Here is a 57,671-nt window from a genome sequence, read left to right on the forward strand (position 1 = left end):
TGACGTCTGCGACTACCGCGTCTGCCACCAGCGCTTCGAGTTCGCGCCGATCCCTGACGTAGTTGTACAGCGTCATCGGACCAGTGCCCAGAGCCGCGGCCAGCGAGCGCATGCTCAGCCCGCTGAGCCCGTCTTGGTCGACGATGGCCAGTGCCGCACTGGCGATGTCGGAAACCGTGAAGCGTGCTCGCACGTCGCCCTCCCAAACCGTTGACAGGTACATCGTACGTAAGGTAAACACGTACAACGTACGTATGGAGGTCACGCCATGGTTTCAACGTTGGGCACCGCCTTTGAATCGCGGGGCACCCGCTGCGCGGCTTGGTTCACCCGCCCCGCGGGGCCGGGCCCGTATCCGCTGGTCGTGCCCGCCCACGGGTTGGGCGCCAACCACACCATGGCCCTGGCCCGATATGAGCGGCACTTCGCCGCCGCCGGCATCGCCACTCTCGCGTTTGACTACCGGAATCTCGGCGCATCCGGTGGCACGCCGCGACAACGACTCAGCCTGCGTCGGCACCGCCAAGACATCGCCGCGGCGCTGGAGTTCGCCCGCTCGCTGCCCGACGTCGACGCGAGTCGCGTAGCGCTATGGGGCACCAGCCTCGGCGCGATGCATGTGCTGCTGATCGCGGCCCGCCGCCGGGACCTTTGCGCGGTCGTCGTGCAATGCCCCATCGTGGACGGCCCGGCAACGCTGCGCCGGCTAGGGCTGGCGGCGACGCTGCGGGCCGGGCCGGCAATTGTCGAAGATGCCCTGCGCTGCGCCGCCGGCCTGCGGCGGCGATACATCCCCATAGTCGGACCGTCGGGCAGTCTGGCGGCGGTGACGGCGGCCGGCGCCCTGCAGGGCTGGCGCTCCACCGTCGACCCGGGAGGGTCCTTCGATAACCGCATCGCCGCGTCAAATCTCCTCGGCATCGGCGTCACCAGCACCAAACGGGCGGCCCGCCAGATCAGCGCGCCGCTACTGGTGTGCGTTTCCCGCCGGGAGACACTGATGGATCCGCGTCATGCCGAGGCCGTGGCCGGGCGGGCGCCGCGCGGCATCGCGCGCCACTACGACGGTGACCATTTCGAGATTTATCATCGACCCCTTGTCGACAGCTTGCTTGCCGACCAGACCGCCTTCTTACGGGAGCATCTCCATGTCGAAGACACGTAACATTCTGCACAACAACGATATTCGATTCGTCGAATTCGCCTCCGGCCTGTCGGCGGCCGAGTGGGGCACCCCAAGCCTGTGCGGCGAATGGAGCAACCACGACGTACTTGCCCACCTGGTGATCGGATATCGGGCCTCATTGCGCATGTTGGCGGCCGACCTGGTCAGCCAGCGCGGTTCATTCGACCGCGCCAACGCCGCGCTCGCCATCGACCTAGCACGGCGACACAATCCGGATGAGTTGATCGCCGAATTCGCCGAGCTCGCGGTCCACCCACGCGGGATCGGACAGGTATTCCCTCGGCGACTCTTGCTGGGCGATAACGTGATTCACGAACTTGACATCGCGTTTGCGTTGGACCGAACCCCCACCGTCGGCATCGACGCCCTGGTCGCCGTGCTGAATACCCAAGTGCGGGTTCCGAACCCGTTCGTACCGGCGGCGCAACGGGCACGCGGACTGAATCTGCGCGCTCACGATGTCGATTGGACCAGCGGCGAAGGCAATTGGGCGGTGACAGGCGGCGCCGCCCAGTTGGCTTCGGCACTGGCCGGTCGCCCATGGGCACTCGATCAGCTCAACGGCAAGGGCGTCGACACGCTGCGAACACGAATGCTACTGCACTAGCGCAGCATTGGCCGCCAGAGGATCACAGGCTCGCAGCACTATCCCAGCGCTCGGTGAGCACGCCGAGCGCCCCCAGCGCCACCGCCGCTGCGGTCGACGTCCGCAGCACCGTCGGGCCCAGCCGAACCGAAACCGCTCCGGCGCCTGCTAATGCGTCCATCTCCTCGGGCGCAATACCGCCTTCGGGACCGACCACGAGAACCAACGATTTGGCTTGTGCCACAGCAGTATCGACGAGCCGATCGGTTGCCGATTCATGCAATGCCAATACCATCGCACCCGCTTGCGCCTCAGCGGTGATTCGCCGTATCAGCGCCGCCGTGGATAGCACCCCCTCGACAGGTGGGATGTGCGCGCGGCGGGACTGCCGGGCCGCGGAGCGCACGGCCGAGCGCCAGCGGCGCAGCCCCTTGTCGGCCCGGGCTCCTCCCCAGTTGGCCACGCAACGTGCGGCTTGCCAGGCCAGGAATGCGTCCGCACCGGCCTCGGTCGCCAATTCGACCGCCAATTCCGAACGTTCGGATTTGGGCAATGCCTGCACCACGGTGACCGCCGGACGCACCGGAGCCACGCTCCAGCGCTGCAGCACCCGTGCCGTCAACCCGTCCCGCGCTGCGTGCTCGACCACGCAGCGGGCCAGTTCGCCGGCGCCGTCCCCGAGGACCAGCTGCTCACCGGGACGGATCCGCCGCACCGTGGCCGCGTGAAAGCCTTCGTCGCCGTCCAGTGCGGCCAGCTCTCCCGCCTCCGGCACTGTGTCGACATAGAACAGCGTTGCCACCATCTCCGGGCCCCGGCGACCTGAATCCGCGTCAGCGCCCGGAGAAGGTTTCGCGAAGTTTGCTGAACAACCCGCCGCCGGCGGCATGCGACGAGCGAACCTCGGCGACGTCACGGCCACGGCGGTTCTTCAGCTCACGCAACAGTTCGGTGTCGCGGTGGTCCAGCCTGACCGGAACCATTACGTCGACGTGCACATGCAAATCGCCGCGCGCACTGGACCGCAGGTGCGGCATTCCGTGGCCGCGCAGCGTGATCACCGCGGCCGGTTGGGTGCCGGGCGGGATCACAATCTCGCTGGGCCCGTCCAGGATCGCGTCCAACGTCACGGTGACCCCAAGCGCCGCATCGACCATCGGCACCGAAACCGTGCAGTGCAAGTCGTCACCTTCGCGCACGAAGATGTCGTGGGCCTGCTCTTGAACCTCGACGTACAGGTCGCCCGACGGGCCTCCCCCGGGCCCGACCTCCCCCTGGGCGGCGAGCCGGACGCGCATGCCGTCGCCGACACCGGCAGGAATCTTGACGCTGATCTCGCGGCGGGCCCGCACCCGGCCGTCACCCATGCACTGGTGGCACGGGTCGGGAATGACCGCCCCGACGCCGCGACAGGTGGGACATGGCCGCGACGTCAGCATTTGGCCGAGCAGCGAACGCTGGACGGTCTGTACTTCCCCGCGGCCGCCGCAGGTGTCACACGGAATCCGCGCGGAGTCGCCGTTGGTGCCCTTGCCCTGGCAGCGATCACAGAGCACCGCGGTATCGACGGTCACCTGCTTGGTGACACCGGTCGCGCACTCCTCGAGATCCAGCCGCATCCGCAGCAGCGAATCCGAGCCCGGACGAACCCGACCAATCGGACCTCGCGATGCCGAGCCGCCACCGAAGAACGCCTCGAACACATCGCCCAGCCCGCCGAAGCCGGAAAAGCCGTTGGCCGCCGCGCCGGCACCTTCCAGCGGGTCACCGCCCAGATCGACGATCCGGCGTTTCTCCGGATCGCTGAGCACCTCGTAGGCGACGCTGATCTCCTTGAACTTGGCCTGCGCCGCCTCATCGGGGTTGACATCGGGATGCAATTCGCGCGCCAACTTGCGATAGGCGCGTTTGATTTCTGCATCACTAGCGCCCTTGCTCACGCCGAGCAGGCCGTAGTAGTCGCGTGCCACGGTTGACTCTTTCCTATGCGAGGTCTTATGCCGCTGCTACGCGGCTGTCCACAAATTCTGTAACGAGTGCGCGGTCATCGAGCACCCAGCACTTCGCCGATATACAGGGCAACCGCGGCAACACTGGCGATAGTTCCCGGATAGTCCATGCGGGTGGGCCCCAGCACACCCATCCCGCCGTACACCGTGTCATTGCTGCCATAGGCGGTGGACACCATCGAGGTGCCGACGATCTGCTCGGCCTCGGTTTCGTGGCCGATTCGCACCGTCACCTTGCCGGCTTCCTGCTGTGCCGCCAGTAGCCGCAGCACCACAATCTGCTCTTCGAGGGCCTCGAGGATGGAGCGCAGCGACCCCCCGAAGTCCGCGGCGTTGCGGGTCAGGTTCGCGGTGCCGCCCATCAGCAACCGCTCCTCGGTGTGTTCCACCAGCGACTCCAGCAAGACCGTCGCCGACCGGCCCACCGCGTCGCCCAAGCCGCCGGCGCCGCTGAGTTGCCCGGCGAGGTCGGCGACCGCAACCGATGCCGCCGCCAGTTTCTTGCCCTCCAGCGCCTGCCCCAGCAGCTCGCGCAGTCGCGATAGTTGGTGGTCATCGATGACGTCGCCGAGCTCGACGATGCGCTGATCCACCCGCCCGGAGTCGGTGATGACCACCATCAGCAGCCGGGCCGGGGTCAGCGCGATCACTTCCAGATGGCGAACCTTTGAGGTCGACAGGGTCGGGTACTGCACGACGGCAACCTGGCGGGTCAGCTGCGCCAGCAGCCGTACCGCACGGCGCAGCACATCATCGAGGTCGACCCCGGATTCCAGAAAGCCCTGGATGGCCCGCCGTTCGACCATCGACAGGGGCTTGACATCGTCGAGGCGGTCCACGAACTCGCGGTAGCCCTTCTCGGTGGGCACCCGGCCCGAGCTGGTGTGTGGCTGGGCGATGTAGCCCTCCGCCTCCAGCACTGCCATGTCGTTGCGTATGGTGGCGCTCGAGACACCGAGGTTGTGCCGCTCGACCAGCGATTTCGAACCGATCGGCTCGTGGGTGGCAACGAAGTCGGCGACGATGGCCCGCAGCACCTCGAAGCGGCGCTCGTCAGCAGTTCCCATCGACTTCTCACCTCCTTGCAGCTAGCCGGCCGCGTTCATTTTACGGTCTCACCAGTGGCTGACCGCCGCCCCCCAATCGCCGGGCGGCCGATGGCCTACCGCGCCCTGCAGTGCAGATCTGTGCGTCGTTGCGAACCTCCGGTGCGGCGCAGGCCAGATCGGAGTTTCGCAACCAGTCCATGGAGACTTCAATTCCATCGGACTTGTTGCGACTAGCCTATTGCGCATGATCCTGTCCGGCATAAACAACGCGTCAGGGACGATCCGCCCATGATTTTCAAGGGCGTGCGGGAAGGCAAGCCATATCCCGAACATGGACTGTCGTATCGGGATTGGTCCCAGATTCCGCCACAGCAGATACGGCTCGACGAATTGGTCACAACCACCACCGTGCTCGCGTTGGATCGCTTGCTGTCCGAGGACTCGACGTTCTATGGCGACTTATTCCCTCATGCGGTGCGGTGGCGGGGCGTCATCTACCTCGAGGACGGCTTACATCGAGCGGTCCGCGCGGCGCTGCGTAACCGCACCGTGCTGCACGCGCGGGTGTTCGACATGGACATACCGCCGGGCGGTCTGAGGTAGCCACGCCGGCAGCGGGGCTCAGGTCGGTTTGGTCACATTTTCGTGCCCCCGGGGGTCATACCCAATAACGACCACCGACCCGTTAGGAGCCGCCATGTCCCGCCTTGTGGGGGTCAGCGACCACGACGCCGGCATAGCCGCCAAGATCGCGTTCTTCTTCACCAAGCGCAAGCTGGCAAGAATGGCCGGGCTCGCGACGGCCGACATGCTCGAACCGCTGCGGATATATGCCCACATCCCCAGATTGCTCAACGCCTACGGCAGGCTGGAACAAGCCGAATCGAAACTGGATGTGCTCACTGCGCGGCACCGGGCCTTGGCCGAATTGAAGGCCGCGACCACGGTCGGCTGCCAATATTGCATCGACCTGGGTTCACAGATTGCCCGGGAGTTGGGAATCAGCGACCAGGAGCTCCTGGCGTTGGCCAACTACCGCGATGCTTCCTGCTTCTCCGAGGTCGACCGGTTGATCCTGGACTACGCCGCCGCGATAAGTCGCACTCCCGTCGCCGTGAGCGACGAGCTGTTCGCGGCTCTGCGCGCCCACTTCGACGCGGCTGCGCTGGTCGGGCTTACCCACATCATCACGCTGGGCAACCTGCGCGCCCGGTTCAACATCGCCCTGGGCATCGGGTCCTCGGGCTTCTCGTCCGACCGGGTCTGCGCGCTGCCCGAGGGCGCCGGGCCACCATGACCGATCCGGCATTGCTCGCGCGCTTCCAAGCGGCCAGGCCGCGGCTGGGTGCGCTGGCCTACCGGATGCTGGGCTCACTTGCCGACGCCGAGGACGTCGTTCAAGAGGCCTGGCTGCGGCTCAACGCCACCACAGACCGCCCCCAGGGCGCCCAGGAGCTAGTCAATCTCGATGCATGGCTGACCACCGTGGTGGCACGACTATGCCTGAACCTATTGCGGGATCGTCGCGGCCGGGGCCGAGAAGAGCTGGTCGGTCAGCTGCCGGATCCGATCGTGGATGGCGTCGCAGCGTTCGACCCCGAACACCACGCGATGCTGGCCGATGCGGTGGGCCTGGCGCTTTTTGTCGTGCTGGACACGCTGGCCCCGGCCGAGCGGTTGGCTTTCGTGCTGCATGACGTCTTCGCGGTCCCGTTTGACCAGATCGCACCCATCCTCGAGCGCACACCCGAGGCGACGCGCAAACTGGCCAGCCGGGCACGGCGCCGGATCGAGCGCGCGGAACCGTTTCCCGACCGCGACCTCTGCGCACAGCGTGAAGTCGTCGACGCGTTCTTTGCGGCCGGGCGCAGCGGCAACTTCGAGCGCCTGGTTTCGGTGCTACATCCGGACGTGGTGTTGCGCGGCGACTTCGGACCCAACACCCCGCGATTTCGAGCCCAGGGCGCGGCCACCGTGGCCAAGCTGGCCCGCAGCTACGCGGGCCCGGAGCGCACGGTGCTCAACGCCCTGGTCAACGGGGCCGCCGCCGCCGTCATCTCGATCTCCGAGCAGGCATCGGCGGTGATGGGATTTCTGGTGCGCAACGGACGCATCGCAGCGATCGACGTGCTGGCCGATCCGCAGCGAATCGCCACACTCGATATCAGCGGTCTGAGCGGGCCGGGCGGATAGCCAGTGCTGCGCCTGCGCTATCCGCCCGTGCGGCAGATCAGTGGCCCGCGGCCTGCAACAGCTGCATCGCCGAGCTGCGTGACAGCACCCAGCTGCCTTGGTTGACGAACGTCACATTCTGGGTGATCGGCGCGGTGAACTTGGGTCCGCTGACGGACACGTCGGCGGTCGCGGCGCCGGCGGCAGCCGGTGCAATGTTGGCCACGGTGAACGACAACGGCAGGTCCCCGTTCTTCGCCGCCTTCTTCAACTCGTGGTCGGCAAGGCGCGCCTCGGTCCCGCCAATGCCGCCCTCGACCAGACCGCTCTTGCTGGTGAACGAAACGTTGGGGTCAACGAGGCTGTTGAGCAAGCCGGTCAGCTCGGCGGCCGTCGGAACGTCGGTGGCCGGGGCCGGTGCCGGGTCCTGCGGCAGTGGCGCACCGAAGACGACTGGCTGCACCTGGTAGGAGGCCCCGGCGGCAGAGGTGACGACGGTCACCCCCGTGACCGCGGCTCCGATCGCGGCCGCCGCTGCCATACCCATGGTGATCGATTTCAGGGTCATGCTCTCCCCCTCGACTCATCTGTTCTGCGCATGTCGCGACTGTGGTCTCGTCTGTATTTCCCCGGTTCCGCCGCTTCCAAACTAACCGCGAATACCAGGGCTAGGGTGTGGCACACCTGTGTGCCGGCTATGAGAGTCGCCCACCCGGACGAGAGGTCGGGTCGCCAGGATATCGGTATGACCGCCGAAATCGTTAATGCCGACCATCGCCGGTCCATGTTGAGGCGTCTTCATGGTGAATCGCAAAAGGTTTCATCGACACGCGGCCTGTGTCGATGAAGTACTAGCTTTCGGCGAGCACCTCTTCATCGGTCAAAGCCGCGACGTCAAGATAGTGGCGGGCAATCACCGATAGCCGTTCCGGCGTACCGCGTGCCGCCTCCCGGTCTTGTAGGCGCTGCGCCAGGGCACCCACCGTTCTGGCCGCGAATAGGTCCGCGACCACGACGTGATCGATGTCCAGCCAGTCGCGGATCCGCGCGATCACGGCGGTGGCAAGCACCGAATCACCGCCCAGAGCAAAGAAATCGTCGTGCACGCCAATCGAGGCCTGATCGAGCACCTCGGCCACGATCTCGGCAAGCGCGGCCTCCACGTCGTTGCGTGGAGCCCGGTCTTCGGTTGTGCAGGCTTCGGGTTCCAGCAATGCGGTCACCGCTCGGCGGTCCAGCTTGCCGTTCGCGGTCAGCGGGAATCTTTCGAAAAATACCGTGCGGGTGGGCACCATGTAGCTCGGCAACAGATCCGCCAGTACGGCGGTGATATCGCCGACCGTATTGGGATCCGCCGCGACGGCGGCAACCAACTTGGGTGCGCTCGCACCGACTACGGCCGCAACGGCGTGACGCACTCCGGAAACGGCACGTAGCGCGTTCTCCACCTCGCCGAGCTCGACGCGGTATCCACGAATCTGCACCTGATGGTCGGCACGCCCCAGGAACTCGATGGTGCCATCGGGCCAATACCTGGCCATGTCACCGGTCTTGTACCAGCGGATCCCCTGGTGCTCTACGAAACGCTCCGCGGTGCGCTGCGGATCATTGCGGTATCGCGCAGCGACATTCGCGCCGCCGACCCACAACTCGCCGGCTACCCAGTCCAGGCAATCGCGGCCCGACGGCGACACAATGCGACAACGTACGTTGCGCAGCGGACGCCCGAACGGCACGGTCGCCCAGTGCGCTGGTGGTTCGCCCACCACCTCACAGATGGTGTTGTGGATCGCGGTCTCTGTCGCACCGCCCAGACCGGAGAACCGGCATCCCGGAACCTGCCTGGCTAGCCTGCGGGCCAAGTCAGCGCCCACCCAGTCGCCACCGAGCGTGACGGCCCGCAAGGAGTTGCCCAGCCGATCACCACCGAGATCCAAGATCATGTCGAGCATGCTCGGCACACAGTTGAGGATTGACACGCGGTGGTGCACCAGCAATTCCACCCAGGTGGTCGGCGCCGATTTTTGCTCTGCGTCAACCGCGACCAGTGAGCCGCCGACCGCGAACATGCCGAAGATGTCATACACCGACGCATCGAACTCGAGCGCGGACAGCGCCAACACGCGATCGGCGCTGCCAACGCCGAACCACTCGTTGACGGCGTCAATCGTGTTCATCGCCGCGCTGTGCGGTACGTCGACTCCCTTGGGCAGGCCCGTGGAGCCGGAAGTGAAAATCACGTAGGCGATCTCGCCGATATCGGGAAAGACCGGCTCCGGCGATGGCTTCGGATTATCGCGTGCCGTATCGATGGATACGCACGGGATTGCGTCGCCCATCCTCGCGCCCTCGACGGTCAGCGCCGCGACAACGTCGGCGGTCTGAAGAATCTTGGCGCGCCGCGCCTCCGGCTGGTCGAAGCCGATCGGAACATATGTACCCCCGGCGGCAAGAACTCCGAGCACAGCCGGGATCTGAGCACGCCCCTTCGGCAATTGCACGGCGACCGCGTCGCCCGGTCGCACCCCGCACTCGTGCAGCGTTGCGGCGACGGCAAGCGACTGCCTGCGCAATTCTCGGTAGCTCCAGACACCCCCGTCATCGCCCACATCCCACACCACCGCCGGCGCGTCCGGATTGGCCGCGGCGTGCTCGAAAAATCCTTGATGCAAGCATTTTTCGCTGGCTGGTCCATCGGTTGCATTGGTCGCTGCACGGGTCGCGGCCTGCGCGGCGGGCAACTGCACCGGGGCCGAGGCGTCCCAGCCAGCGTCGCCGTCGGCCAACCGCTTGACCGCATCGGTAAACCGGTTGAACATCGTGTCGATCAGTCCCGGCGGGAATGCTGATTCGCGGGCATCCCAGTTGACCAGCAACCCGCCACGTAACTCGGTGACCTGAGCATCCAGCAGGACTTGGGGCCCCTGCGAAATGATCCAGACCGGGTCTCCGAAGGTCTCGATCACTTCATCGGCAAACAACTCACCGAGATCGAGAGCGCTGGTAAACACCACCGGCGCCAGCATCGGTTCGCCGCGGTACCTCCCTAGATCGCGCAGCACTTCCAGACCGGAATAGGCAGCGTGTGAACCGCTTTCGTACATCCTGCGTTGAATGTCTCGAGCTCGTTGGGCAACCGAAACGTCTTCGGTGACGTCGACCTCGAGCATGATCGACGAGGTGAAGTCGCCAACCACTCGATCGATGTCCGGGTGCACCGATTCGCGTTGAAACAAAGGCACATTCAGCAGAAACTTACCTTGCTCCGACCAACCGCCGATGGTGTCGGCGAAGACCGCGGCCAACGCCATGGCCGGCGTGACTCCGCGCGCATGCGCCCCGGCCATCAGCTGCTGCTTGGCTTCCGGCGCCAGCCAGTGCTCGTAGCGCTCGGTCCGATGCGGCGCCCCGGGTTCTCGCACGGCCACGGTCGGCAGTTGCGGCGCGCCGGCCATCTCCGGCAACCGCCGCTGCCACCATTGCCTGTCCCGCTCGCGCGTCGCCCTGTCCGGTTCGTATTCGGTGCGATAACGCCGGTAACTGAAGCCGGGAGACTGCAGCGTCGCGCCCCGGTACAGCTGCGCCAGGTCCGACACCAACACCCGATAGCTCATCGCGTCACCGGCCAGCATGTCGACGTCCAGATGAAGGCGACTGCGGTCGCCATCCCACAGCGTGAGCGTGAAGTCGATGACCTGACCGTCTTCAATTGCCAGGCGCTGGTGCCCGTTACGCTCACGCATCTGCAGCAGTGCGGACTCAACCTCGTCCGCACTCTGCCCCCGAAGGTCGACCAGGGCGAACACCGGCCTACCCGGGCTGGGCATCGTCTGCTGCGTCCCGTCGGCGAGAAATCGGGTACGCAGCATCGGATGCACCGCAACCAGGTCGGACACGGCACGTTCCAGCCGCTCGGGATCGATTCCGGTTCCGTCGAATTCAACGTAGAGATGGGCGGCAACGCCGCCGAGCTCTTGTTCGTCAGCGCGACCGATCCAGTAGGCGTGCTGCATCGTTGCCAACGGGAACGGGGCTTGTGGTGCCTCCGGTTCCAACAACAACTCGGGGCGGTCGGCCGGTGCAGTTACCGCACATCCGAGCTGGTCGGCGTTGAGCAGTTCGTGCCAGGACTGCACCGTCGCGGTGGCGGCGAGTTGCGCAAAGGTGATGTCGGCTCCGCGCTTGCGCCAGCGTCCGGCCATCGACATCATGCGGATCGAGTTCAGGCCTAGCTGAATGAGATCGTCGTCGTCGGCGACATCTGCCGCGGGACAATCCAGTTGGGCCGCGATCGCGGCCCTGATCTCGTCCCGGCTAATCCACTCCGTGCTGAGCGGCTCCATCCCAGTCCTTTCCGACCAGTCTATTGACTCGGCGCCTAGTCCAACCCGGCCGCGAGCGCGGCAATGCCGCGCTGCCACAGGCCGGTCAGGTGGTCGATGTCGGAGCGTTCGAACACCGCGTCACTCCAGCGCCAGTTGCCGATCAGTTGGGTGCCCTCGGCTGTCACGCCGACAAACACACTGAGGTTCAACGCAAAACGCAGGGGCAGATCCGGCTCCGGATCAATCGGAAGCGCGTCGAGGTAGGGCCCGGTCAGCAGCGACCACGGTTGATCGGCGACGCCGCCGAGGTCCAGGCGCCCCAGATAGCTGAACTGGATCTGCGGATCGACCGCGTCCACCAGTTCGGCAACGCCGTCCACGTACCGAAGCAAGCCGTAGTCCAAACCGTCGTTCGGGATCGCTTCGAGGTGGCTGACGACGGAATGGACCAGGTCCTGGGCGGCCACCGGATCCCGCTCGGCCTGCTCGATATCCACCGCCGCCGCGCCCGCGCCGAGGCGCACCGGGAATGCGTTGGTGAACCAGCCGACGGTGTTGGTGGTGTCGGTATCGAGTACGGCATCAGCGCGCCCGTGGCCCTCCAACGCGACCAGGACCCCCGCCGCCGGATCCTGAGCACGGACCCGACGCCAGCTTGCCACCGCCATCGCTGTTGCGGCCAGCAATAGTTCGCGCACGCCTTGGTCGCGTCTGACCGCGCCCAGCACCCTCTCCGTGACATCGACCGGAATGGCTGCCCGCGTGAGTTGCAGCGTGGACCAGGTATCGCGAGTCGGGTCCGGGTAGCGCAGGCCCAACGCCGGATCGGGTTCGCGCACCAGGGCCGCCCAGTAGTCGCGCTGGTCCTGTACTTGCGGCGCCGAAGCCCGGTGCCACATCAGCTCGCACCACCGGCGGTAGGAGGTGAACTCCGGCAATATCTTCGGTGGCGTGCCCGCCTGCAGCGAGCGCCACGCCGCGGCGAGGTCGGCCAGCATGATGTGCCAGGACACCACATCCACGGCCAGGTGATGAGCGGTGAGCAGCAACATATTCGCCGGGTCAGCCCGATGTTCGGTGCCGCGGAACCAGATGGCGCGCACCATCGCACCGGCGGATGGGTCGATCTGGTCGGTCACGACCCGCGCGGCGTGCGCGACGGTCGAGGCCAGTTCGTCATCGGAGCCTTCGGGCAACCTGATACGGGTCAGCACGTCTTCGGCACGCACCGCCGCGGGCGAGCGAGTGACCAGCCGCGGCCCCTCTGGGGTTTCGGTCAAAATTGACCGCAAGGTGTCGTGTCCATCGAGCAGCAGCTGCAGCATCAGTTCGATGGACGAGCGGTCGATGCCCGAGGGTAGCCGCAGCAACACGGTGTGGGTGAATCGGCGGTAGTTGCCGTATTCGTAGAGCCAGGACACCATCGGCAGCGGCAGCACCGCACCGTAGTCGGCGTCGGCCGGGGCGTCCTGCGAGTCCACCGCGGCATCGATTGCGGCACCGAGTTGGCGAATCGTCGTAGCGGTCAACACCATCCGCGGGTCCACTCGAAGTCCCTGCCGTCTCGCCTTGTGGACCAACGAGATTGCCACGATGCTGTCCATACCGAACAGGAACAGATCATCATCGATGTGCGGAACAGCGTTGAGCTGCTCTTCGAACAGTTCGCACAACACGCGTTCGGTGTCAGTCGACGCCGATACCGCTGTGCCCCCGGAGACACTCGTCAATGCGTCTTCGGCCAGCCGATCCAATGCGTGACCATCCAGCTTGCCGTTGGCATTCACCGGCAGCCGCGGAAGCGTCACGATACGCGCTGGAACCATGTAGGACGGCAGGCGCTCGGTGAGACCGGCGCGCAGCTTGATCAGGTCCTCGTGCATATTGTCCTGCCACACAACGAAACCGACCAGGCTGGTGCGGTCCTGCTGACGCAGGACCGAAACCGCCGCGTCATGCACGCCGGGCTGGCCGCGCAGTGCCGCCTCGATCTCGCCGACCTCGACGCGATAGCCGCGGATCTTGACCTGGGTGTCGGCGCGGCCCACGTAGGCGTAGCCACCATGGGACAACCGGCGCACCAAGTCCCCGGTCCGATACATGCGCTGACCCGGACGCAGCGGGTCGGCCACGAAGCGAGCAGCCGTCATCCCAGGTCTGCCAACATAGCCCCGGGCCAGCTGCGCCCCCGACAGGTAGAGCTCCCCCACCACGCCGTCGGGCACCATCCGCAGCGCCGAATCGAAGACGTAACCGAAAGTCCCCGCGTTGGCAGTACCGATCGTCGGTTTCCGATAGTCCTTGACCGCGGCGACCACCGCCTCAACCGTCATCTCGGTCGGCCCGTAGCAGTTGTAGACCGCCATCTGCGATAGCCCACGAAGCTGATCCCACAGCCCGGTGTTGATCGCCTCGCCACCCAGGGCAAGAACCGAGAGGTTGTGATCCAACAACCCGGCGGCACTTAGCTGGACGAACATTGACGGGGTGGTGTCGATCATGTCGATCTGACCGATCGCGATGCCTTCCACCAGGCGATCCGCGTCGCGCATCTCATCGGCGTCGAACAGATGGATCTCATGCCCGTCGAGCAGGCCGACCATGGGCTGCCACGAGGCGTCAAAACTCAGCGACCAGGCGTGAGCGATGCGCAACGGCCGGCTTAGGCGGGCGCGGGCTGCCCGGTATACGCGCTCGGCGTGGTCAGCGAAATAGCTCAACACCGCGGCGTTGGTACCGACGACACCCTTGGGTTCACCGGTTGATCCGGAGGTGAAGATGACATAGGCGGACTGTTCCGGTCGACGGTCGACGGTGGGCGCGGCAGCGCTGCGCCGCGAAATACTGTCCACCGCGGCGGGATCATCGAGCGCCAAGGTCGGCACGGCGGTGCCGACCAGCTGCGAATAGTCGGCTTCGGTGATGGCTAACGCTGGGCTAGCCTGACGCACAATAGATTCGACGCGCGCACTGGGAAGGGTGACGTCTACGGGTAGATAGGCCCCACCGGCGGCCAGCACCCCCAGAATCGCGACGATGGATCGCTCCGAGCGCGGCAACACCAGCGCCACAACCGTTTCCGGGCCGACTCCGTGCTCGGCTAGCTCCCCCGCCAGCCGGCAGGCCCGCGCGTGCAGTTCGGCATAGGTATGGCGCACACCACCCGCGGCAGTCAGGGCGACGGCATCCGGTGTGGTTTGCACCTGACGCTCGAACATTTCCCACACCGTCGTATCGAAGGTGGGCGCCGACCTCGCGGCAAGGAGGCCATGTGCCTTCAGCTCGGCCGCGGTCCGAATGTCCAGGTCGTCGGGAGTGCCGTCGCCGATATCGGGAAGTTGACGCAGCACGGTCAGCATTCGCTCGCCAATTTCGGCGGCCGGAAGATACGGCAGCGCCTCGGCTATGGCCTCGATCAGCACCAGCAACTCGTCCTCGCGCAGGTGCGAGACCACGGTCAGCGGGTAGTGCGTCAGGCTTTCCATCTCCACGGGAAGGAACTGGGCGCCGTCGGGTGTGGTGGCCGGGCGGATGGCGTCGTCGATCGGCGCATTCTCGAACACGAACAGGGAGTCGAAGAGGGGGCCGCGGCCATGTTCGCGTTGGATTTCCGACAAGCTCAGGTAACTGACGTCGCGCATCGCCGATGACTGGCGCTGCACCTGAGTGCATTGCGCCACCACAGCTTCCGTACCACTCACGTAGTGGACGACCGGTACGGCGTTGATGAACAGCCCGACCATGGTCTCCACCCCGGGCAGCTGGTCAGGACGGCCGGAGACAACGGTGCCGAACACGACATCACGACGGTCCGTCAGCCTGCTCAGCACGACTGCCCAGGCGAAAAGCACCGCGGTGTTCAGCGTGAGGCCATGGCGCCCCGCCCACTGTCGCAGGCGCGCAGTGTCGGCCGCCGGCAACAACAGTTCCGTTTTCCCCGGCTTGCTCTGCCCCGCCGTGGCCTCATAAGCCACCATGAGCGGTTCGGACACCCCGCGCAGATAGTCCATCCAGCCGGCGAGCGCGGCCGACCTGTCCTGTTTGGCGAGCCAGACGATGTAGTCGCGGTAGGGGCGCGCGGCCGGAAGCGCGTCGGCCGCTCCCCCCGCTCGGTACACCGCGAGCAGTTCGGTGAAGAACACCGCAAGTGACCAACCGTCCACCAGGATGTGGTGAGCGGTGAAGATCATCCGGCGCTTGGTCTCGCCAGGAACGCTGAGCACCACCACCCGCAGTGCCGGTCCACGGCTGAGATCAAACGGACGGCGTCGCTCCGAGCGTGCGATGGAGTCAAATTCCGCCGGTGTCGCCACCCGCTCGGACCACGGCAGCGCGGCATGGACGGGCACAATCTGCACCGGCTTGGGCACATCACGATCCCAGAAGGCGGCGCGCAGATTGGGATGGCGGTCCAGCATGGCTTGCGCGCTGCGACGGAGCAATTCGAGGTCAACCGGTCCGTCGATATCGACCACGAACTGCATGCTGTAGAGGTCGACGCCGTCCTCGGCCAGCTGGTGTAACGCGAACAGCCCCTCCTGCAGCGGGCTGAGGGCAAGGACGTCCTCGATCTGTGGGGCAGCCGCGGTCACGATGCGCTTCCCTGCTGCAGCCAGGATGCGCTCAGCTTGGCCAATGCATCGGGAGCCAAGCCGGATGCGCTCATCGGCGTATATTCCTGCGCCGGTGGCGGATCCGCCTCGACCACGGGCTCGCCGTTGGCCGCGTCGACGGCGGCGGCCAGCTCAGCGATGGTCATGTGCTCAAACACCATGGCCGGGGGAAACGGCAGCCCCAGCGCACCGGCTTGAGCCGACCATTTGATGGCGATGATGCTGTCGCCGCCCAACGCGAAGTAGTTCTCGTCGCGATCGATGCCGGTGATCTCGAGCAACTCCTCCAGCATGGCGGTCAGCCGCCGCTCGGTTTCCGCGGATCCAGCGGCGACCGGCTGCGACGCCGCGGGACCGGCCGGCAGCGGTGGGGCCAGCAGCTTTGCCAAGTCAGCGCTGGGCAGCAGCTGCACCGCCGACAGTGGGAGGTCCGGTGTTGTCGCGAACGCAGCGAGTGCGGCGTCCAATGCATCGGCGATCAGCGCAACCGTCGCGGGTTCGTAGAGGTCGGCGTTGGCGATGACCTGCACGTCGAGTTCTCCACTCGGTGTCACGCTCATCCCAATGGCCAGAAAGAGCAGGGCGACTTCGAAGTTCACCGGAAGTGGCACAACCGTGGTTTCGCCCCTTCCGGTGAGATCGCGCGGGACCAGCGCCCAGTCCTCGCCCCGGAAGTTGAGCATGTTCTGGAACAACGGATTGCGCGACAGCGCGCGTGGTGGGTTGAGAGCCTCCACCAACCGCTCAATGGGAAGCTCCTGGTGTGCCAACGCATCGAGCACCGTGTCGCGACTGCCGACGAGTATGGAGCGCAGCGTCGGATCACCGGATAGGTCGGTGCGCAGCACCACGACGTTGGCGAACAGACCGACCAGCTGCGCGGTGGCCGGTTCCACCCGGGCGGCCACCGGGCTGCCCAGCGCGATGTCGGTGCCGCCGCCGAGCTTGTGCAGGACGACGGCCAGAGCGGCCTGATAGAGCATGAACTCGGTCGCGCCGTTGCGCTCGGCGAGTTGGGTAAGTGCAGAACGACGGGCCGCCGGGACACTGAACTGCACTACCTCGCCGCGCTTGCCGAGCACACGTGGACGCGCGCGGTCAGTTGCCACCGAAATCTCGTCCGGCAGTCCGGCCAACGCATCGCGCCAGTAGTCGAGTTCGGTCTGTCCCCAGTTGGACTCGAACGTGTTTCGTTGCCACACCGCGTAGTCCGCAAACTGGATGGGCAGGATGTCCCACTGCGGCGCGTTGTGTTGCAGTCGGGCCCGGTAGGCAACGATCAGGTCGTCGAAAACAATCTCGAGCGACGCGTGGTCGCTGACGATGTGGTGCACGATCAACAACAGCACGTGCGTATCCGGCCCCAGCACCAACAGGTTGGCTTGCAGCAACGGCCCGGACTCCGGGGTGAACACATGCCGGCGTAGCTGAGTCGATACGTCGTCGAACTCGTCCTGGTCGATCGCACGGACCGCTAGCTGCACCGTCCGGCTCGGGTGCACGATCTGATACGGAACGCCTTCGTGCTCATCGAAGTTGGTGCGCAACGCCTCATGGCGGGCCACCACATCGTTGAGTGCCGCGGCGAGTGCGACCGAGTCCAGTGGACCTTCGAAGCGAAGCGCGAGAGGCATGTTGAACTCTTCGCGGGCGCCCTCGATCCGGTACTGAAACCAGGCGGCGAGCTGGGAGTGGGACAGTGGAAGCCACTGTGGCCTGGCCGATTTGACGAATCCGGGGCGGGCCCGTTTCGGATCCAACGGCATGTCGTCGGCGGCCAAGTTATCAAGGTCGAGTTCGAAATCGTTGCGGAACCGTTCCACCAGGCGGGCCGCCAGCCCGGCCGGAGTCGGAGCGTCGAAGATGGTGCGCACAGTCAGGTCCACACCGAACTCGGCCCGAATCTGGGCAACGAGTCGAGCCGCCAGCAGCGAATGGCCGCCCAGCCCGAAGAAGGAGTCTTCGGCGCCGACCCGCTGCCGGCCGAACAGCTGGGCGAAGATCGAGCATATCCACCGCTCGGTGGCCGTCTCTGGCTCGCGGTAGCGTCGGGTCGCGATCGGAGTTGGCGCGGGCAATGCCCGCCTGTCGAGTTTGCCGCTCACCGTCATCGGGATCTCTGGGATCACCGCGAACGCGCCGGGCACCATGTACTCGGGCACTGCCGCTGCGGTGTGCGCCCGGATCTCCTCGAGGTCGACCTGGGCCGCCGCCGGCACCAGGTACGCGGCAAGCATGGGTCCGGCCTCGGTTTCTTCCGCGACGACGAGGCAGTGCCGTACCGCTGGATGCGTGGTGATCACGGATTCGACCTCGCCAAGTTCGATGCGGAAGCCGCGGATCTTGACTTGCTCGTCGGCGCGGCCGACGAATTCCAGCTCACCGCAATGGTTGCGGCGAACCAGATCGCCCGTTCGGTACAGCCGCATGCCGGGATTGAACGGGTCGGCGATGAAGCGTTGCGCGGTCAGAGTTGGCCGTCCCAGATATCCACGCGCCAACTGACTGCCGCCCAGATACAGCTCACCGATCACCTGGTCCGGTACCGGATGGAGTTGCTCGTCAAGCACGTATGCGTAGACGTTGCGGTTTGGCACACCAATCGGCACCACTCGGGCACCATGCGAGCCCGTGACCACCATGTGTGTGGAACAGACCACCGCCTCGGTCGGCCCGTAGTGATTGCGCAACTCCGCGTCGAAGTAGCCGGCGAATCTGTCCGCCACCTCACCGGGAAGCGCTTCTCCGCCGACCGGAACGTGGCGCAACTGCCGCCACTGCTGGACCTGGGGCAGCAGTAGCAGGGTGCTCAGCATGGAAGGCACCAGGTGTAACACCGTGACGCCGCGGCGGCTGATCAGATCCGCGACATAGCTGATGTCGCCGAAGGCATCCGGCTTGGGCACGATCAGCTGTGCCCCAAGGAATAATGTGACGAAGATATCCGCCAGCGAAGCATCGAAGCTGACCGACGAGAACTGCAGCCACCGGTCTTCGGCCGTCATGGTCCACTCGGCGACGAAACCCTGCACATGTTCGGCGATCGCGTGATGCGACACCGCCACCCCTTTGGGCCGGCCGGTGGAGCCGGATGTGTAGATCACATAGGCCAAATGCCCAGGGCGCAAGGGACTTAGCCGGTCGCCATCAGAGAGTGGCAGATCCGAGTTATCGGCCGCGGCCCGCTCGGCAACGTCGAGTTCGGGCCGCCCGATGACCGTCTGCGGACGAGCGTCGGTGATGAGGTAGTCGATGCGCTCGTCGGGGTAGGCAGGATCGATCGGCAAGTAGGCCGCACCGGCCTTGAGCACCGCCAGCATTGCAACGATGAACTCGATCGAGTTGGCCATCCGCAGCCCGATGATGTCCTCAGGCCCGAAGCCTTGGCCGATAAACCAGCGCGCCAAACGATTCGCGCGCCGGTGTAGTTCGCTGTAGGTCAGTTCGGCCTCGTCCGAAACCAATGCCAGCGCTGTGGCCGTCCCGGCTGCCGACGCGGTCGCTTCCAGCAGCTTGACCATCGTGGTGGCAGGCATTTCAACAAGCTCGCCATGCGACTGGGCCAGCACGCTATCGCGTTCGCCAGCGCCGAGGATGTCCAGGCTGGACAGCGGCCGCTCGGGCTCAGCCAGCGCTTTGTCCACCAGCTGTAGGTAATGGGCCAGCATCTGGTCGACCAGCACAGAGCTCAGCTGTTGCTGATACTCGAATTCGACCGAGACATCATCGGGGTCGAGCGCGATCGTCAACGAGAGCGGAAGATGCGCGGCTACCGCACCGAGGCCGAGTTGGCGCACCACGACGCCGTCCAACGCAAGGCCACCGGCGCTCTTGCGCATGTTGAAACCGAGTCGGACCAGCAGGTCCATCCCGTCGCGTCCCATTCGCTCCGGGTTTGCTTCGCGTACCACCCGGTCGATGCCCACCGATTGGTGGGCGAAGCCGGCCAGACAGGTTTCCCGTACCTCGTTGACGAATGAGGTGAAGGTGTCCTGCGACCGTGTCGTGATCCGCAGCAGCAACGTGTTGCCGAAGTATCCGAGGGCACCCGCGGCGGCACCACTGCGTTCGGTGACCGGGACCGAGACCAGAAAATCCGATGCTCCGGTGTAGCGGCGCACCAGCACGCCGTATGCCGCGAGCAACACCATGAACGGTGACGCGGAGCACTTCCTGGCGAATTCCTCGACCCTGCTGAACAGGCCGGCGGGCAGCGGCCGAACTCGACGCTGCGCCCGCCTGCAGGGATTCGCACCGGACACACCGGGAAGCTCCGGCGGTTCCGGCAGCGGACGCAATGTCTCCGCCCAGTAGCCGACGTCGGCCACGCTAGGAGCCGCAGAGTTTTGCAGCACCTCAACGCTGAGGAACTGTGCTGCCGGGTCGTTGATCGGCAGATCGTTGTAGGCGGCGCTGAGCTCGCCGAAGAAGACCTCCCAGGAATCGTCGTCCCAACAGATGTGATGCACGACCAGAAGCAACACCAATTCGTCCGCGCGGGTACGTATCACGGTGATCCGCAGCGGCAACTCGTTGGTCAAGTCGAAGGGACGGCCGAACTCGTCGGCCGCCAGACTCTCGATCTGCTGCTCATGTCCGGCCTCGGGCAGCCGGGTCAGATCCTCACGTCGCCACCCGACCTCAACGTCGTCGGAAAATACCTGGTATGGCTCCCCTTCGGTGTCCACCCCGTAGGTGGTGCGCAAAATGGCATGGCGCGCAACCACATCGTTGACGGCGGTATGCAAGCGGTCCTCGTCCACCAGGCCAGTCAGCCGGTACGCGACGCAGATGTTCAACGTGACGTCATCGGGGTCCATCGTCTGCAGGAACCACATGCGGCGCTGGCCGTCCGACAGACGATAACGTTCTCCCGGGCAGATACGTGGCTGGTCGCTCGACTGCTCCGCCGCCAATCCGCTCTCGGCGATCCGCCGGCGCAACAGTTCCCGGCGGCGATCCTGCAAAGTCCTGACATCACCTGCCATGGTTAGCCTCACTCCTCACCGTCGCTGCGCCGGACCAATCAGAACCTGCGGGCCCCGGCTTCCCAGGTCTGAAATCAAGCGACACGACGCGCATCAAACCAACCCCTCCAACTCGTCAACGCCCGCGCGCTGTCCGGGGGCAAGCCCCTGCATGCCGAACAGCCTTCGCCAAACCAGGCTTATGCTAGCCTTCGCTAAGTTGAATGGCTGTTGCGGCCCGTCGCGGCTATCACGGCAAGACAGAGACCGGATCGATCCTGCGCCCCAGGCGCTGATGGCGGGCCATCCGGGCCAGATGGTCGGGAGGTACCTAGTGAACGCGCTTGACCTGCAACAATGTCGCGCCGCGCTGGATCATGAGGCCTTCTCGGGCGAGTTCTCGCTGCGGCGGCTGGACCCCGAGGGCGACCTCGATTTGATGCATTCCTGGATGAACGATCCCGAAGTGGCGCGCTTCTGGCGCAAGCCGTGGCCACGGCCCCAGATCGCCTCGTATCTGTTCGACCAACACTGCAGCGCGCATTCCGTCCCTTATCTCGGCCTGCTAGACGGCGCCCCGATCAGCTATTGGGAGCTCTACCGTGCCGATCTGGATCCGCTCGCCCGCCACTACGCCGCGCGCGAGCACGATGCCGGCCTGCACAGTTTGCTAGGTCCCGCCGAATGCCGGGGACGGCGCCTCGCCGCGGATCTGCTGCGCATCGTCTCGACGTGGCAGCTGGATGCGGATCCGAGCGCAGACCGTGTCATCGCCGAGCCCGACGTCAACAACACCCGAATGATCCGGGCGCTCGAACGTGCCGGGTTCGAGCGCACCGCCGACCTTGATCTACCGGACAAGCGGGCCGCGCTGATGATCCGTGACCGGCAACGCCGATGAGCCCAACCGCGGCGGCACCGAAACCGGCGGTCGGCGAGCTGGAACCGGTGCGCACAACAACGAGAACTTGTCGCAACGAGCGAAGTGGTCGAGTGAGAGGTAGTGCTGCATGGCGCGCAAACTAGGGTGGGTCAGGCAATTCCACGAACCGGATGCCCCCGAAAGCCTTCCGCTGCTCGTCTTTCCGCATGCCGGGGCGGGCGCGTCGGCATATCGCGAGTTCTCGAAGGTCCTCAGCGAGACGTTCAACGTCATTGTCTTTCAGTACCCGGGGCGACAAGATCGGGCCGCTGAACCCTCGTGCGCCGCCATTTCCGAGATTGCTGCCGGCGCGTTCAGCGAGTTCGCGGCATCGGAGCACAATCGCGGACTCCCGATCATCACATTCGGCCACAGCATGGGGGCGCTGGTCGCGTTCGAGTTCGTCCGCCTGGCCGAAGCCAACGGTATCGATGTGCGGCACCTCAACGTCTCCGCCGCGGTGGCCCCCTGCAACGCGGCGGCCAAGCCGGCACATCCCAGCGACGACGAAGAAATCCTCAACCATCTGGGCGCGCTCGAGGGCACCGATACGGACGTGTTCAGCAACCGCGAACTCATGAGGCTGGCACTTCCCGTGATCAAGGCCGACTACCACGCTTTTGACACATACTCGTGCGCCGAGGACATCAAGGTGGCGACGCCGATTCACGCCATGGGCGGCGACCAGGACCCTTACATCACACTGGGCGATCTCTACGGGTGGGGCAAGCACACCGATACCGCCAAGGTCACCATGTTCGACGGGGGACACTTCTACTTGCGGTCACACATCGACGCCGTCGCGGCGTTGCTGGCCTCGAGCGCACAGTGCGGGCAGCAAGCATGAGCACCAACGGATCCGCCGGAGCAGCCGACCCGATCGTCATCTCCGGAATGGCCGTCGAGGCACCCGGCGGAATCGACAGCCCGGCTTCTTTGTGGGCAGCGCTTGCCGAATCCAGGGAACTACTGAGTCCCTTTCCCCGCGACCGCGGCTGGCCCGTCGATGATCTGTTGTCGGTATCCGACCTGGAAGGTTGGGGGCAGGTTTGCGATTCCGGCGGATTCCTGGATGGAGCAACCATATTCGACCCTGGCTTCTTCGGTATCAGCGCCCGCGAGGCCATCGTGTTGCATCCCCAGCAACGGGTTGCGATGCGAGTCGCGTGGAAGGCACTGGAGAATTCCGGAATCAACCCCGGCTCGACTGCCGGGGCAGAGGGCGGCTGTTTCGTCGGCATGTCGCCAATGGAGTACGGACCACGGGCATCGGTAGCCGATGCCTACAGCGGTCATCGGATCGCCTCGCTGGGCCAACTGGGGGGCGCCGCCCGAATTTCGCACAGTCTTGGCCTGATCGGTCCTTCGATCAGTGTCGACACGGCGTGCGCCTCGTCATTGTCCGCACTGCACCTGGCCGCCACGGCGGTGCGGGAGGACGAGTGCGAATGGGCGCTTGCCGGCGCCGTGTGCGTGATGGGTTCGCCCGGAGCGTTTTACGAGTTCGCGAGACTCAATGCCCTTTCCGAGGACGGGCATTGCAGCGCCTATTCCGATAACGCCACCGGCACCGTGTGGGGGGAAGGCGCGGGAATGGTTCTCGTCGAGCGGGAATCACGAGCACGGCGAGAGGGCCGGCGAATCTACGGACGTATCGCGGCCATCCGCACCAACCACAACGGTAAAGGCAAGCCAATCTTGGTTCCCCGGGTACGAGCGCAAGAGCAGGTTATTCGCAAGACGCTGGAGGTGGCGGGAATTGATCCGGTCGAGGTCGGAATGATCGAAGGACACGGCACTGCAACGCCTGCCGGCGACCCAGTCGAATTGATCGCGCTGTTCAAGACCTACGGCGCTGCGGGGTCGGAAGCCCTGCTCGGGTCGATCAAGTCCAATGCCGGACACTCGCAGGCGGCATCCGGAATCCTGGCGTTGATCAAGCTGCTGCTGTCCGGCCAACACGGTCAGATTCCGCCAACACTTTTCGCGGACAACCCAACCAAAACGGTGGACTGGGATCTGACCGGCCTGCGGCTGGCGACGAAACTACATGAGTGGGAGCCCAAACACGGTGTTCGCTACGGTGCCGTGTCTTCGTTCGGTGCGGGCGGCGCCAATGCCCATGCCATCATTTCGATGCCGGCTACCGGAGTCGGACAGTGAGCGCGGCCGCCTACCGCCTGCCGGACGGCACCATTCCCGTCCTGCTCTCGGCGGACACGCCCGAGCTACTGGACAGCGAGGCCACAGCGCTGCGTGACCATGTCGCAGCTCATCCCGACCTCACCCCCGGCCCGATCTCCGCCATGCTGTTTCGGACGCGGGCCGCTCGCCGGCACCGGGCCCTGGCCATGGTCAGGACGCGTGCGGAGTTGATCGACGCCCTGCAGGCGATGATCGACCGATACGAGCATCCCGCCCTGATTCGTACCGACCCGGCGGCCATCCGCCGTCGCATCGGCTATGTCTTTCCCGGGCAGGGAGGCCAGCGCCCCGGTATGGGACAGCTCTTTTACGAATCGGTGCCCGCGTTTCGCGCCGAGGTAGATCGCTGCGCCCAGGCGTTCGAAGCACAATCCTGCGGGTCACCGCGAAACTATCTGCTCGACAAGAATTTTCAGGATGATGGCAGCGCCGGCATCGTCCAGCCGGCGCTGTTCACCCAGATGGCCGCACTGGCGGCGATGTGGCGATCATTCGGCATTCCGCCCAACGTCACCATCGGGCACAGCCAAGGGGAAGTCGCCGCGGCTTACGTTTCCGGCACGATTACCCTCGAGGACGCCGTGCGCGTCATCGGTATCCGCGCCCACGCCGCCGACGAGTTCGCTGCTGCTGACTACGCCATGGCCATCGTCGCCGCCGACCGGGAAACGTGCGAGGACCTACTCGCCCGATGCTCCGGCTGGGCGCAGCTCTCCGTGGTCAATTCCCCACGCATGGTAGGTATTTCGGGTGAACGGGAAACGGTTCAGGGCATCGTGGACACCTTGACCGAGGGCGGCACCTTCGCCCGGGTTATCCGGGTCCGCTATCCCGCACACACCAGCTTGATCCACGACGGTGCCGACAAACTTCGTGCAGCCATCCAAGACCAACTGCAGCACCCAAGTTTTGTCGACACCGACATCGACTGCCTCGGGGCCACTCTCGGCGCGCCCATCACGTCGGAGCTCCCTGTCGGTGACTATTGGTTTTGGAACCTGCGCAACATCGTTCGGTTCGACAAGGCAATCGCCGCCGCCGTGCAACGTGACGTCGAAACGTTCGTCGAACTGGCCGAGCATCCGACGCTGCAGTTGGCGATTCACGAGAATCTGGCCGCCCTGCGCGACGAAGCCTATGACCGCCCCGCCATGGTGGTAGGAACCTCCGAACGCACCGCCACCGATCTGGGCGAATTCACCCGCAATCTGGCCCAGCTGGCCGTGCATGACCTGAACTACCCATGGGAGTGTCTGCGCGCCGAGCCGGACGGCGCCCAGGCCTTACCGTTGCTCGACTTTCCCAACACCCGGATGAACGAGATCCGGTTGTGGCTGCCCTATGGCGAGGTGCTGCCCCGTCGTCAGCCGCCGTCGGTATCAGTTGCTCCCGCAGCACCGTCGGTCCCCGACGCGACCGCGGACACCACACCGGCGCGTCTGCTGGTCGAAGAATGGGTGCGGCTCTCGCAGCGCTCGCTTACGCCGCCACGGGTCGTCGGGATTGTTGACCCCACCGGAGCCTGCGCCCAGCTCGCCACCGCGATGACTGCCGCGGCCCACCAGGCCGGGGCCACGGCTCGGGTGGTCAATGGCGAAAATGACGGCACCGGAGCGGATGTCAACACACTGGTCATTCTGCTTCCGGAAACACCGAAACTGGATGGCCGCACCGCCGCCGCCGAGGTCGGAGGATTCTTTTCGAACCGGGCGTGGTGGCCCGGAGTCGACACCGGGGTCACCGACTGCTGGCTGGTGACGGTGGGCGGTGAGGCGGCGACCGCCGCGGATGGGCCACCAGATCCGGTGCACGCGGCGGCAAGCGCGGGCTTTCGCAGCATCGGCGCCGAACACCCGGACGTGGGATTCCGCCACCTGGATCTGCCGGCCGGAGCGACGGCCCAGGACTGGGCGCATCCCATTGTGGCGGCGCTGCACACAGCCAACGAACCGGAGCTGGCATATCGCGACGGCGCTTTCTATGCCAAACGGATCGTGGCGGGCGAGGGCGCGGTGGTGCACGGTGCGGGCGCGTGTCCAGAACACGTGCTCATCATCGGCGGGACCGGCAACCTCGGGCTCGAATTCTGCGACCACTTCGCCCACCGCGGCGCACGGAGAATCACTCTGGTGAGCAGATCAGGCGAGTCTGCTGCGGTGGCGGAGCGCCTGGCGCAGCTCCGCTCGGCGACAGCCGCCCAGATCGCTGTCACCCGATGCGACGTGGGTGACCCCGCTGCGGTATCGCGGTTGGCAGCGCAGCACCGGTCCACACCGGCGGATCTGATCATCCATGCCGCCGTGGCTTATGCGTCGGTGGAGTTCTCCGACATCACCACCGATGACGCCGACAATGCGCTCTACGCCAAGGTTGTCGGCATTGGGCAGGTCCTGGACGCTTTCCCCAGGACTGATGGCTGTCGCATCGTTTTGTGCTCTTCGGCACGGGCCACCATCGGTGGTCGCGGACAGGTCATGTACGCCGCGGCCAACCGAATGCTGGACGCGATGGCCCACCGGCTGCGGGCCGAGGGGCTGGACTGCGTCTCCGTGCAGTGGGGCCAGTGGACCGTGCATTTCGATCTCGATGCCTCGAGCATGGCGCAGTTGGCCGCCATCGGTGTGATCCCGATGCCGCCCGCCGAGGCGATCGCGTTGGGAATGCAGCGGCTCGGCCGCAATGCCATCGTCGCGGCATTCAACTTCGATCGCGCCCGCCCGGTACTGGAAACCTTTGGCTACGGCCCGCTGGTATCAGAGCTGCTCTCGCCCGTCAGCGAGACCGCTGCGCCGGCCGAGCCGGCGGACCTACCGGGACGACTCAGCAGCCTGCTGGCCGCAGCGATTGGCGCGGAGCGCGCCGAGCCGATCGACACGTCGGTGCCCATGGTCGCGCTCGGACTGGATTCGTTGCAGGCGCTGGAGCTACGCCGGCGCGTCAAGGCCGAGTTTGATCACGAGCTAGAGGTCTCGGATCTGCTCGGCGGGGCGTCGATCGCCGACGTGCTTGCCCAGCTCGGTTCGCGGTGAACGGTTAGTTGCCGGCCATCGCGTCGCGCAGGCTCTTGGGCCGGATGTCGGCCCAGTGCTGCTCGACGTAGGACAAGCAATCGGCGCGCGTGTCCGCGCCGAACGCTACCCGCCAGCCGGCGGGCACATCGGCGAATGTCGGCCACAGGCTGTGCTGTTCCTCGTCATTGATCAGCACATAAAACATGGCGTCTTCGTCATCAAACGGATTGGTACTCATCGCTTCTCCCCTTTGACCGATTGGTCCCAACCGGTGCGGGCGCTAGGCCGAGTTCGGCACTGAGGATGCGGTCGGACAGCAGACCCAGACAACTCAGATTCGGAAATCCCGGACCTTCGTTGAGGCCGGCCAGATTCGGCAGGAACATTTTCGGGGCAACGCCGGACACAGCCAGATCGGCACCGATGGATTCCTCGAGCCGCTGACAGGTCAGCGGCGCCTGCAGCCCCAGCTCCAGCAAGTCCACCGCATCCTGACTCAGCAACGATAGAAACCACAACGAGTCGGCGCCGGAACCGTCGATGACGAGGTCGAAGTCATGCAAGGTCTCGCGGGGTTCACCGCAGCAGTCGGTGGACAGCGTGAGCCAGATTCGGTTGTCGCGGTTGACCGCACGAGCAACCCGCCCGCGCATATGCCGGATTCGCTCGTCGGTGAGCAGGGATTCCTGTACGCGCGCCGAGAACACCCCACGGTCGGTGCGAGCGATGCAGTCGCGCCGTTCCGACAGGGCCAGATTGCGCCACCCGGCGGGATCGGAGAACAGAGAGTTTTCGAAGAAGCCCTCACCGCGGGTGAACAGGGTCGCCTGCGGCGAGAAGGCCGTGATCGCCGAAACCCGATGATGAAACAGCTCATTGAGGATTGATGCGGCGGTCTCGCCACCGCCGATGACCGCGACGCGTTCGGCAACAATCCGTTCATGTTGTGCCGCGCGGTGCCAGAACTGGGCAATCGACAGCACCCGCGGATCGTGGGCAAGGATCGATCTTTCCGGCTGGCCAGGCCCGGTGAACATCACCATGTCTGCGGTCAGACTCGAGTCGGCCGTATGCACCACCCAGCGAGATTCGTCGACCGACAGCTGAACTACCTCGCCACCAACGACTTCCAGACCAGCCCGGTCGGCAACCCAGCGCAAGTACTGCGCCCACGTGTCGTGGGCCGGCGACGGCCTGCCCCGGTCCACCCAGCCGACAAATTGGTCGGTGTCGACCAGAAAAGACTGCCAGCTAAACCGAATCATCCGCTCGTCGATTTCGGCGTTGCGGCCCGGCCACAGCGCCGACCGATAGGGGAAACCGACGTCCTTTTCGGGGCTGGTACCCAGCCGCTGCCGGCCGTCGGTCCAGCCGCCGCCGGCTCGCCAGTTCGCGGCCACCCCGGTTGACTCGATGGCAACCAGCTCAGGAACCTCGACGCCCATCTCGCGTAGCACCGCCGCCTTCGCGGCCACCGCCGCCGCCTTCGCGCCGGCCCCGACAATCGCGAGCGTGGCGCTCATGCGGCGCCCAGCAATCGCACATGGCCGCGGGAGCACGTTGGGTAATAGCGCTGCCATTTCCAGTTCGCCAGCATCCCGGCGAGGGTGGCGCCGCCCACCAGCCACCTCCCATCCTTAGCCCAGGCTGTCCTAACTTCGAGTACGCTACCCTATGGTCCGAGGGGTGGGAAACGCACGCCCCAAGGGGAGTCGCCGAGTGCCTGTTACATCCGCCCAGCCGCCTCGACCGGGGCCGGTGGCCGGGTTCATTCCGTACCCACCCGAACGAGTGGCCAGCTACCGCGCCGCCGGTTATTGGACCGGCCGCAGCATCGGCTCGCTGTTGCGGCAAGCGGCCACACGCTGGCCTGACCGAGTGGGTGTGGTCGACGCCGGCGCCAGCCATACGTTCTGCGAACTGGACAAACTGGCCGATCGAGCCGCCGCGGGCTTCGTTTCGCTGGGCATCGCACCGGGCGACCGGGTGCTGCTGCAGTTACCCAATTCGTGCCGGTTCGCGGTCGCCTTGTTCGGCCTGTTGCGCGCCGGAGCCATCCCGGTGATGTGCCTGCCCGGACACCGGCTGGCAGAACTGCACCACTTCGCCGAGGTCAGCGGTGCGGTGGGTTTGATCGTCGCGCAGCACGCCGGCGGCTTCGACTACCGGTCGATGGCCGAGCGGTTGGTCGCCGCTCACCCCCATTTGCGCCACGTCATCATCGACGGCGAGTCCGGGCCCTTTCTGCCGTGGTCGTCGCTGTCCGAAGGCGCCACACCCGACATCGATGTCGACACCACATCGCCCGCCTTGTTACTCGTCTCAGGTGGCACCACCGGCACTCCGAAACTGATCCCCCGAACACACGACGACTACGTCTACAACGCCACCGCGAGTGCGCAGTTGTGCCGGCTGACCGCTGACGACGTGTACCTCGTGTCGCTGCCGGCGGCGCACAACTTCCCGTTGGCATGTCCGGGCATACTCGGCTCGATGGCCGTCGGCGCCACCATCGTTTTCAGCACCGACCCCAGCCCGGAGGCCGCCTTCACCTTGATCGAGCGCCACGGCGTCACCGTCACGGCGCTGGTACCCACGCTGGCCAAACTGTGGACCCAGGCCTGTGATTGGGAGCCGGTAACCCCGAAGTCTTTGCGGCTATTGCAAGTTGGTGGCTCCAGATTGGAGCCCGAGGATGCTCGCCAGGCACGAGAGGCATTGACCCCGGGGCTGCAACAGGTCTTCGGGATGGCCGAAGGACTGCTGAACTTCACCCGCCTCGAAGATCCGCCGGACCTCCTCGAGCACACCCAGGGCCGGCCCCTGTGCTCCGCTGACGAATTGCGCATTGTCGACGGCGCGGGCGCGCCGGTGGCTCCCGGCGCAGAGGGCGAGCTACTGGTGCGCGGTCCCTACACCATCAACGGCTACTTCTGCGCCGACCGAGACAACGAGCGCTGCTTCGATCCAGCCGGCTTCTATCGCAGCGGCGACTTGGTCCGACTCCGCGACGACGGCTACCTGCAGGTCACCGGGCGCGTCAAAGACGTCATCTGCCGCTGCGGTGAGACCATCTCGGCCCAGGACCTCGAAGAACAGTTGCTCAGCCACCCGGCGATCCGCTCGGCCGCGGCGGTGCCACTGCCGGACCCGGATATGGGCGAGCTGATCTGCGCTGCAATTGTTTTCGCGGGGCCACCGCAGACGCCGCAGACCTTGTCGGGACTCAATGACTATCTCGAGCAGCGTGGCGTGGCCGCACATATCCGCATCGATCGGCTGGTCGCGATGCCGTCGCTGCCGACCACACCGGTGGGAAAGATCGACAAGAAGGCGATCGCGAGCCAGATCCTGACAACCACGGCGACCTGAGCAGGGCAATCACGTCCGCCACGCCGCCATGCGGGTCCGCCGAGCCGACATAGCCGACCGACAAAAAGTGGCATTGACTAATGTCACCATTTGGTATTGACTGCATTTTATGATGAACGTCGTTCCGGTCCGCGGGTCATTGCGGTCCCGCACCGCGGTAGCGGTGAGCTCGATAATGATGCCGCCCATCACCGCGGCAATACCGCCGGAGCGCGCCTGGGGAATCTGGATGACGCGCCAGGTCATCGCGCGGCTGATGGGCACGCTCGGCCCATCATTGTCGGGCACCCACGTGAAACCGGTGAACTCTGTTCTGCCAGACGGGCGCCGGGTCGTCGGCGAATGGGTCCACGGGCCGCACCTGCCGACCGGGCCCGCACCGAATCGCAGCGGCGCAATCTATTTCGTGCACGGCAGCGGCTACACCATGTGTTCACCCCGGACGCACCGGCGCCTGACGGCTTGGCTGTCCTCACTCACCGGGCTGCCGGTGTTCAGCGTCGACTACCGATTGGCGCCACGACACCGCTTCCCCACCGCCGCCGACGACGTGCGGGCCGGGTGGGACTGGCTGCCGGGCGCATGCGGCTTGTCGCCGGAACGCATGGTCGTGGTGGCCGATTCGGCGGGCGGTCACCTATCGGTTGATTTGCTCTTGCAGCCCGACGTCGCCGCCCGGCCGCCGGCCTCACTGGTGCTGTTCTCACCGCTGATCGACCTGACCTTCGGGCTCTCGGCCGCATGCGAACGGACGAAGCCCGATCCCGCCGTCCGCGCGGCCACCGAGGCGCGCGTGGTCGGCCTCTACCACGCCGGGATCGATCCCACCCATCACCGCCTCAGCCTCGACGTCGCGGGCGGATCGCCACTTCCCAGCACGCTGATCCAGGCCGGCGCGGCCGAGATGCTGGAGGCGGATGCGCGTCAGCTGGCCGCCGACATTCGCACTGCCGGTGGCCGCTGCGAACTGCAGGTCTGGCCCGATCAGATGCACGTATTCCAGGCACTGCCGCGGATGACTCCGGAGGCCGCCAACGCCATGGCCTACGCCTCCGCGTTCATCGCAGGCTCATTGCAGGACAACGCTACTGCCGAGGCGGTCTGACATGTTGGGTCCCTTGGACAAGCTGCTGGGCAAGTCCCGAAAGACCAGCCACGATGCCCTGGCGGTGGTCACCGGAGCGGGCAGCGGAATCGGCGCCGCATTCGCGCTCGAACTCGGTCGCCGCGGTAGCGCGGTAGTTTGCAGCGACATCGACGAAGTGGCCGCCCAGAACACGGTCGCAGCGCTGACCGAGGCGGGCGCCAGAGCCATCTCGATCGGCTGCGACGTCTCACGCATCGAAGACGTGACGGCGCTGGCCGAACGCTCACAAGCCTGGTTCGATGGACCGCCGACATTGGTGATCAACAACGCCGGCGTCGGTGCTGGCGGCGCGGGTATCGGCGAAATCCCCCTTGATGATTGGTTATGGACCCTGGGCATCAATCTCTGGGGCCCGATCCATGGCTGCCATGTTTTCACCCCCATCCTGCGGGAGGCCGGACGGGCGGTCGGCCCGCGGGGCATCATCAACGTCGCCTCGGCCGCCGCATTCGGCGCGGCTCCGGGCATGGCCGCCTATAACGTCAGCAAGGCTGGGGTGCTCTCACTATCGGAAACCCTGGCCGCCGAGCTATCCGGCACCGGCATCAATGTCACCGTGCTGTGCCCGACCTTCGTCAAGACCAACATCGTCGAGTCCGGTCGGATCAGCGAGCAGTCCAGCGAGGTCGTCACCAAACTCATTCGCTGGACCGGATTTTCGCCCGACAAGGTGGCACGCATCTGTCTGGACGCCAACGACCGCGGCGATCTGTACTGCATGCCCCAGCTGGACGCCAAGATCGGGTGGAACATCAAGCGGATGGCGCCCGGCACATACACCAGGGCGGCCGGTCTGATTTTGCGGGCGACGATGCGCTAAGAGCCCGTTTCACCAGCGGAAGGAGCTTCTGGTGACGATCGACATGGAAGCTATGCTCGCCAAGATCAAGGATCGTCAGTGGGCGCTCGCCGACATCGACTGGGAAGCACCGGGCGCCGATACCATTCGGCCCGAATTCCGGCCCAAGCTCAAGGCATTCATGGCAGACCTGTGCTGGATCGAGAACATCGGGGCGCGCGGCTTCGCCGCGCTGGCCAAGAAAGCCCCCAACCCGACAATCGCGGAAATCTACCGGTATTTTCACGCCGAAGAACAGCGCCACGCCAACGCCGAGCTAGCCCTGATGAAGCGCTGGGGCATGCTCGACGAGGGCGAACTTCCCAAACCCAACGTCAACATCCGGTTGGCTATCGAATGGCTGGACACCTACTCGGATGGCATGCCGCTGTCCGTGCTGGGCGCCGTGATTCCGATGCTCGAAGTGGCGCTCGACGGGGCGCTGTTGAAGTTCCTCCTCGATAGCGTCGAAGATCCGGTGTGCCACCAGGTGTTCGAGAAGATCAACAACGACGAATCCCGGCACATCGCCGTGGATTTCGAGGTGCTCGACATGATCGGGCACGCCACGGCGCGCCGGCTGGCGATCGAGTTCGTCGGCAATATCGCCTCGCCGGGACTGATCATCGGCGCACTCATGTACATACCGCTGCTCAACCGGGTGCGCAATGAGATGGCCGGCATGGGCATGGAACCGGAGCGGTTGTACAACGCGGTCAAGCGCTTCAGGCAACTCGGCGAGCGCAGCGCGAAAACACCACGGGTTCCGGCGTACCGCGTCCTCAAGCGCATGCCGCCATGGTGGTCAACCCGAGCCACCCCTATCACCTACTGGCCAACTCCATGGTGTGGCTGTCGGACTACTACCCCAAGCCCTTGTTGAAGCCGATACCCAGCTGGTTCAAAGAACTCACCTATCGGCCAGCGGCGTGACCATGGCGCCCGATCACGCCTACGCGACGCTGATTGTGGGAGCGGGCCTCACCGCACTGGGTGCGGCAATCCGACTCGCCGAGGCCGGTTTGAGCAACCCCGATGAGGTGGTGATTCTGGAGCGCGGCGACCGGGTCGGCGGAACCTGGCGCGACACCACCTATCCGGGCGCCAGCTGCGACATACCCTCACTGCTGTACTCGTTCTCGTTCGTCCGCAACCCCAAGTGGTCACGCACCTACTCCCCCGCCGCGGAGATCTACCGGCACATCGAGGCCATGGTGAACCGGTTCGGTATCGGTGATCGCATCCGGTTCGGCCAACGAGTCACTGACCTCACATTCAACCAAGACACCGGCATCTGGACCGCGACAACGCAGGCGGGCGAAAGGTTTCGGGCCCGGACCGTCATCCTGGCTTCCGGTCCGCTCTCCGATGTCAGCTTCCCCGACATCCGGGGCCTGGATCGCTATGAAGGTCACAAGATCCACAGCGCGCGCTGGGACCACGACTACGACTTCAGCGGCAAGCGAGTCGCCGTTGTCGGCACCGGAGCCAGCGCCGTGCAAATCGTCCCGGAACTGGTGAATCAGGCCGGCTTCGTCAAGGTCTTCCAGCGCACCCCCTGTTGGGTCTTGCCACGGCTCGACGTCGCCACGCCACCCGCCGTGCAGGCCTTGTTCACCAAAGTCCCCGCTGCTCAACAACTCGCGCGGCAAGCCCTGTTCTGGGGCCACGAGGCCACCGCGGGCGCGTTGGTGTGGAACACTCCGCTGACGTCGCTGGTGGCGTTACTGGGCCAGGCCCATCTTCGCGGTCAGGTCAAAGACCGGTGGTTACGCCGCCAACTGACGCCGGACTTCCGCCCGGGCTGCAAGCGCATGCTGGTTTCCAGCGACTACTATCCCGCGCTGCAACGCCCGAACTGCAAACTCATCGACTGGCCGATCGCGACGCTGAGCCCGGTTGGCATCCGGACCAGCGATGGTCTAGAGCATCACCTGGACTGCATCGTGTTCGCGACCGGCTACGACGTCCATCTGACGGGACCTCCCTTCCCGGTCACCGGCATCGGCGGCCGGTCGCTGGCCGATGAATGGGCCCACGGCGCACAGGCTTACAAGAGCATCAACGCACACGGATATCCCAATCTGTTCTTCATGACCGGACCGAACTCCGGGCCCGGGCACAATTCGTTGCTGGTGTACATCGAAGGCCAACTCGACTACGCGGTGCGCGCCATCACCACGATCCTCGACGAACGCCTGCGCTATCTCGATGTGCGTGCAGACGTCCAGCGCCGCTACAACGAGCGAATCCAGCGTCGGCTTGCCAAGACGACGTGGATGTCGGGTTGCCGCAGTTGGTATCTCACCAAAGAGGGGTTCAACGGGTCGATGTTTCCCGGGTTTGCCACCGAGTACCTTTGCCAAATGCGGGATTTCCGCTACGGCCACTACCATGCGGTCGCCCAAGACGCCGGCAGCCTGGTGACCTCGACGGCATGATCCCCAACGATGACATGACCAACGACCGATCGGCGCGACCCGACCCCGGCACCATAGCCAGCGTGCTTCACAACGTGCGGCGCGCGCCGAAACGTGTCCGGCGCCAATCGCGGGAGCTTGGCGAGTTCATCGAAGCCGCTGTGACACAACTTTTCGATGCGGCCGTCCGGCACCCCAATGGTGGCGCGGCCTCAGGTGAATACCGGATCGACGAACTGGCCAGACTGGCCGGCACCACCACCCGCAACATCCGGGTGTACCGAGACCGCGGCCTGCTGCCCCCGCCGCTGCGGGTCGGCCGAATCGCGTTGTTCAACGACACCCATCTGACCCGGCTTCGGCTCATCACGTCCATGCTCGACCGGGGGTACAACATCGCACATGTTCGAGAGATGCTTAGCGCCTGGGAGGAAGGCAGAAACCTCGGCGACGTCCTGGGCTTGGAGGCGGCCATCGTCGGCAGCTGGACCACCGAGAAACCGCAAGCCATGCCACTTGCCCAGACTCAGCGGCGCGTCGACGATCCACTGGCATTCGAACGGCTGGTGGCGCTGCGACTGATCCGCATCGACGGCACCCAGGCGATCATTGCCCGCCCCAAACTCATTGACGCATTCAACGAGGTACGGGGCTATGGCATCAGCATGGACAAACTCATCGACCTGCACGAGCAGATCCTTCCCAAGGTCGACGAGATCAGCGACCTGCTGGTGCGAGCCGGCGCCGAGCATGTTGTGGATCGGATCAAGCCGGGCGAGCCGCTGCCCGGTGACGCCGAGATCGCCGAGCTGATCACCATGCTGATCCGGTTCCGGACCCAAGCCGTCGCATCGATCACCGCGGCGCTGGCGTCCTCGATCGAATCAACCATCGAGTCACTGGTCAGCCCCCTACTCTCGGACTACATCGAGCAATCCTCGGAGGCCCAACCCGCCCTGCGGCGCCAGCAGGCACCGTGAGCCACCGATGCCGGGCCAACCGGCTCGGTGATCACATTCTGCTGAGGGTAAGCGTCCCTTCGGTTTTGAGCACCCGACTGGCGGTGATCTTCTCTGCCCTGCGCTCCTCGCGCTCGAGGTAGCGCTGCTTGGACTCGTCGAACTTGTCGCCGGCTTGTTCGAGCTCCTTGATCAGCACACCGAGATCGTCGCGCATCCACGCGGCCTCGCCGGTGAAGTCCTCCCGCTCGAAAATCCGCCACTTCTTCAGCACCGGCATCACCACCTCGTTGAGGTGGATCCGCGGGTCGTAGATGCCGCCGACGGCGATGATCACGGCCTTGCGACGGAACTCCGGGACGGTGAACCCGGGCATCTTGAAGTTGCGCAATATCCGGTGCACAGACTTCATCGCCTGGTTCGGTGCGATGTCCAGCCCGGCCGCGCTGACGTCACGGTAGAAGATCATGTGCAAGTTCTCGTCGTGCGACACCCTGGCCATCAACTGCTCGGCGATCGGGTCGTTGCTGGCTTTACCGGTGTTGCGGTGCGAGACGCGGGTGGCCAACTCCTGAAACGACACGTACAGGACCGAGTCGAACACACTTTCCGCAAACAGATCACCCTGTTGGTTCTGGCCCGGGCTGAAGCCTCTTGTCATTTGCTCCAGGCGCAGCTTCTCCAGCTCTACGGGGTCGACAGCACGTGTCACCACCAGATAGTCACGCAGCGCGGTGCTGTGTCGGTTCTCCTCGGCGGTCCACCGGTTGACCCACTGCCCCCATGGACCGTCCATGCTGAAGTTCATCGCGATCTCGCGGTGATACGACGGTAAGTTGTCCTCGGTCAACAGATTCTGCACCATCGCCACTTGAGCGACGTCGGTGAGCTGGCTCTGCCCGGGCTCCCAATCCTGGCCGTCGAGGGCGTAGTAGTTCTTGCCATCGGACCAGGGAACGTAGTCGTGCGGATTCCATTCTTTGAACATCGAGATGTGCCGGTTGAGCAGATTCTCCACCACGGGCTGAAGCTCGTGGAGTAGCTGCAGGTTGGTCATTTCCTTGGACACGTTGGTCTCCCAGCTATGTGTTCCGTCCAGTTACAGGCAATATATCTGTAAACCGCGGTTACATTCAAGTCAGGCGCGCCGGGCGGGACCGACCAATCCGAGATCGCCGTCGTAGCGGGGATAGAGCTACTGGCCGCGGCCAGTAGCCGAGTCGGTGAAAAACAGCAGCTGAAGCCCGTGTTCGCGGGCGCGGCGCAGGGCCTCCTCCTCGGTGAGGGCCAGCGTCGGGCGAGAATTCACGATCAGGGGTACCGGCGGCGCCGAATTGCTCGGCGACCAAGCCCATCCCGGCGGATATACGTGCCGCTGCCGAGCCAGCCGCAGCCCCGAGGGGCCGGCCCGGTAGACCACCGCGTCCTCGCCCGTTTCTGCGTCGGTGAACACGTGCGCGTCGTAGTCCATCGCATCCATCACGGCCACCGCCGCCAGGGGCGTCGAGCACTGCAGCGAGACCGGCTTGCGACGCGCGATGGCCGCATCAGGCCGCACGAACAGCCGACGACGCGTCAGATCGGGCCAGGGCCGGGGACGCCACTGGTCATACATCCGCACGATATGACGGTCCAGCCTGAACAATGCCGGCGTCAGATCATCGATGCCGGGCGTAACGGCAAGCACCCGAGCCGGAAGTTCCCCCCACCCGCAGGTTCACCTGCACCACCATCGGGCCACGGCCACAAGCTCCCGTCTTGAGACGCACCCGGGCCCCTCCGACGATCTCGCGGTGCACCAGAATTTGACCCACCGCGCGCGCCACCTGCTCACCATGAGCAGCCGACACCGACGCACTGGAAAGCGCGGTCACATCAGGGAACTCCCGCACCGACCACGGCCTGGGTGCATACACGGCGCACCGACCCCGCTTTCTCGACATGTGTTGCTGCCGCTGAAAGGGAAGCCTGGCTGGCCAGATGCCTACTCGGCTAGGGCCGAAAGTCCTTGCGCACGGTGTGCGATTGATCACCGTTTGGTCAACGGCGTCCACTCACCCGGCGTACGGCAGACGTCCTCGTGCCCTACCGCAGTGTGAGCGCGCGGCGGCACTTACCGCCGGCGTTGCGAAAGCCTCGAAGGCTACTGACGCTCAACCAGATACGGCGCCAACGTGGAGAGCTTCTCGCAGGTCTCCTCGAATTCGCGCTCGGGCTGGGATGCCTCGATGATGCCGGCACCCGCCCGCAACCAGGTGCGCCCGTCACGCTCGTAGGCGGCGCGCAGTGTCAGGGCGGCATCGAGCCCACCATCGGCCGACAACATGACGACCGCCCCCGAATACAGTCCGCGCGGACCTTCGTCGAGACGCAAGATCGCGTCGACACCGTCGGCCTTGGGGATGCCCGATGCCGTCACGGCGGGAAAAAGCGCCTCCAACGCATTCATCCGATCGCTGGCCGCATCCAGGCGGGCGCTGATCGTCGAACCGAGGTGCTGCACGCTACCGCGCTCGCGCACCGACATGAAATCGATCACCGCTGCGGTTCCGGGCTCGGCCACCTCGGTGATCTCGTGCAACGACGTGCGCACCGAAATAGCATGCTCGACAATCTCTTTGGCATTGCTCTCCAGGTCCCCACGGGCCAGCCGATCATGGGCGGCACCCCGGCCCAGCGCGCGCGTGCCGGCCAACGGCTCGGTGACCACCACACCGCTGGGCGAAACCGCGGTGACGAGTTCCGGGCTAAAGCCGAGGGCGCGAATTCCACCAAGCCGCAGCAAGAATGACCGTACGGGTGTGTTGCGCTCACGGCCCCGCCGATACGTCGACGGAAAATCGAGCCGGAACGGCACCTCTACGCAACGGGACAGGATTACCTTGTGGTACGCGCCGGACGCGATCTCACGAACCGCTACCGCCACGCGGTCGCGATAGCCCGACGGATCGGCGCTCAGATCGATGGTTCGAGATCGCGGCACCGTGGGCAGCCCGTCGCGCAGCAGCCGCAGCACCGCCTCGCGCTCGTGCGGCTCCGCGCCGAACAGGCTTACGTCATCGCGGGTCACCACGATGCGGGTGCGCGGCCAGAAGACCCGAGCCAGCGGGGTGCCCGGGGCCAGGCGCGCCTGCAGACCGTAGCGGTACAGCCCGAATTCGAAAGCCACCCAGCCGAAGACCTGATCGGTCTCCAACAACAATCTGTCGATGGCCTCGCCCAGGACCTCCCCAGGTCGCCCCGACCACTGCTGGCGCTGAGTCACACCGTCGCGGATGACCCGGACCTCGTCGCTGTCCAACTCCACCATCGCCTGCACACCCGACGCCAGGACCCACTGGCCGTCACGCTCGTAGAGCAGGTATTGGGTACCTTCGGGTCTCACCGCGTCGCACAGCACGACGGCCAACTCGGCCGCAAGGTCGGCCGGATCGATATCGGCCGGCATCGGGATCGACGGTTCAGCGGTACTGACAGCACTCGCTTCGACACTGACCTCCACCACAGTAGGTAACTGTAGCCTAACCTACGTAAATTCGCGCTATCCGCTCCCGTAAGACGCGGCTACCGGCCAAGACTCAGCGGGAATCAATGGCGGGACCCATGCGCGCCGGACCCCCGGCCGGTGGCGCCAACGCATCCCACCTCAACCCCGAGCCACGCCAGCTCACCCGCCGCCACCAGCCCATCACGCTCGCCTCGCCGACCTCTGGCTTGCACAACGACCACAGATCGCCAACCATTTACCTGATCGACACACCGTGAGATGCTGCTGAGCGGGCAGTTCTCTTACCATCACTGTCTAGCCAGCTAGCCAGTCGCAGAGATGCCCGCCGGCGCTCACCCACCCCCGCCCAAGACCGCCTGCCGCAAGCATCAAGGAGGACCAGCACATGTTCGTAATCCGGCTTGCCGACGGAGAAGAAGTCACCGGCGAATGCGATGAGCTCACCATCAACCACGACACCGGCGTTTTGACGGTCTGCAAAGTCGACGGCTTCGAGGAAACGACGACTCACTACTCGCCATACGCCTGGCGGTCGGTGACGTACCGAAAGCGCGACATCGGCGTCAGGCCGTCGCTGGTTTCTTCGGCGCGTTGAACGCCGCAACGCCCGTCTCACAGTGGATTGCCAGATAACTCACACTAAACTGGCGGCCAGCTGACTTTTACGGCACGTTGCCAGCACAATTGCCATCGCCGACTGTTACATGGCTGTTTCGGCCACTGCCGTGTCGGCCAAAACGGCCCAAATCCAGCTACTTTAATAGGCGTACCAAGTGGCGATTTGGCAGCCGCCTCGCTAAATTCTCAGCGTTGTCTGGGGTGTGTTCCCGGTTGCTCCGCTGGCGGTGGGTGCTTCCTGGATCGCGGCACGATGGGAGGCGTCAATGCTGCACGAGTTCTGGGAGAACTTCACCCATAACCTGTTCAAACCGCTCTTGTTGTTTTTCTATTTCGGGTTTTTGATTCCGATCCTGAAGGTGCGGTTCGAGTTCCCGTATGTGATCTATCAGGGCCTCACCATGTACCTGCTGCTGGCGATCGGCTGGCACGGCGGTGAGGAACTCGCCAAGATCAAACCGTCCAGCATCGGCAGCATCGTCGGCTTCATGGGTGTGGGCTTCGTCCTGAATTTCCTGATCGGCGGTCTGGCCTACCTGCTGCTGAGCCGGATGAGCCGAATGCGGCGAGTCGACCGAGCTACCGTCGCCGGCTATTACGGGTCGGACTCGGCGGGGACCTTTGCCACCTGCGTGGCCGTCCTCACCAGCGTGGGCATCGCCTTCAACGCCTACATGCCGGTCATGTTGGCCGTCATGGAGATCCCCGGCTGCCTGGTGGCCCTGTATCTGGTGGCGCGGCTGCGGCACCGCGGGATGGACGAGGCCGGATACATGCCCGACGAACCGGGCTACACGCCCCCGGCCAAGGTCTCGGTCGGACCGGGTACCGCCGCACGGCCCGCGCGCGGCGAGAGCCTGGAAAGCACACATGACCGCGAAATCGAGCAGGAGCTGGAGTTTTCGCTGGAAAAGCGGGAGCACACGGACCAGGACGAACCCGCCAAGGGCAGCGGCCGGCCGTCGCTGTTCTCCCGGGAGCTCTTCCAGGAGGTCTTCCTCAACCCCGGGCTGGCTCTGCTGCTCGGGGGCATCATCATCGGCCTGATCAGTGGCCTGCAAGGCGAGAAGGTCGTCCACGACGACGACACCTTCTTCGTTACCGCGTTCCAGGGTGTGCTGGCCCTGTTCCTGCTCGAGATGGGCATGACAGCGTCGCGCAAGTTGAAGGACCTCAAGACGGCCGGGCGCGGGTTCATCTTCTTCGGCCTACTGGCCCCAAACCTTTTTGCCACCATCGGCATCATCGTGGCGCACAGCTACGCCTACCTCACCAACAGCGACTTCAAGCCGGGCACCTACGTGTTGTTCGCGGTGTTGTGCGGTGCGGCGTCCTACATCGCGGTGCCGGCCGTGCAGCGACTGGCGATACCCGAAGCAAGCCCGACGCTGCCGCTGGCCGCATCGCTGGGTTTGACCTTCTCCTACAACGTGACGATCGGGATCCCGCTCTACATCGAGATCGCCCGCATGGTCGGGATCTGGTTTCACACCACGGGCTGAGCCGCCCGAAGCTACCCGAGCAGCGTGCGCACCACGGCGTCGGCCAGCAGCCGTCCCCGATCGGTGAGCACCACGCTGTCGCCCTCGGCGGTCAGCAGCCCGTCGGCCACCGCGGCCTGAGCTCGCTCACGCTCGCCGGCATCGAGATGCGCCAGCGGCAACCCTTGCCGCAGCCGTAGCCCCAGCATCACCTCTTCGGTGTGCAAGGCGTCCTCTTCGAGCCGCTCGAGGCCGGCCACCGGCAGCGAAGAACCCGCCAGTATCTCCGCATAAGTGTTGGGGTGCTTGACATTCCACCAGCGGGTCGCGCCGACGTACCCGTGTGCGCCGGGGCCCGCACCCCACCATTGACCCCCATTCCAGTAGCCGAGGTTGTGCCGGCATTCACCGCCCGGCCGGGCCCAGTTGGACACCTCGTACCACGCCAACCCGGCCGCGGTCAGCCGCGCGTCGGCCAATTCGTAACGATGTGCCAGCACGTCGTTGTCGACGGGGGGCAACTCGCCTTGCCGCACTCGCCGCGCCATCGCGGTTCCGCCCTCAACGACCAGGGCGTAGGCCGAAACGTGGTCGACACCGGCTTCGATAGCGGCGTCTACCGAGCGCAGCAGGTCGTCGTCGGTCTCCCCGGGGGTTCCGTAGATCAGATCGAGGTTGACGTGTTCGAAACCCGCGGCAAAGGCCTCGCGCGCCGCCGCCGAAGCCCGGCCGGGCGAATGCACCCGGTCCAAGGTGGCGAGCACACGGGGCGCTACCGACTGCATGCCCAGCGATACCCGCGTGTAGCCGGCCGAGCGGATGGCGTCGAAGAATTCCGGCCAGGTGGACTCGGGATTGGCCTCGGTGGTGATCTCGACGTCGGGCGCGAGCACAAAATGGTCGCGCACCATGTCCAGCAGCGTCGTCAGGCGCTGACCGCCCAGCAGCGAGGGTGTCCCACCGCCGACAAACACCGTGTTCACTGTCGGCGCGTTCAGCCGTGCCGCGGCCAGCTCCAGTTCGCTGCGTAGCGCCAGCAGCCACGCGTCGGGGTTGACGCCGCCCAGCTCAGCCGGTGTATAGGTGTTGAAGTCGCAATACCCGCAGCGAGTCACGCAGAACGGGACATGCAGGTACAGCCCAAACGGCCGTCCGGGGCTGGGCAACAGGGCGGGCAGGTCGACCGGTGCCTCGCGAACAGTCATGCCAAATCTTCGCACGCCGGCCGAGACCCGGACGCCAGTGTGCACGCCGGCGGTCAACGAGGGGCCCCCCACCCCGGGAAGCGGGCCCGTCTGCCGCGGGGCCTGGATGTTCTCAGCCGCTTCGCGGCTTCGTCTATCCAAGCCCCCAGTCTCGCTCGGTAGTTTTGGTCACTGTGAGACAAAATCAGCCCTGTTCGCGCGACGACCGCGGTCCGTGGCAGAATGTCACGGTGCCCGCCAATTCGAACCCGCACATCGCGCTGGTTATGCGTCGGCACATCGACCTCAAGCGTGTCTGCAGCTGTTGCTGTCTTCCTTGATGTCGTAGACCCGGCCCCTTTATACCTTTAGCTGGCCATCGGATCTGCGCACCCCGTCAGACTCGATGGTTTTGTGCGCTCCCAGGTTGGCATTTCTCGCGAAGGAGAACAGACCCAATGACCACGGCACGTCCCGCCAAGCCCCGCAATGAGGGCCAGTGGGCGCTGGGAAATCGCGAGCCGCTCAACGCCAACGAGGAACTCAAGAAGGCGGGCAACCCACTCGATGTGCGCGAACGCATCGAGAACATCTACGCCAAGGCCGGATTCGACAGCATCGACAAGAGTGATCTGCGGGGGCTCTTCCGCTGGTGGGGTCTTTACACCCAGCGCGAACAGGGCTACGACGGTTCCTGGACGGGCGACGAGAACATCGACAAACTCGAAGCCAAATACTTCATGCTGCGGGTGCGCTGCGACGGCGGTGCCCTTTCGACGGCCGCATTGCGTACTTTGGGCGCCATTTCTACCGAATTCGCCAGAGACACCGCCGACATCTCCGACCGGGAGAACCTGCAGTACCACTGGATCGAGGTCGAGAAAGTACCCGAGATCTGGCGGCGGCTCGACGAAGTCGGGCTGCACACCACCGAGGCGTGCGGGGACTGCCCCCGCGTCGTGCTGGGCTCGCCACTGGCCGGCGAGTCACTCGACGAGGTGCTGGACCCGACTTGGGCGATCGACGAAATCGTGCGCCGCTACATCGGCAAGCCTGACTTCGCCGACCTGCCACGTAAGTACAAGACCGCGATCTCGGGCCTGCAGGACGTTGTGCACGAGGTCAACGATGTCGCGTTCATCGGCGTCAACCACCCCGAGCACGGGCCGGGACTGGATCTGTGGGTAGGCGGCGGTCTTTCCACCAACCCGATGCTTGCCAAACGGGTCGGGGCCTGGGTGCCGCTGGAAGAAGTGCCCGAAGTGTGGGCAGCGGTCACCTCGGTATTCCGCGACTACGGCTACCGGCGCCTACGGTCCAAGGCGCGGCTGAAGTTCCTGATCAAGGACTGGGGCATCGAGAAATTCCGGGAAGTTCTCGAAACCGAGTACCTCAAGCGGCCGTTGATCGACGGTCCTGCCCCCGAACCCGCCAAGCATCCGATCGACCACGTCGGCGTGCAACGGCTCAAGAACGGGCACAACGCGGTGGGGGTTTCCCCTATCGCCGGTCGGGTATCGGGCACCATCTTGACGGCGGTGGCTGAGCTGGCCGAGCGGGCCGGGTCGGACCGGATCCGGTTCACGCCCTACCAGAAGTTGGTCATCCTCGACATTCCCGACGACAAGCTCGATGAGACCATCGCCGGCCTGCAGGCGCTGGGTCTGCGCGCGCAGCCATCGCATTGGCGCCGGAATCTCATGGCCTGCACTGGCATTGAGTTCTGCAAGCTATCGTTCGCCGAAACCCGGGTCCGGGCACAGTCTTTGGTGCCCGAACTCGAAGAGCGGCTGGACGATCTCAACTCCACGTTTGATGTCCCGGTCACCGTCAACATCAACGGATGCCCGAACTCCTGTGCACGAATTCAAGTCGCTGACATCGGGTTCAAGGGCCAGATGGTCGACGATGGCGCCGGCGGCCAGGTCGAGGGTTTCCAGGTACATCTGGGCGGCAGCCTGGGCCTGGACAGTGGCTTCGGCCGCAAACTGCGTCAACACAAGGTCACCAGCGACGAGCTGGGTGACTACATCGATCGGGTGGTGCGCAACTTCGTCAAGAACCGCGCCGCCGGTGAACGCTTTGCTCAGTGGGCAATTCGGGCCGAGGAGGACGACCTGCGATGATCGAAACAAGCAACCTGACAGAAGCCGAGCTGCGCGAGCTGGCGGCACGCGGTGCGGCCGAACTCGAAGGGGCCAGTGCCACCGAACTGCTGCAGTGGACCGATGAGACCTTCGGCGGTGCCAATCGTGCCGCCGGTGTCGCTGGTGTCCAGACGGCTAACTACGTGGTGGCCTCCAACATGCAGGACGCCGTGTTGATCGACCTGGCGTCCAAGGTCCGCCCGGGCGTACCGGTGCTGTTTCTGGACACGGGATACCACTTCGCGGAAACCATCGGTTCCCGCGATGCGGTCGAATCCGTCTACGACGTCCAGGTGCTCACCATCACTCCCGAGCACACCGTTGCCGAGCAGGACAAGCTGCTGGGCCAAGACCTGTTCGCCCGCGATCCCGGCGAGTGCTGCCGGCTGCGCAAGGTGGTCCCGTTGCGTCAGGCCCTGAGCAACTTTTCCGCCTGGGTGACCGGACTGCGCCGGGTCGAGGCACCAACGCGAGCCAATGCACCCGTGATCAGCTTCGATGAGGCCTTCAAGCTGGTGAAGATCAACCCGCTGGCGGCCTGGTCTGATGACGAAGTCCAGGACTACATCGTGGCCAACAATGTTCTGGTCAATCCGCTTGTCGACGAGGGCTATCCGTCGATCGGCTGTGCCCCGTGCACGGTCAAGCCGGCCGCCGGCGCCGACCCGCGCAGCGGGCGCTGGCAGGGGCTGGCCAAGACCGAATGCGGGTTGCACGCTTCGTGACGGCGCTGGTACTCACGGCGCACGGCAGCAGGGATCCCCGGTCTTCGGCGAACGCACGAGCGGTGGCGGCCCGAGTCGCGCGCATGCGGCCCGATCTCGATGTGCGGTTGGCGTTTTGCGAGCTGAACTCGCCAGGCCTGGTCGAGGTGCTCAACGGATGTTCCGGTGATGCTGTGGTCACACCCCTACTGCTGGCCAACGGGTACCACGCGGGCATCGACATTCCCGCGCAAATCGCAAGCTGCCGGGAGAGTTTGCGGGTGCGCCAGGCCAACGTGCTCAGAACCGACGACCGGCTGGTGTCGGTGCTGCGGCAACGCGTGACGGCGTTGGGAGTTTCCCGATTCGACGACGGCCTCGGCGTACTCGTCGTGGCGATCGGCTCGTCAAACGCCGCGGTCAACTCCCATACCGCCCAGGTCGGGCCGAAACTGGCCGAGGGAACCCGCTGGGCCGCGGTAGCGACCGCGTTCGCCACCCACCCGCCGGCCGCCCTGGCCGAAGCCGTCAGCCGGCTGCGTCGGCGCGATGCCCACCGGGTGGTCGTTGCACCGTGGTTCTTGGCCCATGGCAGACTGCCGGACCGGGTGCAGCGCTTTGCGGCCGATACTGGGCTCGCCATGGCCGCACCCCTGGGTGCGCACCGTTTGGTGGCCGAGACAGTACTAGATCGCTTCGCGCAGGCAACCGCTGGTCGCGTCGCGGCGTAACGGAGTTTCGTTCTATGACTTTTGTCAAGCGTTGTGGTGCAGTGCTGGCCGTAGCGGCCCTTGCGCTGGCCGGATGTGGCACTACCCACGTGGGGGCGCCGAACTCGGCGGGCCCGTGCGAGATCGTGCCCAACGGCACCCCGGCGCCGAAAACCTCGGTCGCCGCCGCGGCCCCGTCATCGAGAAACGTGGCGACCAACCCGGAGATCGCCACCGGCTATCGCACGGACATGACCCCGGTGCATACCGCGCACTATTCGGTGTCGGCCGCCAATCCACTGGCCACTCAGGCCGCCTGCCGAGTGCTGCGCGACGGTGGCACCGCCGCCGACGCTGTGGTGGCGGCCCAGGCGGTGCTGGGCCTGGTCGAACCCCAGTCCTCGGGCATCGGCGGCGGCGGGGTGCTGCTGTACTACGACGCCAGAACGCGGTCGGTGCAGGCCTATGACGGCCGCGAGGTCGCCCCGGCGGCGGCCACCGAGAACTACATGCGCTGGATCAGCGATGCCGACCACAGCGCGCCCAGGCCCGATCCGCGTGCCTCAGGACGATCGATCGGAGTGCCGGGCATCCTGCGAATGCTCGAGATGGTGCACAACGAGCACGGCACCACACCGTGGCGTGACCTCTTCAGTCCCGCGGTGGCATTGGCCGACAATGGTTTCGACATCAGCCCGCGGATGGCCGCGGCCATCTCCGACTCGGCGCCGCAATTGGGCGCCGACCCACAAGCGCGCGGGTATTTCCTCACCCCCGACGGCACCCCCAAGGCCGTTGGCACCCGGCTGACCAATCCCGCCTACGCAAAGGCGTTGTCCGAGATCGCATCGGCCGGCGCGAGCGTCTTCTATACCGGCGATATTGCTCACTACATCGTGGCCGCCGCCGGCGACACCTCCGGTGGCCGCACGCCCAGCCTGATCACCCTTGAAGATCTGTCCGCCTATCCCGCCAAGAAGCGCGAACCGCTGTGCACGACCTACCGTGGCCGGCAGATCTGTGGGATGCCGACGCCGTCATCGGGTGGCGTCGCGGTGGCCGCCACTTTGGGAATCCTCGAGCACTTCCCCATGAGTGAGTACCGGCCCGACAATCTCGACCCCAACGGTGGTCGCCCGAGTGTGATGGGCGTGCACCTGGTCGCCGAGGCCGAGCGGCTGGCGTACGCCGACCGCGATAAATACGTGGCCGACGCGGATTTCGTCCCACCGCCCGGTGGGTCGCTGAGCACCCTGGTCGACCCCGCGTATCTGGCCGGGCGCGCGGCGCTGATCTCGCCCCAGCACAGCATGGGAACCGCCAAGCCCGGCGACTTCGGCTTGCCGACCACCATCGCCGCGCCGGTTCCCGAACACGGCACCAGCCACGTCAGCGTCGTTGACTCATACGGAAACGCGGCCGCTTTGACCACAACGGTGGAATCGGCGTTCGGTTCCTTTCACATGGTCGACGGTTTCCTGCTCAACAACCAGCTCAGCGATTTCAGCGCGCAGCCATACGACTCCGATGGTGCACCGGTGGCCAACCGCATCCAGCCCGGGAAGCGGCCGCGAAGTTCGATGGCACCCACCTTCGTCTTCGATGGCGCACCAGCAGAACACAGCTCGCTGTATGCGGTGGTGGGCTCCCCCGGCGGGTCAACGATCGTCCAGTTCGTTGTGAAAACACTTGTGGCGATGCTCGATTGGGGGCTGGATCCGCAGCAGGCGGTGTCAGCGGTCGATTTCGGCGCGGCAAACACGCCACGAACCAATGTCGGCGGCGAGCACCCCGACATCAACACCGCCGACAACGGCGCCCACGATCCGCTGATGGAAGGCCTGCGCGCGCTGGGCCATCAGGTCAACCTGGCTGACCAGTCCAGCGGGCTATCGGCGATCACCCGCAGCAAGTCGGGGTGGACCGGTGGCGCCGACCCGCGCCGCGAAGGTGTGGTGATGGGCGACACCAGCTAGCCCCCCGCGCGCGGCACCTGCCGTGGTCGGCCCGCCGGGGCCAGGTGGGGATTGCTGCGGATGGCGGCACTAGCGGATATGGTCTAGCCCCATGTCTGGTGCACTGGGCAGTACACGCGAGATCACCACCCGCGGGATCATCCTGGGTGGGCTGATCACGCTGGTGTTCACCGCGGCGAATGTCTATCTCGGCCTCAAGGTCGGGCTGACGTTTGCCACTTCCATCCCGGCCGCGGTGATCTCGATGGGAGTCCTGAGGTTTTTCGCGAACCACTCGATCGTGGAAAACAACATCGTGCAAACCATCGCGTCGGCCGCAGGCACCCTGTCGGCGATCATCTTCGTGCTACCGGCACTGATCATGATCGGCTGGTGGAGCGGGTTCCCGTACTGGACGACGGTGGCCGTATGCGGATTCGGTGGCCTGCTGGGTGTCATGTACTCGATCCCACTGCGCCGCGCGCTGGTCACCGGTTCCGATCTGCACTACCCCGAAGGCGTCGCGGGGGCAGAGGTTTTGAAGATCGGCGCATCGGCACGGGGGGCGGAGGAAAACCGGAGGGGACTTTCGGTCATCGCGCTGGGCGCGGTGACCGCGGCCGGATACTCGCTGTTGGCCGCGCTCAAGGTGATCAGCAACTCGCTGGCGGTGACCTTCCGGTTGGGTTCGGGCGCGACGATGGCGGGTGCGAGCCTGTCGCTGGCGCTGGTCGGCGTGGGCCATCTCGTCAGGCTGGGCGTCGGTATCGCGATGATTGTGGGTGTGCTCATCAGCTACGGTGTGCTGCTGCCGATGCGCACCGCCGGTCAGCTGCCCCAGGATGGGGCGTTGGCCGATTTCGTCTCCAGGACCTTCTCGTCGGACGTGCGTTTCATCGGGGCGGGAGCCATTGCGGTGGCGGCGGTTTGGACGTTCCTGAAAATCGCCGGCCCCATCATGGCCGGTATCGCCGAGGCCGCGGTCTCCGCGCGCACCCGTCGCCGGGGCGAGGCCGTCGACCTGCACGAGCGCGACATCCCGATCCAGCTGGTCGGGCTGGTGGTGCTGGTCTCGCTGATCCCGATTGGGTTGCTGCTCGGCGACTTCACCGACCACACGCCGATCGCTGGGCGGGCCGGCAGCATCATCGCCGTCAGCTTGCTGCTGATCGTGACCATCGGTCTGGTGGTCGCATCGGTGTGTGGGTATATGGCCGGCCTGATCGGCTCGTCGAACAGTCCGATCGCCGGGGTCGGCATCCTGGTGGTGCTGCTGGCCGCGCTGCTGATCAAGTGGACCTATGGTCCGGCCAGCGATGCCCAGACCCCAGCTTTGGTGGCGTACGCCGTCTTTACCGCCGCGGTGATTTTTGGTGTGGCGACCATTTCCAACGACAATCTGCAAAACCTCAAGACCGGTCAGCTGGTGGGAGCGACCCCCTGGAAGCAGCAGGTGGCCCTGGTGATCGGGGTAACGATCGGCGCGGCGGTGATAGCTCCTGTTTTGCAGTTGATGCAAAGCGCGTTCGGCTTTCAAGGAGCCCCCGGCGCTACCGGAAATGCGCTGGCCGCTCCGCAGGCGGCACTGATCTCGGCACTGGCGAAGGGGGTCTTCGGCGGATCGCTGAACTGGTCGCTGGTGGGATTGGGCGCGCTGATCGGCATCGTGGTGGTCGTGGTCGATGAAGTACTGACCAGGACCACCGCGACACTTCGGCTCCCCCCGCTCGCGGTGGGTATGGGCATGTACCTGCCGATCTCGCTGACGCTGGTTATCCCGGTCGGCGCGGTGCTCGGCCGGATCTATGACTCGTGGGCGCAGCGATCCGGTGATGAGGATGAAAGCAAGAGACGCATGGGCGTCATGCTCGCCACCGGCCTGATCGTGGGCGAAAGTCTTTTCGGCGTGGCCTTCGCCGGCATCGTCGTGGGGACTGGCACGGAGGACCCCCTGGCCATCCTGGGCGACGGATTCACGCATTGGGCCGAGCTGTTGGGTCTGTTTGTCTTTGCCCTCATGATCGCGCTGCTCTACCGGTACGTCCGGGCGGCGGCGTCGTATCGCCCCACAACGCCTGGCCAGGAGCCTGAACCGCTATCCGGCCGGGCCGGATAGGACGCCCGTCACAGCTACGGGGTGACCGTTACTGTCCCCCCACACCGATCTGCGCTGCCCTGGGAGTGCTGCCGGCACCGTCGTCCGGAACGGCCGGGGCAGCTCCGGCGATCGGGGGCACCCGGGTGGCGCGCACATAGACGGTGTCGCCCTCCTGCAGAGCCAGCGCCTCGGCGTCACCCCGGGTGATCTGGGCGGTGAAGGCTCCGCCGGTGGCCGCGCTGGTCAGCTCCACCCGCACCTCGAAGCCCAGCACCACGATCCGGTCCACGACGGCGCGCGTGACACCGGTGGATTCCCCCGTGCCGTCGGCCGCCGCGACGGCCATTTCGGGGGTGCGGCCGACCCGAATGTCGTGCGGGCGCACCAGCGCACCGTTGAGCGCGGAAACCGCACCCAGGAAGGACATCACGAACGCATTCGCGGGGGCGTCGTACACCTCGGTGGGGGAACCAACCTGTTCGATCCGGCCCGAGTTGAGCACGGCGATCCGATCCGCCACATCCAGCGCTTCGGCCTGATCATGGGTGACCAGGACGGTGGTCACGTGCACCTCATCATGGAGTCGGCGCAGCCAGGCCCGCAGATCCTCCCGGACCTTGGCGTCCAACGCACCGAAAGGCTCGTCGAGGAGCAGCACTTCCGGGTCGACGGCCAGCGCGCGGGCCAGCGCCATCCGCTGCCGCTGACCACCGGAGAGCTGATTGGGGTAGCGGCCGTGAAATCCGCTCAATCCCACCACTTCTAGCAGATTGTCGACTTTGTCTCTGATCTCGGCTTTGGGCCGCTTGCGGATCTTCAAGCCGTAGGCCACATTGTCGCGAACGGTGAGGTGCTTGAAGGCGGCGTAGTGCTGGAACACGAAGCCGATGCCGCGTCGCTGGGGCGGCACCCGGGTCACATCGCGTCCATTGATCGTGATGTTGCCGCTGTCGGGCTGATCGAGCCCGGCGATGGTACGCAGCAGCGTCGACTTGCCCGAACCGCTGGGCCCTAGCAAGGCGGTCAGCGAACCGGCCGGCACCACGAAGTCCACGTGGTCCAGCGCGACGAAGTCCCCGTATTGCTTGAAGGCGTCCCGCACGACAATGGCGTGACCGCCGGTTCCCGGTCCAGTCAATGAAGTCTCCTTCTTCATGCCCGGCTGGTCGTTCGAGACCGGCGCACGTCAAGTGCCACCTGGACGATCAAGACCACCACCGCGACAGCCATCAGCAGCGTCGACAGCGCATAGGCCCCGTACCCGGCCCCGCGGTGGTAGCGGTCCGAGACCAGCAACGTCAGCGTTTGCGATGTCCCTGGGAGATTGGACGACACCATCAGGACCGCACCGTATTCGCCCAGGGTACGGGCGACGGTCAGCACAATTCCGTAGGTCAGGCCCCACCGGATCGATGGCAGCGTGATGCGCCAGAACGTCTGCCACCAGCCAGAACCCAAGGTTGCGGCGGCCTGCTCTTGGTCGGTGCCCAATTCGTGCAACACGGGTTCGACCTCGCGTACGACGAACGGCAGGGTGACGAAGATGCTGGCGAGGACCATCCCGGGCAGGCCGAAGATGATTCGGATCCCGAGGTCTCGTTCGACGAAGCCCAGGGCACCCGCCGATCCCCACAACAAGATCAACGCGGTGCCCACGATGACGGGCGAGACCGCGAAGGGCAGGTCGATGATCGCCTGCAACACGCCCTTGCCCCGGAACCGGTTGCGGGCCAGCAGCAATGTGGTCGGAATGCCGAAAATCACGTTCAGCGGCACCACGATGGCCACCAACAACAGCGACAGATGCAGCGCCGAAATCGCCGCCGGGGTGCTGATCCAGTCATAGAACTGGCCCAAGCCGGGTTCGAAGGTGCGCCACAAGATCACCCCCACCGGAACCACCAGCAGCGCAAAGACATACGTGAGCGCGATGGCCCGGAGCAGGTAGCGAACCAGCGGGGACGAAGTCATGGGGCCAACTCCTCCCGCTTGGCCGCGCGCGCACCGAGGACCCGCAGCACCAGCAGTACCGCGAATGAGATCGACAGCAGGACAATGGAGATCGCCGCGGCCCCGGTGCGGTCATCGTTTTCGATCAAGGTGCGAATCCACTGCGAGGACACCTCGGTCTCACCCGGGACTGCGCCGCCGATCAACACCACCGACCCGAACTCGCCGATGGCACGGGAGAACGCCAGGCCCGCACCGGACAACAACGCCGGCATCAGCGACGGAAAGATGACGGAGGTAAAGACCTTCCAACCGGTGGCACCCAGCGATGCCGCCGCTTCCTCGGTCTCGCGGTCGAGTTCCAGCAACACCGGTTGAACGGCACGCACCACAAACGGCAGGGTGACAAATGCCAGCGCCACCCCCACGCCCCACACGGTGTGCTGCAGGTGCAGCCCCAGCGGGCTGTTATGCCCGTAGAGCGCCAGCATGACCAGGCTGGCGACAATGGTGGGCAGGGCAAACGGCAGATCGATGACGGCATCGACGAGTCGCTTACCCACGAACTCGTCCCGGATCAGCACCCAGGCGATCAACAGGCCGAACACCGTGTTGAGCAACGTGACGCCGGCGGAGACGGTCAACGTCACCCGCAACGACTCCAGCGCCGCGTGCGAGGAGACCGACAACCAAAATGCGTGCCAGCCGCCGTCGGCGGCCTGCCAGGCAATGGCCGCCAACGGCAGCAGCACGATGACCGAAAGCCACACCATCGACACACCAACCTGCAGCGCCGTGGCGCCCCTACGGCCCGAGCGGCCAAGTCCGGATATCCATTGCGGACCGCCGTCGGCGCGCTGACCGGGATCCGGCGCCACCGCCGGCGGATCGGACTGCCCGGAATGTGCTGTCACCGTCATCCGGTGGCCTGCATGTAGATATTGGTGATGCTGCCGGTGCCCTTGTCGAATAGCTGCGGATCCACCGTGTCCCAACCGCCCAGGTCAGCGATCGTCCACAGTTTCTCCGGCAGGGGAAACTGATCGCGAAACTCGGCGACCACGGCGGGGTCGACCGGCCGGAATCCGGCCTGCGCCCAGAGCCGTTGCGCCTCGACGGTGTACTGGAAGTTCTTGAATGCCGTCGCCGTGGCCAGATGTGCGGTGGTGGTCACCACCGCCAGGGGGTTTTCGATCTGGAAGGACTGCGGCGGGGTGACGTGTTGAACGCGCTTGCCTTGCCGCTCGGTGGCGATCGCCTCGTTCTCGTAGCTGATCAAGACGTCGCCGCTGCCCTGGACGAAGACATCGGTGGCTTCGCGGCCCGAGCCGGGGCGTAGTTTGACGTGCTCGCGCACCAACCTGCTGACGAAGTCGATCCCGGCCTGGCTGTTTCTGCCGCCCTCGCTCTTGACCGCGTAGGGGGCGAGCAGGTTCCATTTGGCCGACCCCGAGCTCAACGGGCTGGGGGTGATGGCCTCCACGCCGGGCCGCAACAGATCGTCCCAATCCCTGATGTTCTTGGGATTGCCCTCCCGCACGACCAGCGTGACCACCGACTCGAACGGAATGCCCCTGGTGGCGTCGGCGTCCCAGTCCTTGGCGACCTTGCCGGCCCTGACCAGTCGAGCGATGTCCGGTTCGACCGAGAAATTCACCAGATCGGCCGGTTTGCCGTCGGCGACACCGCGAGATTGGTCGGCAGAGGCACCGTAGGAGGTGATCACCTGCACGTCCTTGCCTTCCTCGGAGGCGTTGAAGGCCGGGATCACCGTGCTCCAGCCGGGCTCCGGGGCCGAGTAGGCCACCAGCGTGATGCTGGTGTGCGCGTCGGTGGGTCCACCACCACCCGCGATGTCGCTAGGACCTCCCTGACACGCCGAGGCCAGGACGGCGATCAGCGCGAAGATGACCCCGAACGTGCCGGGCCGCCGCGAGCGCGCCGCGCCCATGAACGTCTGCGGCATTGGTGGCCTTCCAGTGCGGGATTTGTGGACAACGTTTCCCGTGACTGCGGAAGGAGCGATCGGCTAGCAACTGAGGCATTGACGAACTCCGCACCAGACCGCGCACGGGTTTGGCGTCAGCGACAACAGCGCACGTCAGCAGTGGCGCAGAGCACCACGGCTTCACTCACGCAGGCCACTGCAAACCCCAAGCACCCCAAAGCACTGGCCACTGCGTGCATGCCGCGAAGCCTAACAGAATCCGTCGGGGACAGACCGCGTCCGCATCTCAGTGCGTGAGCAACCACATGGCGACCACCAACACCAGCAGGGCGACGAGAACCAACGTGACGTGCGACCGTGGCATCGCTTACCCCGACGCTTCGTCGCTATGGCGGACGCGTTGCATCAGCTCGATACCCATGCCCAGCAGGGCATCCAATATTGCCGCCGAGATAAGGGCCACACCCAGCACCACCGGCATCACCGTGAGCGCCTGCAGTGCGAACGGAAGCCCGGAGAGCCACAGCTCAACACCGTCCCACCAATTCAGGATGCCGCTCACCGGACTCACCCTATGCGGCGCGGCAGCCGAAACCAATGCGCCTGATCGGCCGGATGATCTGCCTAAGATCGCCCAGTGCCTCAGCCATCGGAAACGACAAGCGTTCTGGTAGCCGGCGGCGGACCGGCAGGCATGATGCTGGGCTTGTTGCTGGCCCGGGCCGGCGTTGACGTCACCGTGATGGAAAAGCACGCGGACTTCCTGCGCGACTTCCGCGGTGACACGGTGCACGCCAGCACCCTGCGTCTGCTTGACGAACTCGGTCTTGGATCCCAATTCGCTCAGATCCCGCATCGCCTGATCGACACCATCAGCATGAAGGTGCAGGGCCAACCGGTCGACCTCGACCTCAAACACCTGCCCGGCGCCCACCAGCACATCGCCTTGGTGCCCCAGTGGGATTTCCTCGAGTTGCTGGCCGCCGCGGCTGAGGCTGAACCCACCTTCCGATTGCTGCGCAGCACCGAGGTGACCGGGGTGTTGTGGGGTGACGGACCCGACCCGGGCCGCGTCGTCGGTGTCACCTACCGCGCGCAATCCGGTGAAACAAAACACATGCACGCCGATCTGACCGTGGCCTGCGATGGCCGGGGCTCCACGGTGCGCTCGGCCTTGGGCATGGCGACCCGCAGCTTCGGCGCACCGATGGACGTCTGGTGGTTCCGACTACCACGTCGGCCCGATGATCCGACCGGTCTGGCCGGCATCTTCAACTCAGGTCACGGCGGAATTGCCATCGATCGCGGCGACTACTACCAGATCGCCTACATCATTCCCAAGGGCAGCGATGCCCAATTGCGCGCGCAGGGTATTGAGGCACTGCACCGGGCGCTGGCGGACTTGATGCCCTGGCTCGCCGACCGCGTCGACGCACTGAAGTCTTTCGATGACGTGAAACTGCTTGATGTACAACTCAATCGGCTGCGGCGCTGGTACTGCGACGGCGCGTTGTGCATCGGCGATGCGGCGCACGCGATGTCCCCGGTCGGCGGCGTCGGGATCAACCTGGCCCTGGCCGACGCGGTGGCCACCGCCCGGATGCTGGCGCCGTCGTTGCGCGTCGGGCGGGTGTCCACCGGCCAGCTGGCGCGGGTGCAGGCACGCCGGTGGGCCCCGACGGCCTTTCTGCAGGGCATCCAGCGGGCCATCCACGCCGCCATCGTCGCGGTGGCGGTAACCGGCGGGCCGCCGCAACCGCCGCCGGTGGTGCGCCTGGTGAGCCGTTCGGTGCTAGTGCGGCGGATCATGGGCTATCTGGTGGCGATCGGCCCACTGCCCGAACACGCCCCAAAGTACGCGAGGCGGGCACGGTAGACCCGACACCTCGGCGCCGCGCGGAGCGCAGTGGTGGACGCAGGGCAGGTCGACAGTCGATGATGGCGGGATGGTTTTGCACGCCGAACACGCAGACGAGGACGTCGAGCTCACCGTCGAGCCGACGGAGGCCCCGCACGCCGCGCCGGCTACCCAGATTCCCGCGTTGGACGGGGCCCCCGCGGCGTCGGTCGAACTCAGCCAGCACGGCATCTCCCCGTCCAGCGCATCGCTGCGCAATCCGTTTCCGCCGATTGCCGACTACGCGTTCCTGTCCGATTGGGAAACGACGTGCTTGATCTCTCCGGCCGGCTCGGTGGAGTGGATGTGTGTGCCCCGGCCGGACTCCCCCAGCGTGTTCGGCGCGATTTTGGATCGCAGCGCCGGTCATTTCCGGCTGGGCCCCTACGGGGTTTCGGTGCCGTCGGCGCGGCGCTACCTTCCCGGCAGCCTGATCATGGAGACCACGTGGCAGACCCACACCGGGTGGCTGATCGTGCGCGACGCGTTGGTGATGGGGCCCTGGCACGACATCGAAAGGCGCTCGCGGACTCATCGGCGTACGCCGATGGATTGGGACGCCGAAAACATCTTGCTGCGCACCGTGCGCTGCGTCAGCGGAACCGTCGAGCTGATGATGAGCTGCGAACCGGCGTTCGACTACCACCGTCTCGGGGCCACCTGGGAGTACTCGGCCAACGCCTACGGTGAGGCCATCGCCCGGGCCAGCAAGCAACCCGATGCTCACCCGACGCTGCGGCTGACCACCAACCTGCGGATCGGGCTGGAGGGCCGGGAGGCACGGGCGCGCACCCGGCTGAAAGAGGGCGACGACGTGTTCGTCGCGTTGAGCTGGACCAAGCACCCGGCGCCACAGACCTACCAAGAGGCCGCCCAGAAGATGTGGCAAACCACCGAATGCTGGCGGCAGTGGATCAACATCGGCAACTTTCCCGACCACCCGTGGCGGGCATACCTGCAGCGCAGCGCGCTCACACTCAAGGGGTTGACCTACTCGCCCACCGGCGCACTGCTGGCGGCCAGCACCACCTCGCTTCCGGAAACACCGCGCGGCGAACGTAACTGGGACTACCGATACGCCTGGGTTCGCGACTCGACCTTCGCGCTGTGGGGGCTCTACACCCTCGGTCTGGACCGCGAGGCCGACGACTTCTTCGCCTTCATCGCCGATGTATCCGGCGCCAACCACAACGAGCGCCACCCGTTGCAGGTGATGTACGGCGTGGGCGGCGAGCGCAGCCTGGTTGAAGAAGAGCTCAACCATCTGTCCGGCTACGACCATGCGCGACCGGTCCGGATCGGCAACGGCGCCTACAACCAGGACCAGCACGATATCTGGGGCTCGATTCTGGATTCGTTCTATCTGCACGCCAAGTCGCGTGAACAAGTCCCGGAAACATTGTGGCCGGTGCTGAAGCGACAAGTGGAAGAGGCGATCACGCACTGGCGCGAGCCCGACCGCGGAATCTGGGAAGTGCGGGGGGAGCCGCAGCACTTCACCTCGTCAAAGGTGATGTGCTGGGTGGCGCTGTCCCGCGGGGCCAAACTCGCCGAGCGCCAGGGCGAGAAAAGCTATGCCCAGCAGTGGCACCAGATCGCCGACGAGATCAAGGCGGACATTCTCGAGCACGGGGTGGACTCGCGCGGGGTGTTCACCCAGCGCTACGGCGACGACGCGCTGGACGCCTCG

At 65.6% G+C, this 57,671-nt stretch carries 44 protein-coding genes and 1 pseudogene (2 of these 45 only partly in view); 25 read left to right on the plus strand and 20 right to left on the minus strand.

Annotated elements, in window-relative coordinates:
• Positions 1-193, minus strand: partial view of a TetR/AcrR family transcriptional regulator C-terminal domain-containing protein gene (locus tag SHTP_RS17865; protein WP_096372539.1) — the beginning only. The gene continues 458 nt to the left of window position 1, outside the view; only the first 193 of its 651 coding nucleotides appear in the window; the start codon lies at positions 191-193; the stop codon falls past the left edge of the window.
• 75 nt (positions 194-268) lie between these two features.
• On the opposite strand from SHTP_RS17865, the gene SHTP_RS17870 reads away from it, so the two are divergent.
• Both SHTP_RS17870 and SHTP_RS17875 read left to right on the plus strand, forming a co-directional pair.
• Positions 269-1,165: an alpha/beta hydrolase gene (locus SHTP_RS17870; protein WP_096371318.1), complete on the plus strand. Its 897-nt coding sequence runs from the start codon at positions 269-271 to the stop codon at positions 1,163-1,165.
• A complete protein-coding gene (locus SHTP_RS17875) occupies positions 1,149-1,793 on the plus strand; it encodes a maleylpyruvate isomerase family mycothiol-dependent enzyme (RefSeq protein ID WP_096371319.1) in 645 nt (214 codons plus the stop codon). The genes SHTP_RS17870 and SHTP_RS17875 overlap by 17 nt, the downstream gene beginning before the upstream one ends.
• A gap of 22 nt (positions 1,794-1,815) precedes the next feature.
• Here SHTP_RS17875 and SHTP_RS17880 read toward each other — a convergent pair whose 3' ends face one another.
• The 3 genes from SHTP_RS17880 to hrcA all read right to left on the minus strand — a co-directional run bounded on the left by SHTP_RS17880 (position 1,816) and on the right by hrcA (position 4,848).
• Positions 1,816-2,577, minus strand: a complete 762-nt coding sequence (locus SHTP_RS17880) for a 16S rRNA (uracil(1498)-N(3))-methyltransferase (RefSeq protein WP_096371320.1) — start codon at positions 2,575-2,577, stop codon at positions 1,816-1,818.
• A gap of 28 nt (positions 2,578-2,605) precedes the next feature.
• Positions 2,606-3,742, minus strand: coding sequence for a molecular chaperone DnaJ (dnaJ, locus tag SHTP_RS17885; protein WP_096371321.1), 1,137 nt, complete (start codon positions 3,740-3,742; stop codon positions 2,606-2,608).
• A 74-nt stretch (positions 3,743-3,816) separates the two neighbouring features.
• Positions 3,817-4,848, minus strand: a complete 1,032-nt coding sequence (gene hrcA / locus SHTP_RS17890; RefSeq protein ID WP_096371322.1) for a heat-inducible transcriptional repressor HrcA — start codon at positions 4,846-4,848, stop codon at positions 3,817-3,819.
• Between the two features lie 270 nt (positions 4,849-5,118).
• Between hrcA and SHTP_RS17895 the strand changes: the two genes are divergently transcribed.
• From SHTP_RS17895 to SHTP_RS17905, 3 genes are all read left to right on the plus strand, one after another.
• A complete protein-coding gene (locus tag SHTP_RS17895) occupies positions 5,119-5,433 on the plus strand; it encodes a type II toxin-antitoxin system VapB family antitoxin (RefSeq protein WP_012395301.1) in 315 nt (104 codons plus the stop codon).
• Positions 5,434-5,527: 94 nt separating this feature from the next.
• Positions 5,528-6,127 carry a carboxymuconolactone decarboxylase family protein gene (locus SHTP_RS17900; RefSeq protein WP_094987070.1) on the plus strand — a complete coding sequence of 200 codons (600 nt, stop codon included), beginning with the start codon at positions 5,528-5,530 and terminating at the stop codon, positions 6,125-6,127.
• On the plus strand, positions 6,124-7,023 hold the full coding sequence (locus tag SHTP_RS17905; protein ID WP_096371323.1) for a sigma-70 family RNA polymerase sigma factor: 900 nt from the start codon (positions 6,124-6,126) through the stop codon (positions 7,021-7,023). The genes SHTP_RS17900 and SHTP_RS17905 overlap by 4 nt, the downstream gene beginning before the upstream one ends.
• Before the next feature lie 37 nt (positions 7,024-7,060).
• On the opposite strand, the gene SHTP_RS17910 is transcribed toward SHTP_RS17905, so the two are convergent.
• From SHTP_RS17910 to SHTP_RS17925, 4 genes are all read right to left on the minus strand, one after another.
• Complete coding sequence (locus SHTP_RS17910; RefSeq protein ID WP_012395304.1) at positions 7,061-7,570, minus strand: MTB12 family secreted protein; 510 nt, start codon at positions 7,568-7,570, stop codon at positions 7,061-7,063.
• 283 nt (positions 7,571-7,853) lie between these two features.
• The gene (locus SHTP_RS17915; protein WP_096371324.1) at positions 7,854-11,345 is read right to left on the minus strand and encodes a non-ribosomal peptide synthetase; all 3,492 of its coding nucleotides are present in this window, start codon (positions 11,343-11,345) and stop codon (positions 7,854-7,856) included.
• Between the two features lie 35 nt (positions 11,346-11,380).
• On the minus strand, positions 11,381-15,919 hold the full coding sequence (locus SHTP_RS17920) for a non-ribosomal peptide synthetase (protein ID WP_096371325.1): 4,539 nt from the start codon (positions 15,917-15,919) through the stop codon (positions 11,381-11,383).
• Complete coding sequence (locus SHTP_RS17925) at positions 15,916-20,928, minus strand: non-ribosomal peptide synthetase (protein ID WP_096371326.1); 5,013 nt, start codon at positions 20,926-20,928, stop codon at positions 15,916-15,918. The genes SHTP_RS17920 and SHTP_RS17925 overlap by 4 nt, the downstream gene beginning before the upstream one ends.
• Positions 20,929-21,241: 313 nt before the next feature.
• Between SHTP_RS17925 and SHTP_RS17930 the strand changes: the two genes are divergently transcribed.
• The 4 genes from SHTP_RS17930 to nbtC all read left to right on the plus strand — a co-directional run bounded on the left by SHTP_RS17930 (position 21,242) and on the right by nbtC (position 27,063).
• Complete coding sequence (locus SHTP_RS17930; RefSeq protein WP_020725936.1) at positions 21,242-21,808, plus strand: GNAT family N-acetyltransferase; 567 nt, start codon at positions 21,242-21,244, stop codon at positions 21,806-21,808.
• Between the two features lie 109 nt (positions 21,809-21,917).
• Positions 21,918-22,676 carry a thioesterase II family protein gene (locus SHTP_RS17935; protein WP_012395308.1) on the plus strand — a complete coding sequence of 253 codons (759 nt, stop codon included), beginning with the start codon at positions 21,918-21,920 and terminating at the stop codon, positions 22,674-22,676.
• Positions 22,673-23,992 carry a beta-ketoacyl [acyl carrier protein] synthase domain-containing protein gene (locus SHTP_RS17940; RefSeq protein WP_096371327.1) on the plus strand — a complete coding sequence of 440 codons (1,320 nt, stop codon included), beginning with the start codon at positions 22,673-22,675 and terminating at the stop codon, positions 23,990-23,992. Before SHTP_RS17935 ends, SHTP_RS17940 begins: the two co-directional genes overlap by 4 nt.
• Entirely contained in the window at positions 23,989-27,063 is a 3,075-nt protein-coding gene (gene nbtC, locus SHTP_RS17945; RefSeq protein WP_096371328.1) for a nocobactin polyketide synthase NbtC, read from the plus strand. Before SHTP_RS17940 ends, nbtC begins: the two co-directional genes overlap by 4 nt.
• Before the next feature lie 4 nt (positions 27,064-27,067).
• Here nbtC and SHTP_RS17950 read toward each other — a convergent pair whose 3' ends face one another.
• The gene (locus tag SHTP_RS17950) at positions 27,068-27,283 is read right to left on the minus strand and encodes an MbtH family protein (RefSeq protein WP_011741377.1); all 216 of its coding nucleotides are present in this window, start codon (positions 27,281-27,283) and stop codon (positions 27,068-27,070) included.
• Positions 27,264-28,568: an NADPH-dependent L-lysine N(6)-monooxygenase MbtG gene (gene mbtG / locus SHTP_RS17955; RefSeq protein ID WP_096371329.1), complete on the minus strand. Its 1,305-nt coding sequence runs from the start codon at positions 28,566-28,568 to the stop codon at positions 27,264-27,266. Before mbtG ends, SHTP_RS17950 begins: the two co-directional genes overlap by 20 nt.
• Positions 28,569-28,803: 235 nt before the next feature.
• Here mbtG and SHTP_RS17960 point away from each other — a divergent pair, with 235 nt between their 5' ends.
• On the plus strand, positions 28,804-30,417 hold the full coding sequence (locus tag SHTP_RS17960) for a (2,3-dihydroxybenzoyl)adenylate synthase (protein WP_231991497.1): 1,614 nt from the start codon (positions 28,804-28,806) through the stop codon (positions 30,415-30,417).
• A gap of 9 nt (positions 30,418-30,426) precedes the next feature.
• Here SHTP_RS17960 and SHTP_RS29180 read toward each other — a convergent pair whose 3' ends face one another.
• Positions 30,427-30,663 carry a hypothetical protein gene (locus SHTP_RS29180; protein ID WP_231991817.1) on the minus strand — a complete coding sequence of 79 codons (237 nt, stop codon included), beginning with the start codon at positions 30,661-30,663 and terminating at the stop codon, positions 30,427-30,429.
• Here SHTP_RS29180 and SHTP_RS17965 point away from each other — a divergent pair.
• From SHTP_RS17965 to SHTP_RS17985, 5 genes and pseudogenes are all read left to right on the plus strand, one after another.
• Complete coding sequence (locus SHTP_RS17965) at positions 30,593-31,522, plus strand: alpha/beta hydrolase (protein ID WP_231991799.1); 930 nt, start codon at positions 30,593-30,595, stop codon at positions 31,520-31,522. The genes SHTP_RS29180 and SHTP_RS17965 overlap by 71 nt on opposite strands.
• 1 nt (position 31,523) lies before the next feature.
• Positions 31,524-32,384, plus strand: coding sequence for an SDR family NAD(P)-dependent oxidoreductase (locus SHTP_RS17970; protein WP_011741381.1), 861 nt, complete (start codon positions 31,524-31,526; stop codon positions 32,382-32,384).
• A gap of 31 nt (positions 32,385-32,415) precedes the next feature.
• A pseudogene (locus tag SHTP_RS17975) lies at positions 32,416-33,335 on the plus strand (ferritin-like domain-containing protein).
• Positions 33,332-34,843, plus strand: coding sequence for a flavin-containing monooxygenase (locus tag SHTP_RS17980; protein ID WP_096371332.1), 1,512 nt, complete (start codon positions 33,332-33,334; stop codon positions 34,841-34,843). Before SHTP_RS17975 ends, SHTP_RS17980 begins: the two are co-directional and overlap by 4 nt.
• Positions 34,840-35,802: a MerR family transcriptional regulator gene (locus tag SHTP_RS17985; RefSeq protein ID WP_096371333.1), complete on the plus strand. Its 963-nt coding sequence runs from the start codon at positions 34,840-34,842 to the stop codon at positions 35,800-35,802. The genes SHTP_RS17980 and SHTP_RS17985 overlap by 4 nt, the downstream gene beginning before the upstream one ends.
• Before the next feature lie 31 nt (positions 35,803-35,833).
• Here the strand turns inward: SHTP_RS17985 and SHTP_RS17990 are convergent, their stop codons facing one another.
• From SHTP_RS17990 to SHTP_RS18000, 3 genes are all read right to left on the minus strand, one after another.
• Positions 35,834-36,838 (minus strand): acyl-ACP desaturase, encoded by a 1,005-nt coding sequence (locus SHTP_RS17990; protein WP_420866672.1) that lies wholly within the window; start codon positions 36,836-36,838, stop codon positions 35,834-35,836.
• Between the two features lie 138 nt (positions 36,839-36,976).
• The gene (locus SHTP_RS17995; RefSeq protein WP_276527055.1) at positions 36,977-37,468 is read right to left on the minus strand and encodes a sigma 54 modulation/S30EA ribosomal C-terminal domain-containing protein; all 492 of its coding nucleotides are present in this window, start codon (positions 37,466-37,468) and stop codon (positions 36,977-36,979) included.
• A gap of 456 nt (positions 37,469-37,924) precedes the next feature.
• Positions 37,925-39,286, minus strand: coding sequence for a salicylate synthase (locus SHTP_RS18000; RefSeq protein WP_096371335.1), 1,362 nt, complete (start codon positions 39,284-39,286; stop codon positions 37,925-37,927).
• Between the two features lie 388 nt (positions 39,287-39,674).
• Between SHTP_RS18000 and SHTP_RS18005 the strand changes: the two genes are divergently transcribed.
• Both SHTP_RS18005 and SHTP_RS18010 read left to right on the plus strand, forming a co-directional pair.
• Complete coding sequence (locus SHTP_RS18005) at positions 39,675-39,884, plus strand: hypothetical protein (RefSeq protein ID WP_012395320.1); 210 nt, start codon at positions 39,675-39,677, stop codon at positions 39,882-39,884.
• Between the two features lie 289 nt (positions 39,885-40,173).
• Positions 40,174-41,409 carry a sodium-dependent bicarbonate transport family permease gene (locus SHTP_RS18010; protein WP_020725947.1) on the plus strand — a complete coding sequence of 412 codons (1,236 nt, stop codon included), beginning with the start codon at positions 40,174-40,176 and terminating at the stop codon, positions 41,407-41,409.
• An 11-nt stretch (positions 41,410-41,420) separates the two neighbouring features.
• Here the strand turns inward: SHTP_RS18010 and hemW are convergent, their stop codons facing one another.
• Complete coding sequence (hemW, locus tag SHTP_RS18015; protein ID WP_096371336.1) at positions 41,421-42,593, minus strand: radical SAM family heme chaperone HemW; 1,173 nt, start codon at positions 42,591-42,593, stop codon at positions 41,421-41,423.
• 266 nt (positions 42,594-42,859) lie between these two features.
• Between hemW and SHTP_RS30465 the strand changes: the two genes are divergently transcribed.
• The 6 genes from SHTP_RS30465 (at position 42,860) to SHTP_RS18045 (ending at position 50,204) form a co-directional block, all read left to right on the plus strand.
• Complete coding sequence (locus tag SHTP_RS30465) at positions 42,860-42,913, plus strand: Ms4527A family Cys-rich leader peptide (RefSeq protein ID WP_350356019.1); 54 nt, start codon at positions 42,860-42,862, stop codon at positions 42,911-42,913.
• A gap of 117 nt (positions 42,914-43,030) precedes the next feature.
• The gene (locus SHTP_RS18025; RefSeq protein ID WP_096371337.1) at positions 43,031-44,698 is read left to right on the plus strand and encodes a nitrite/sulfite reductase; all 1,668 of its coding nucleotides are present in this window, start codon (positions 43,031-43,033) and stop codon (positions 44,696-44,698) included.
• Entirely contained in the window at positions 44,695-45,444 is a 750-nt protein-coding gene (locus SHTP_RS18030; RefSeq protein ID WP_015356498.1) for a phosphoadenylyl-sulfate reductase, read from the plus strand. Before SHTP_RS18025 ends, SHTP_RS18030 begins: the two co-directional genes overlap by 4 nt.
• A complete protein-coding gene (locus tag SHTP_RS18035) occupies positions 45,423-46,154 on the plus strand; it encodes a sirohydrochlorin chelatase (RefSeq protein ID WP_096371338.1) in 732 nt (243 codons plus the stop codon). Before SHTP_RS18030 ends, SHTP_RS18035 begins: the two co-directional genes overlap by 22 nt.
• Positions 46,155-46,168: 14 nt before the next feature.
• Positions 46,169-48,109 (plus strand): gamma-glutamyltransferase, encoded by a 1,941-nt coding sequence (ggt, locus tag SHTP_RS18040; RefSeq protein ID WP_096371339.1) that lies wholly within the window; start codon positions 46,169-46,171, stop codon positions 48,107-48,109.
• Between the two features lie 91 nt (positions 48,110-48,200).
• Positions 48,201-50,204, plus strand: coding sequence for an OPT family oligopeptide transporter (locus SHTP_RS18045; protein WP_096371340.1), 2,004 nt, complete (start codon positions 48,201-48,203; stop codon positions 50,202-50,204).
• A 28-nt stretch (positions 50,205-50,232) separates the two neighbouring features.
• Here SHTP_RS18045 and SHTP_RS18050 read toward each other — a convergent pair whose 3' ends face one another.
• The 5 genes from SHTP_RS18050 to SHTP_RS18070 form a co-directional block, all read right to left on the minus strand.
• Positions 50,233-51,342 carry a sulfate/molybdate ABC transporter ATP-binding protein gene (locus SHTP_RS18050; protein ID WP_020725954.1) on the minus strand — a complete coding sequence of 370 codons (1,110 nt, stop codon included), beginning with the start codon at positions 51,340-51,342 and terminating at the stop codon, positions 50,233-50,235.
• A complete protein-coding gene (gene cysW, locus SHTP_RS18055; protein ID WP_096371341.1) occupies positions 51,339-52,157 on the minus strand; it encodes a sulfate ABC transporter permease subunit CysW in 819 nt (272 codons plus the stop codon). The genes SHTP_RS18050 and cysW overlap by 4 nt, the downstream gene beginning before the upstream one ends.
• Positions 52,154-53,056, minus strand: coding sequence for a sulfate ABC transporter permease subunit CysT (gene cysT / locus SHTP_RS18060; protein WP_012395330.1), 903 nt, complete (start codon positions 53,054-53,056; stop codon positions 52,154-52,156). Before cysT ends, cysW begins: the two co-directional genes overlap by 4 nt.
• A complete protein-coding gene (locus tag SHTP_RS18065; RefSeq protein ID WP_096371342.1) occupies positions 53,053-54,102 on the minus strand; it encodes a sulfate ABC transporter substrate-binding protein in 1,050 nt (349 codons plus the stop codon). Before SHTP_RS18065 ends, cysT begins: the two co-directional genes overlap by 4 nt.
• Positions 54,103-54,451: 349 nt before the next feature.
• On the minus strand, positions 54,452-54,655 hold the full coding sequence (locus SHTP_RS18070; RefSeq protein WP_231395645.1) for a hypothetical protein: 204 nt from the start codon (positions 54,653-54,655) through the stop codon (positions 54,452-54,454).
• Between the two features lie 66 nt (positions 54,656-54,721).
• Between SHTP_RS18070 and SHTP_RS18075 the strand changes: the two genes are divergently transcribed.
• Complete coding sequence (locus SHTP_RS18075; RefSeq protein WP_096371343.1) at positions 54,722-55,960, plus strand: FAD-dependent oxidoreductase; 1,239 nt, start codon at positions 54,722-54,724, stop codon at positions 55,958-55,960.
• A gap of 70 nt (positions 55,961-56,030) precedes the next feature.
• Positions 56,031-57,671, plus strand: partial view of a glycoside hydrolase family 15 protein gene (locus SHTP_RS18080; protein WP_096371344.1) — the 5' portion only. The gene runs 429 nt beyond the window's last position; the window shows 1,641 of its 2,070 coding nt (coding positions 1-1,641); it begins with the start codon at positions 56,031-56,033; its stop codon lies off the right edge, out of view.

It is taken from the genome of Mycobacterium ulcerans subsp. shinshuense, assembly GCF_002355775.1.
Taxonomy (GTDB): Bacteria; Actinomycetota; Actinomycetes; order Mycobacteriales; family Mycobacteriaceae; genus Mycobacterium; species Mycobacterium marinum.

Bases quoted from the DNA above. Each gene is read 5' to 3' on its own strand.
- SHTP_RS17870 (WP_096371318.1), top strand. From the start codon at position 269: ATGGTTTCAACGTTGGGCACCGCCTTTGAATCGCGGGGCACCCGCTGC.
- SHTP_RS17875 (WP_096371319.1), top strand. From the start codon at position 1,149: ATGTCGAAGACACGTAACATTCTGCACAACAACGATATTCGATTCGTC.
- SHTP_RS17880 (WP_096371320.1), bottom strand. From the start codon at position 2,577: ATGGTGGCAACGCTGTTCTATGTCGACACAGTGCCGGAGGCGGGAGAG.
- hrcA (WP_096371322.1), bottom strand. From the start codon at position 4,848: ATGGGAACTGCTGACGAGCGCCGCTTCGAGGTGCTGCGGGCCATCGTC.
- SHTP_RS17895 (WP_012395301.1), top strand. From the start codon at position 5,119: ATGATTTTCAAGGGCGTGCGGGAAGGCAAGCCATATCCCGAACATGGA.
- SHTP_RS17900 (WP_094987070.1), top strand. From the start codon at position 5,528: ATGTCCCGCCTTGTGGGGGTCAGCGACCACGACGCCGGCATAGCCGCC.
- SHTP_RS17905 (WP_096371323.1), top strand. From the start codon at position 6,124: ATGACCGATCCGGCATTGCTCGCGCGCTTCCAAGCGGCCAGGCCGCGG.
- SHTP_RS17910 (WP_012395304.1), bottom strand. From the start codon at position 7,570: ATGACCCTGAAATCGATCACCATGGGTATGGCAGCGGCGGCCGCGATC.
- SHTP_RS17915 (WP_096371324.1), bottom strand. From the start codon at position 11,345: ATGGAGCCGCTCAGCACGGAGTGGATTAGCCGGGACGAGATCAGGGCC.
- SHTP_RS17925 (WP_096371326.1), bottom strand. From the start codon at position 20,928: ATGGCAGGTGATGTCAGGACTTTGCAGGATCGCCGCCGGGAACTGTTG.
- SHTP_RS17935 (WP_012395308.1), top strand. From the start codon at position 21,918: ATGGCGCGCAAACTAGGGTGGGTCAGGCAATTCCACGAACCGGATGCC.
- SHTP_RS17940 (WP_096371327.1), top strand. From the start codon at position 22,673: ATGAGCACCAACGGATCCGCCGGAGCAGCCGACCCGATCGTCATCTCC.
- SHTP_RS17950 (WP_011741377.1), bottom strand. From the start codon at position 27,283: ATGAGTACCAATCCGTTTGATGACGAAGACGCCATGTTTTATGTGCTG.
- mbtG (WP_096371329.1), bottom strand. From the start codon at position 28,568: ATGAGCGCCACGCTCGCGATTGTCGGGGCCGGCGCGAAGGCGGCGGCG.
- SHTP_RS17965 (WP_231991799.1), top strand. From the start codon at position 30,593: ATGATGCCGCCCATCACCGCGGCAATACCGCCGGAGCGCGCCTGGGGA.
- SHTP_RS29180 (WP_231991817.1), bottom strand. From the start codon at position 30,663: ATGACCTGGCGCGTCATCCAGATTCCCCAGGCGCGCTCCGGCGGTATT.
- SHTP_RS17970 (WP_011741381.1), top strand. From the start codon at position 31,524: ATGTTGGGTCCCTTGGACAAGCTGCTGGGCAAGTCCCGAAAGACCAGC.
- SHTP_RS17985 (WP_096371333.1), top strand. From the start codon at position 34,840: ATGATCCCCAACGATGACATGACCAACGACCGATCGGCGCGACCCGAC.
- SHTP_RS17990 (WP_420866672.1), bottom strand. From the start codon at position 36,838: ATGACCAACCTGCAGCTACTCCACGAGCTTCAGCCCGTGGTGGAGAAT.
- SHTP_RS18005 (WP_012395320.1), top strand. From the start codon at position 39,675: ATGTTCGTAATCCGGCTTGCCGACGGAGAAGAAGTCACCGGCGAATGC.
- SHTP_RS18010 (WP_020725947.1), top strand. From the start codon at position 40,174: ATGCTGCACGAGTTCTGGGAGAACTTCACCCATAACCTGTTCAAACCG.
- hemW (WP_096371336.1), bottom strand. From the start codon at position 42,593: ATGACTGTTCGCGAGGCACCGGTCGACCTGCCCGCCCTGTTGCCCAGC.
- SHTP_RS18025 (WP_096371337.1), top strand. From the start codon at position 43,031: ATGACCACGGCACGTCCCGCCAAGCCCCGCAATGAGGGCCAGTGGGCG.
- SHTP_RS18030 (WP_015356498.1), top strand. From the start codon at position 44,695: ATGATCGAAACAAGCAACCTGACAGAAGCCGAGCTGCGCGAGCTGGCG.
- SHTP_RS18035 (WP_096371338.1), top strand. From the start codon at position 45,423: ATGCGGGTTGCACGCTTCGTGACGGCGCTGGTACTCACGGCGCACGGC.
- ggt (WP_096371339.1), top strand. From the start codon at position 46,169: ATGACTTTTGTCAAGCGTTGTGGTGCAGTGCTGGCCGTAGCGGCCCTT.
- SHTP_RS18045 (WP_096371340.1), top strand. From the start codon at position 48,201: ATGTCTGGTGCACTGGGCAGTACACGCGAGATCACCACCCGCGGGATC.
- SHTP_RS18050 (WP_020725954.1), bottom strand. From the start codon at position 51,342: ATGAAGAAGGAGACTTCATTGACTGGACCGGGAACCGGCGGTCACGCC.
- cysW (WP_096371341.1), bottom strand. From the start codon at position 52,157: ATGACTTCGTCCCCGCTGGTTCGCTACCTGCTCCGGGCCATCGCGCTC.
- cysT (WP_012395330.1), bottom strand. From the start codon at position 53,056: ATGACGGTGACAGCACATTCCGGGCAGTCCGATCCGCCGGCGGTGGCG.
- SHTP_RS18065 (WP_096371342.1), bottom strand. From the start codon at position 54,102: ATGCCGCAGACGTTCATGGGCGCGGCGCGCTCGCGGCGGCCCGGCACG.